This window comes from Sporosarcina sp. Y352 (assembly GCF_056786535.1).
In genome coordinates, this window is record NZ_JBXCJE010000015.1 from 1 (window position 1) to 57,671 (window position 57,671).

General features: G+C 39.2%; 62 protein-coding genes, 4 pseudogenes and 2 riboswitches (1 of these 68 running past the window's edge). Of the genes and pseudogenes, 49 read left to right on the forward strand and 17 right to left on the reverse strand.

What is annotated here, in order from left to right:
• Positions 1-120 precede the first annotated feature (120 nt).
• From AC1TO6_RS18215 to AC1TO6_RS18225, 3 genes are all read right to left on the reverse strand, one after another.
• The gene (locus tag AC1TO6_RS18215; RefSeq protein WP_482103049.1) at positions 121-567 is read right to left on the reverse strand and encodes a hypothetical protein; all 447 of its coding nucleotides are present in this window, start codon (positions 565-567) and stop codon (positions 121-123) included.
• A gap of 13 nt (positions 568-580) precedes the next feature.
• Positions 581-763, reverse strand: coding sequence for a hypothetical protein (locus tag AC1TO6_RS18220; RefSeq protein ID WP_482103050.1), 183 nt, complete (start codon positions 761-763; stop codon positions 581-583).
• A 262-nt stretch (positions 764-1,025) separates the two neighbouring features.
• Positions 1,026-1,490, reverse strand: a complete 465-nt coding sequence (locus AC1TO6_RS18225; protein WP_482103051.1) for a hypothetical protein — start codon at positions 1,488-1,490, stop codon at positions 1,026-1,028.
• A gap of 613 nt (positions 1,491-2,103) precedes the next feature.
• On the opposite strand from AC1TO6_RS18225, the pseudogene AC1TO6_RS18230 reads away from it, so the two are divergent.
• A pseudogene (locus AC1TO6_RS18230) lies at positions 2,104-2,337 on the forward strand (Gp37-like protein); the annotation flags it as partial.
• 168 nt (positions 2,338-2,505) lie between these two features.
• Here the strand turns inward: AC1TO6_RS18230 and AC1TO6_RS18235 are convergent.
• From AC1TO6_RS18235 to AC1TO6_RS18255, 5 genes are all read right to left on the reverse strand, one after another.
• Positions 2,506-3,183, reverse strand: a complete 678-nt coding sequence (locus AC1TO6_RS18235; protein ID WP_482103052.1) for an excalibur calcium-binding domain-containing protein — start codon at positions 3,181-3,183, stop codon at positions 2,506-2,508.
• A 313-nt stretch (positions 3,184-3,496) separates the two neighbouring features.
• The gene (locus AC1TO6_RS18240) at positions 3,497-4,036 is read right to left on the reverse strand and encodes a hypothetical protein (RefSeq protein ID WP_482103053.1); all 540 of its coding nucleotides are present in this window, start codon (positions 4,034-4,036) and stop codon (positions 3,497-3,499) included.
• A gap of 12 nt (positions 4,037-4,048) precedes the next feature.
• Positions 4,049-4,657: a replication-relaxation family protein gene (locus AC1TO6_RS18245; protein WP_482103120.1), complete on the reverse strand. Its 609-nt coding sequence runs from the start codon at positions 4,655-4,657 to the stop codon at positions 4,049-4,051.
• A complete protein-coding gene (locus AC1TO6_RS18250) occupies positions 4,608-5,894 on the reverse strand; it encodes an FtsK/SpoIIIE domain-containing protein (RefSeq protein ID WP_482103054.1) in 1,287 nt (428 codons plus the stop codon). Before AC1TO6_RS18250 ends, AC1TO6_RS18245 begins: the two co-directional genes overlap by 50 nt.
• A 287-nt stretch (positions 5,895-6,181) precedes the next feature.
• Positions 6,182-6,352 (reverse strand): hypothetical protein, encoded by a 171-nt coding sequence (locus AC1TO6_RS18255; RefSeq protein WP_482103055.1) that lies wholly within the window; start codon positions 6,350-6,352, stop codon positions 6,182-6,184.
• A gap of 231 nt (positions 6,353-6,583) precedes the next feature.
• Between AC1TO6_RS18255 and AC1TO6_RS18260 the strand changes: the two genes are divergently transcribed.
• The 10 genes from AC1TO6_RS18260 (at position 6,584) to gcvPB (ending at position 14,879) form a co-directional block, all read left to right on the forward strand.
• Entirely contained in the window at positions 6,584-8,404 is a 1,821-nt protein-coding gene (locus AC1TO6_RS18260) for a recombinase family protein (protein WP_482103056.1), read from the forward strand.
• On the forward strand, positions 8,385-8,639 hold the full coding sequence (locus AC1TO6_RS18265; protein WP_482103057.1) for a hypothetical protein: 255 nt from the start codon (positions 8,385-8,387) through the stop codon (positions 8,637-8,639). Before AC1TO6_RS18260 ends, AC1TO6_RS18265 begins: the two co-directional genes overlap by 20 nt.
• A complete protein-coding gene (locus AC1TO6_RS18270; protein ID WP_482103058.1) occupies positions 8,626-9,063 on the forward strand; it encodes a prepilin-type N-terminal cleavage/methylation domain-containing protein in 438 nt (145 codons plus the stop codon). Before AC1TO6_RS18265 ends, AC1TO6_RS18270 begins: the two co-directional genes overlap by 14 nt.
• A complete protein-coding gene (locus AC1TO6_RS18275; protein WP_482103059.1) occupies positions 9,056-9,355 on the forward strand; it encodes a hypothetical protein in 300 nt (99 codons plus the stop codon). The genes AC1TO6_RS18270 and AC1TO6_RS18275 overlap by 8 nt, the downstream gene beginning before the upstream one ends.
• Positions 9,340-9,789: a competence type IV pilus minor pilin ComGF gene (comGF, locus tag AC1TO6_RS18280; RefSeq protein WP_482103060.1), complete on the forward strand. Its 450-nt coding sequence runs from the start codon at positions 9,340-9,342 to the stop codon at positions 9,787-9,789. Before AC1TO6_RS18275 ends, comGF begins: the two co-directional genes overlap by 16 nt.
• A complete protein-coding gene (locus AC1TO6_RS18285; protein WP_482103061.1) occupies positions 9,770-9,949 on the forward strand; it encodes a hypothetical protein in 180 nt (59 codons plus the stop codon). Before comGF ends, AC1TO6_RS18285 begins: the two co-directional genes overlap by 20 nt.
• Positions 9,950-9,979: 30 nt before the next feature.
• Positions 9,980-10,495: a shikimate kinase gene (locus tag AC1TO6_RS18290; protein WP_482103062.1), complete on the forward strand. Its 516-nt coding sequence runs from the start codon at positions 9,980-9,982 to the stop codon at positions 10,493-10,495.
• Between the two features lie 225 nt (positions 10,496-10,720).
• Positions 10,721-10,812: riboswitch (glycine riboswitch) on the forward strand.
• A gap of 1 nt (position 10,813) precedes the next feature.
• Positions 10,814-10,891, forward strand: a riboswitch (glycine riboswitch).
• 56 nt (positions 10,892-10,947) lie between these two features.
• Positions 10,948-12,045 carry a glycine cleavage system aminomethyltransferase GcvT gene (gene gcvT / locus AC1TO6_RS18295; protein ID WP_482103063.1) on the forward strand — a complete coding sequence of 366 codons (1,098 nt, stop codon included), beginning with the start codon at positions 10,948-10,950 and terminating at the stop codon, positions 12,043-12,045.
• Positions 12,046-12,079: 34 nt separating this feature from the next.
• Positions 12,080-13,426 carry an aminomethyl-transferring glycine dehydrogenase subunit GcvPA gene (gene gcvPA, locus AC1TO6_RS18300; protein WP_482103064.1) on the forward strand — a complete coding sequence of 449 codons (1,347 nt, stop codon included), beginning with the start codon at positions 12,080-12,082 and terminating at the stop codon, positions 13,424-13,426.
• Entirely contained in the window at positions 13,419-14,879 is a 1,461-nt protein-coding gene (gcvPB, locus tag AC1TO6_RS18305) for an aminomethyl-transferring glycine dehydrogenase subunit GcvPB (RefSeq protein ID WP_482103065.1), read from the forward strand. The genes gcvPA and gcvPB overlap by 8 nt, the downstream gene beginning before the upstream one ends.
• Positions 14,880-15,345: 466 nt before the next feature.
• On the opposite strand, the gene AC1TO6_RS18310 is transcribed toward gcvPB, so the two are convergent.
• Entirely contained in the window at positions 15,346-15,663 is a 318-nt protein-coding gene (locus tag AC1TO6_RS18310) for a rhodanese-like domain-containing protein (RefSeq protein ID WP_482103121.1), read from the reverse strand.
• Between the two features lie 161 nt (positions 15,664-15,824).
• Here AC1TO6_RS18310 and AC1TO6_RS18315 point away from each other — a divergent pair, with 161 nt between their 5' ends.
• Positions 15,825-16,661: a lipoate--protein ligase family protein gene (locus AC1TO6_RS18315; protein WP_482103066.1), complete on the forward strand. Its 837-nt coding sequence runs from the start codon at positions 15,825-15,827 to the stop codon at positions 16,659-16,661.
• A gap of 206 nt (positions 16,662-16,867) precedes the next feature.
• Positions 16,868-19,429 (forward strand): vitamin B12-dependent ribonucleotide reductase, encoded by a 2,562-nt coding sequence (locus AC1TO6_RS18320; RefSeq protein ID WP_482103067.1) that lies wholly within the window; start codon positions 16,868-16,870, stop codon positions 19,427-19,429.
• Between the two features lie 44 nt (positions 19,430-19,473).
• Here AC1TO6_RS18320 and AC1TO6_RS18325 read toward each other — a convergent pair whose 3' ends face one another.
• On the reverse strand, positions 19,474-20,436 hold the full coding sequence (locus AC1TO6_RS18325) for a DUF1385 domain-containing protein (protein WP_482103068.1): 963 nt from the start codon (positions 20,434-20,436) through the stop codon (positions 19,474-19,476).
• 129 nt (positions 20,437-20,565) lie between these two features.
• Between AC1TO6_RS18325 and AC1TO6_RS18330 the strand changes: the two genes are divergently transcribed.
• The 26 genes and pseudogenes from AC1TO6_RS18330 (at position 20,566) to AC1TO6_RS18455 (ending at position 41,191) form a co-directional block, all read left to right on the forward strand.
• On the forward strand, positions 20,566-20,994 hold the full coding sequence (locus tag AC1TO6_RS18330) for a hypothetical protein (RefSeq protein ID WP_482103069.1): 429 nt from the start codon (positions 20,566-20,568) through the stop codon (positions 20,992-20,994).
• 62 nt (positions 20,995-21,056) lie between these two features.
• A complete protein-coding gene (gene aroQ / locus AC1TO6_RS18335; RefSeq protein WP_482103122.1) occupies positions 21,057-21,497 on the forward strand; it encodes a type II 3-dehydroquinate dehydratase in 441 nt (146 codons plus the stop codon).
• A 4-nt stretch (positions 21,498-21,501) separates the two neighbouring features.
• Complete coding sequence (locus tag AC1TO6_RS18340) at positions 21,502-22,560, forward strand: M24 family metallopeptidase (RefSeq protein ID WP_482103070.1); 1,059 nt, start codon at positions 21,502-21,504, stop codon at positions 22,558-22,560.
• Between the two features lie 25 nt (positions 22,561-22,585).
• Positions 22,586-23,143 carry an elongation factor P gene (efp, locus tag AC1TO6_RS18345; protein ID WP_482103071.1) on the forward strand — a complete coding sequence of 186 codons (558 nt, stop codon included), beginning with the start codon at positions 22,586-22,588 and terminating at the stop codon, positions 23,141-23,143.
• A 119-nt stretch (positions 23,144-23,262) separates the two neighbouring features.
• Entirely contained in the window at positions 23,263-23,472 is a 210-nt protein-coding gene (locus tag AC1TO6_RS18350; RefSeq protein WP_482103072.1) for a SpoIIIAC/SpoIIIAD family protein, read from the forward strand.
• Positions 23,451-23,849 (forward strand): hypothetical protein, encoded by a 399-nt coding sequence (locus tag AC1TO6_RS18355; protein ID WP_482103073.1) that lies wholly within the window; start codon positions 23,451-23,453, stop codon positions 23,847-23,849. Before AC1TO6_RS18350 ends, AC1TO6_RS18355 begins: the two co-directional genes overlap by 22 nt.
• A gap of 16 nt (positions 23,850-23,865) precedes the next feature.
• Positions 23,866-24,765, forward strand: coding sequence for a stage III sporulation protein AE (locus AC1TO6_RS18360; RefSeq protein ID WP_482103074.1), 900 nt, complete (start codon positions 23,866-23,868; stop codon positions 24,763-24,765).
• 197 nt (positions 24,766-24,962) lie between these two features.
• Positions 24,963-25,433 carry a hypothetical protein gene (locus AC1TO6_RS18365; RefSeq protein ID WP_482103075.1) on the forward strand — a complete coding sequence of 157 codons (471 nt, stop codon included), beginning with the start codon at positions 24,963-24,965 and terminating at the stop codon, positions 25,431-25,433.
• Positions 25,420-25,968, forward strand: a complete 549-nt coding sequence (locus AC1TO6_RS18370; RefSeq protein WP_482103076.1) for a SpoIIIAH-like family protein — start codon at positions 25,420-25,422, stop codon at positions 25,966-25,968. Before AC1TO6_RS18365 ends, AC1TO6_RS18370 begins: the two co-directional genes overlap by 14 nt.
• 247 nt (positions 25,969-26,215) lie before the next feature.
• Entirely contained in the window at positions 26,216-26,716 is a 501-nt protein-coding gene (gene accB, locus AC1TO6_RS18375; protein WP_482103077.1) for an acetyl-CoA carboxylase biotin carboxyl carrier protein, read from the forward strand.
• A 14-nt stretch (positions 26,717-26,730) separates the two neighbouring features.
• On the forward strand, positions 26,731-28,077 hold the full coding sequence (gene accC, locus AC1TO6_RS18380; RefSeq protein ID WP_482103078.1) for an acetyl-CoA carboxylase biotin carboxylase subunit: 1,347 nt from the start codon (positions 26,731-26,733) through the stop codon (positions 28,075-28,077).
• A 17-nt stretch (positions 28,078-28,094) separates the two neighbouring features.
• Positions 28,095-28,496 (forward strand): Asp23/Gls24 family envelope stress response protein, encoded by a 402-nt coding sequence (locus AC1TO6_RS18385; protein WP_482103079.1) that lies wholly within the window; start codon positions 28,095-28,097, stop codon positions 28,494-28,496.
• Positions 28,497-28,611: 115 nt separating this feature from the next.
• Complete coding sequence (gene nusB / locus AC1TO6_RS18390; protein ID WP_482103080.1) at positions 28,612-28,992, forward strand: transcription antitermination factor NusB; 381 nt, start codon at positions 28,612-28,614, stop codon at positions 28,990-28,992.
• Between the two features lie 23 nt (positions 28,993-29,015).
• The gene (gene folD / locus AC1TO6_RS18395) at positions 29,016-29,888 is read left to right on the forward strand and encodes a bifunctional methylenetetrahydrofolate dehydrogenase/methenyltetrahydrofolate cyclohydrolase FolD (protein WP_482103081.1); all 873 of its coding nucleotides are present in this window, start codon (positions 29,016-29,018) and stop codon (positions 29,886-29,888) included.
• A gap of 76 nt (positions 29,889-29,964) precedes the next feature.
• Positions 29,965-31,320, forward strand: coding sequence for an exodeoxyribonuclease VII large subunit (xseA, locus tag AC1TO6_RS18400; RefSeq protein WP_482103082.1), 1,356 nt, complete (start codon positions 29,965-29,967; stop codon positions 31,318-31,320).
• Positions 31,321-31,563 (forward strand): exodeoxyribonuclease VII small subunit, encoded by a 243-nt coding sequence (locus AC1TO6_RS18405; RefSeq protein ID WP_482103083.1) that lies wholly within the window; start codon positions 31,321-31,323, stop codon positions 31,561-31,563.
• Complete coding sequence (locus AC1TO6_RS18410; RefSeq protein ID WP_482103084.1) at positions 31,556-32,440, forward strand: polyprenyl synthetase family protein; 885 nt, start codon at positions 31,556-31,558, stop codon at positions 32,438-32,440. Before AC1TO6_RS18405 ends, AC1TO6_RS18410 begins: the two co-directional genes overlap by 8 nt.
• A gap of 96 nt (positions 32,441-32,536) precedes the next feature.
• Positions 32,537-34,438, forward strand: coding sequence for a 1-deoxy-D-xylulose-5-phosphate synthase (gene dxs, locus AC1TO6_RS18415; protein ID WP_482103123.1), 1,902 nt, complete (start codon positions 32,537-32,539; stop codon positions 34,436-34,438).
• A complete protein-coding gene (locus AC1TO6_RS18420) occupies positions 34,435-35,256 on the forward strand; it encodes a TlyA family RNA methyltransferase (protein WP_482103085.1) in 822 nt (273 codons plus the stop codon). The genes dxs and AC1TO6_RS18420 overlap by 4 nt, the downstream gene beginning before the upstream one ends.
• A gap of 124 nt (positions 35,257-35,380) precedes the next feature.
• Positions 35,381-35,830 carry a transcriptional regulator AhrC/ArgR gene (gene ahrC / locus AC1TO6_RS18425; RefSeq protein WP_482103086.1) on the forward strand — a complete coding sequence of 150 codons (450 nt, stop codon included), beginning with the start codon at positions 35,381-35,383 and terminating at the stop codon, positions 35,828-35,830.
• A 15-nt stretch (positions 35,831-35,845) separates the two neighbouring features.
• Entirely contained in the window at positions 35,846-37,543 is a 1,698-nt protein-coding gene (recN, locus tag AC1TO6_RS18430; protein ID WP_482103087.1) for a DNA repair protein RecN, read from the forward strand.
• 175 nt (positions 37,544-37,718) lie between these two features.
• On the forward strand, positions 37,719-38,687 hold the full coding sequence (locus tag AC1TO6_RS18435) for a SpoIVB peptidase S55 domain-containing protein (RefSeq protein WP_482103088.1): 969 nt from the start codon (positions 37,719-37,721) through the stop codon (positions 38,685-38,687).
• A gap of 239 nt (positions 38,688-38,926) precedes the next feature.
• A complete protein-coding gene (gene spo0A, locus AC1TO6_RS18440) occupies positions 38,927-39,718 on the forward strand; it encodes a sporulation transcription factor Spo0A (protein ID WP_482103089.1) in 792 nt (263 codons plus the stop codon).
• A 146-nt stretch (positions 39,719-39,864) separates the two neighbouring features.
• Positions 39,865-40,293 (forward strand): site-specific integrase, encoded by a 429-nt coding sequence (locus AC1TO6_RS18445; protein WP_482103090.1) that lies wholly within the window; start codon positions 39,865-39,867, stop codon positions 40,291-40,293.
• A 42-nt stretch (positions 40,294-40,335) separates the two neighbouring features.
• A pseudogene (locus AC1TO6_RS18450) lies at positions 40,336-40,830 on the forward strand (tyrosine-type recombinase/integrase); the annotation flags it as partial.
• 211 nt (positions 40,831-41,041) lie between these two features.
• Positions 41,042-41,191 (forward strand): hypothetical protein, encoded by a 150-nt coding sequence (locus AC1TO6_RS18455; protein ID WP_482103091.1) that lies wholly within the window; start codon positions 41,042-41,044, stop codon positions 41,189-41,191.
• Positions 41,192-41,609: 418 nt separating this feature from the next.
• On the opposite strand, the gene AC1TO6_RS18460 is transcribed toward AC1TO6_RS18455, so the two are convergent.
• The gene (locus AC1TO6_RS18460; RefSeq protein WP_482103092.1) at positions 41,610-42,833 is read right to left on the reverse strand and encodes an IS110 family RNA-guided transposase; all 1,224 of its coding nucleotides are present in this window, start codon (positions 42,831-42,833) and stop codon (positions 41,610-41,612) included.
• A 403-nt stretch (positions 42,834-43,236) separates the two neighbouring features.
• On the opposite strand from AC1TO6_RS18460, the gene AC1TO6_RS18465 reads away from it, so the two are divergent.
• From AC1TO6_RS18465 to AC1TO6_RS18480, 4 genes are all read left to right on the forward strand, one after another.
• Positions 43,237-43,614 (forward strand): transposase, encoded by a 378-nt coding sequence (locus AC1TO6_RS18465; protein ID WP_482103093.1) that lies wholly within the window; start codon positions 43,237-43,239, stop codon positions 43,612-43,614.
• Between the two features lies 1 nt (position 43,615).
• Positions 43,616-44,254 (forward strand): SMI1/KNR4 family protein, encoded by a 639-nt coding sequence (locus tag AC1TO6_RS18470; protein WP_482103094.1) that lies wholly within the window; start codon positions 43,616-43,618, stop codon positions 44,252-44,254.
• 512 nt (positions 44,255-44,766) lie between these two features.
• Entirely contained in the window at positions 44,767-45,573 is an 807-nt protein-coding gene (locus tag AC1TO6_RS18475) for an STAS domain-containing protein (RefSeq protein ID WP_482103095.1), read from the forward strand.
• A gap of 462 nt (positions 45,574-46,035) precedes the next feature.
• A complete protein-coding gene (locus AC1TO6_RS18480) occupies positions 46,036-46,563 on the forward strand; it encodes a GNAT family N-acetyltransferase (RefSeq protein ID WP_482103096.1) in 528 nt (175 codons plus the stop codon).
• Between the two features lie 268 nt (positions 46,564-46,831).
• Here AC1TO6_RS18480 and AC1TO6_RS18485 read toward each other — a convergent pair whose 3' ends face one another.
• Entirely contained in the window at positions 46,832-47,704 is an 873-nt protein-coding gene (locus tag AC1TO6_RS18485; protein ID WP_482103097.1) for an SDR family oxidoreductase, read from the reverse strand.
• 135 nt (positions 47,705-47,839) lie between these two features.
• On the opposite strand from AC1TO6_RS18485, the gene AC1TO6_RS18490 reads away from it, so the two are divergent.
• Positions 47,840-48,187 carry a winged helix-turn-helix transcriptional regulator gene (locus tag AC1TO6_RS18490; RefSeq protein ID WP_482103098.1) on the forward strand — a complete coding sequence of 116 codons (348 nt, stop codon included), beginning with the start codon at positions 47,840-47,842 and terminating at the stop codon, positions 48,185-48,187.
• 315 nt (positions 48,188-48,502) lie between these two features.
• Here the strand turns inward: AC1TO6_RS18490 and AC1TO6_RS18495 are convergent, their stop codons facing one another.
• Complete coding sequence (locus tag AC1TO6_RS18495) at positions 48,503-49,078, reverse strand: TetR/AcrR family transcriptional regulator (RefSeq protein WP_482103099.1); 576 nt, start codon at positions 49,076-49,078, stop codon at positions 48,503-48,505.
• 198 nt (positions 49,079-49,276) lie between these two features.
• Between AC1TO6_RS18495 and AC1TO6_RS18500 the strand changes: the two genes are divergently transcribed.
• Complete coding sequence (locus AC1TO6_RS18500) at positions 49,277-50,125, forward strand: SDR family oxidoreductase (protein ID WP_482103100.1); 849 nt, start codon at positions 49,277-49,279, stop codon at positions 50,123-50,125.
• A 394-nt stretch (positions 50,126-50,519) separates the two neighbouring features.
• Here AC1TO6_RS18500 and AC1TO6_RS18505 read toward each other — a convergent pair.
• Positions 50,520-51,742 (reverse strand): annotated as a pseudogene (locus tag AC1TO6_RS18505) (IS110 family RNA-guided transposase).
• Between the two features lie 392 nt (positions 51,743-52,134).
• Between AC1TO6_RS18505 and AC1TO6_RS18510 the strand changes: the two are divergent.
• The 4 genes and pseudogenes from AC1TO6_RS18510 to AC1TO6_RS18525 all read left to right on the forward strand — a co-directional run.
• The gene (locus AC1TO6_RS18510; protein WP_482103101.1) at positions 52,135-52,437 is read left to right on the forward strand and encodes a DUF3784 domain-containing protein; all 303 of its coding nucleotides are present in this window, start codon (positions 52,135-52,137) and stop codon (positions 52,435-52,437) included.
• Positions 52,438-52,640: 203 nt separating this feature from the next.
• Positions 52,641-52,880: a hypothetical protein gene (locus tag AC1TO6_RS18515; protein ID WP_482103102.1), complete on the forward strand. Its 240-nt coding sequence runs from the start codon at positions 52,641-52,643 to the stop codon at positions 52,878-52,880.
• A 758-nt stretch (positions 52,881-53,638) separates the two neighbouring features.
• Complete coding sequence (gene ltrA / locus AC1TO6_RS18520; protein WP_482103103.1) at positions 53,639-55,456, forward strand: group II intron reverse transcriptase/maturase; 1,818 nt, start codon at positions 53,639-53,641, stop codon at positions 55,454-55,456.
• A 231-nt stretch (positions 55,457-55,687) separates the two neighbouring features.
• Positions 55,688-56,032: pseudogene (locus AC1TO6_RS18525) on the forward strand (DNA/RNA non-specific endonuclease); the annotation flags it as partial.
• Here the strand turns inward: AC1TO6_RS18525 and AC1TO6_RS18530 are convergent.
• The 3 genes in view from AC1TO6_RS18530 to AC1TO6_RS18540 are tightly spaced (at most 32 nt apart) and all read right to left on the reverse strand, a layout consistent with a single transcriptional unit that may run on beyond the window.
• Positions 55,980-56,204, reverse strand: a complete 225-nt coding sequence (locus AC1TO6_RS18530; protein ID WP_482103104.1) for a DUF6198 family protein — start codon at positions 56,202-56,204, stop codon at positions 55,980-55,982. The pseudogene AC1TO6_RS18525 and the gene AC1TO6_RS18530 overlap by 53 nt on opposite strands.
• Positions 56,201-56,545: a DUF6198 family protein gene (locus AC1TO6_RS18535; RefSeq protein WP_482103105.1), complete on the reverse strand. Its 345-nt coding sequence runs from the start codon at positions 56,543-56,545 to the stop codon at positions 56,201-56,203. Before AC1TO6_RS18535 ends, AC1TO6_RS18530 begins: the two co-directional genes overlap by 4 nt.
• Before the next feature lie 32 nt (positions 56,546-56,577).
• Positions 56,578-57,671, reverse strand: partial view of a V4R domain-containing protein gene (locus tag AC1TO6_RS18540; protein ID WP_482103106.1) — the 3' portion only. Its footprint extends 757 nt past the window's final position; the window shows 1,094 of its 1,851 coding nt (coding positions 758-1,851); its start codon lies off the right edge, out of view; it ends in the stop codon at positions 56,578-56,580.

Genomic DNA, 57,671 nt, shown 5'->3' on the forward strand with positions numbered 1-57,671 from the left:
CCGCACGACCATCAGTTTAAGAGATTCACTATATTTAACCAAAATAAAACACCCCAAAAGTTAGATTTTGACTCTAACTTTTGGGGTGCACATCAATCCGATTAGGGAAAGGTCGCTTTTTTATTCAAATTCCCATTTATAAGTTTCGTTATCAACTGCTAATTCTGGATTCCTACTGTCGAGGTATCTGTTTTTATCGGAAACCTTTGCGGTGGTTTTTTGTGTTTTTTTAATCGGTTTATCTATATAGGTATAATCCCGATTCACAAACCTCATAAGTTTTTTCAATTCCTTATTCTTGGCTATCTCAGAAGCCGTTCGGTTGCTGTTGTATTTTAAGATGCGTTCTACAGTGTCCACATCGTCAATGCCTGCGTTCAAGATAGATGCAACGGCGTTGGATGCTGAAACCTCTAGTAAGTCACTGAGCAACTGGACATCACAATATTCTTCTTGCGTGAATCGTATACTGATCCGCTTAGACTTGCCGTTCGCTAATCGAAGCATGGGATTTTCGTTGTCACCTATTAAATACTTATTTTCGATTCTGAGGATTCCATTCTGCAAATATGGAGCAACTTTACTTATTACTTATAACTGTATATTGGTGAATTCCCTCCATGAACAAGCTTTTGCCGACGAACATTGGTTGATTGATCACTTCTGCAAAAACCTCAATTCTTTTCTTCGTCCTGATTGGTATGGTTGGAGCAACTTGCACCTTTTTATCTGAGCGAGTTTTCCTTTTTTCTTTCCAAAACAACCATTCTCCCCTTTTCCATAGTGTATAAAAATTTATAATATCAACTATTAGTACAATATAGTTTAACAAGAAATCCAAAGTATTGAAAAGGCCTTGATAAATATGAATCTTTCGGGGGCAACAATAGTTTAATTAATGAATCGCGGAACATAACGGGAATTATTATCTAAGGAAATAGAAAAACCCCGAATAAATGGAAAGTGTCCACCATTCGGGGTGCAGTTCAGGTTTTAATCCAATGTGTTTATTTCCTTATATACTATTAACTACATGCTTTAATTTCAATAATTAATGTATTACCTTGTACATGTACTTCGAAATATTGATAATTTCTTGGGGGATTTATGTCTATATCAACAGTTGTAGTATCACCAGGGAAAGGTTTACCATCAATGGGTACAGTTTTCATACCAACTTTTACTAAGTCAGAAGTAGTACTTTCTTTCGCATAAATTTCATATTTATTAACAACAGCGAAAGGTGACCATGTTTGAATTAATAAAGTAGACATTGGTATGGATTCGCTTAATCTAACTTTAAGTTCTGAATACGGAATGCCTCTTCCAGCAAACCATCCTGTAGTAGGATCACCATCCACAGCAAAAAAAGGATCCGACCGTGGATCTACATCATTAGCATGAACTTCATCGACCTTTTCTTTTAATATTTGACATCCCGTAGTAAAATTTTCATCTTTAAAAAAAATTGAATAACTGTACTTTTCCATTATAAAAAAGCCTCCTTTATAAAAATTCCACACATCAGCTAGTATTAACAATTGTTTAACAATTATACGAAAAATTTTCTACTCTCTTTTCTAAGGTTTTGTCGACAAAACGCAAATATGTTATACACGGCTTATTTTTTAATCGTAGCCACAGTCACCTATTTTATTGATTTTTTTATCTTTTATGATAAGTGGCATTTTATTCTATGCAGCCGACGCACAACCAGGAGATATTTCAGATACGGGTAAATTACTGTACAGTCTAGGAGTGCCTGTCGGCTAAACGTTTATTTAATCCCTCAGGGCTAAGTAAAGTACCTGTAGTTGCATGAAGCCTGCTACATAATCGGACTAAGGGATCGCTTGCTACCCGTTGACTGATCCAAATACAAATAGTAGCTAAGTCTGAGCCAGAAAACTTATGAGGCCACGCTTGGATACACACTCTATATAATTAGATGGAACGAGTGAAATCCTAGGTTGCTGTTTATATAATAAAAACGTAACCCGTATATTAAACGAGTTCGGAACCTATTTCTGGATTGCTGCAGAAGTAGAAGCAGATTTCATCAATCGTGGGAATTGAAAGTGGGCTGATTACGAACAGGAAGTAAACTTGGAGGGACAGGTGCATATTAAGTCACGTTGTGACCTGGCTGATATTGTTACGTTGCAAAATCTGGAGTGGGGCGTGACACTGGATGCAAGGATTACAAAGGTCAAAGAAATCTATGAGTCTGGTATGACGGGAATTGAATTGACGTTTGGTGCAGGAGTTGAGTGGGATGAAAGCGGAATATTTTTAAATATATTTGAGGTGAAATATGAAGAAGGCACATTAGTCTAGATAAAATTATTATATGAATAGTAAAACTTGGAGAATGGAATAATAATTTGGGGGATAAAACTAAAAATGGAGATGATTTGATGAGTGAATCTCAAAAAAAGTTGATATAAAAAACTCCAACACCATATGAGGATGTTGGAGTTTTTATTTACAAGCTATTATTTATCTTCATTGCTCACATGCCCAATCGTCCTTATCTCTGTCCATTTTCGATTCATAAGCTGGATGACCTTTCGCTACACCGCTAGGATATTTTGTTCTTAAATCTGTACAATTTTGAAACGATTCACTCTGAGCGGCAGCCGCTTTGTCAGCAGCAGCTTTGTCAGCAGCAGCAGCTTTGTCAGCATCAGCAGCAGCTTTGTCAGCAGCAGCAGCTTTGTCAGCAGCAGCAGCTTTGTCAGTAGCAGCTTTGTCAGCAGCAGCCTTGTCGGCAGCAGCTTTGTCAGCAGCAGCCTTGTCAGCAGTAGCTTTGTCAGCAGCAGCCTTGTCAGTAGCAGCTTTGTCAGCAGCAGCCTTGTCGGCAGCAGCTTTGTTAGTAGCAGTTTTGTCGGCAGCAGCTTTGTCAGCAGCTTTTGCTTTAACTACTTCTTTTGGTTCAGCCTTTACTACCGGAGCTGATGTTTCGACTATCTTAGGTTCGTCTTTATCGGCTTGTTCTATCTCAGCGGTATTACCTGATATTCCAATCGAAACAACCATGACAGCGAATGCTATCCAACTAAATTTCCTATACTTCAAACGTTGAACGTCTTTTTTCCTTATCTTAGAAATAATAAATCTAACGATGAAGTACATTAACGCCATGGTCGATAAAAAGGCAACAATGTAAAACGTTGCACTCAAACCTATGAATCCTATAAAAGCGAGAAGCATGAGTCCTCCTGACGCACCCATTAATTTCAGCATTTTCTTAGCGTGATCATGCTTTTTGTTATAGTACGATATGATCCAACGGACTACAAAATAAATAAGCGTAGGAATAGACAATAAAAAGATAATGAAAAATAAAGTATTCATGCCAAACCCCCATAATATTTTCGGATAGTTCTATGATAAGACATTCTGGATGAAGTGGCAAATGTTTCCTAAATCTGAATGAAAGCAAAAGCGACCCGTCCACAGATTTGATTGTGGATAGGTCGCTTTTTTTATTTGTTCAAAATGCATTCCCGAATTGCTTTAGTATAGTTATAAGTAGAGGACTCGCTTGTATGAGGAGGTATCCTAATCCAGCATGCATGATTGCTGACAGCCCTTTTTCTGTCTGACCAAACATAAAGAAGAAAAGTGAGCCCACCATAACCAGAGAAGCAATAGGTAAACTAATAGCAACTAATATTTGAATCACAGGATTGAAAATAGTAGCAAGCATTTCCATTGATCCTTCTGCAATAAATCCAGTCGGAATTAAGTCGGGGGTAGCCATTGCATTGACGGGCATGAGGGGCGTTTGTGCTAGTACGTTGATTGGTTCAATTATTGGTGGAATAGAGGTTGGATTAACTAGAGCTTCGGGAATAGTAGGATTAGTGTATTTCGTACTCGTAATCGCATAGGTTGCCAAACTAGCAGTAGCAGCAGTAGCAACACCAATTAATACACCATTTCGCACGGATGGTTTTTCATTCTCGTACCTATCACTAAAATCTGTATATTCGCCTTCTGAAACAACATCAAAGTTAAGATTTCTTCCCATCTATATTCCCCCTTATTTAATATCGTCTATCGTATAAACCGCGTAATCAGGCAGTTCCATCTTTCTGCATTCTTCCTTCAATTGTTTTTTCCTGTATTTAGTCGTTGTATAGAATACAACTTTAGGAAATTGACCTTTACACTCTTCACTCTGTTCAATTATTCCATTTTGATACAACTCTTTATAACGTTTAATTTTGTTTCGGTTTTCTGCCATAGTCTGCGTATGATCGACTTCCAAGAAGTGTACTCTATCCCATTCGCCAGTAAACATAGCATCAACAACTATTTTTGTATAAGTATCGTTCACTTCGACCTCGTTTTTCCAAGCCTGAGGACAGTAATGAAATATCCACATATCATTTCGCATGAGTATGTGCTGAACATGCCCACCTTTTTTTCTGATTTTCGTGCACTCGACATATTCTCTCCCTTTTTTGGACAGATAGTAAATGGTCTGATAACCCTCACGTATCGTCATAAGATAGTCAGACAATCCTCTAAGCACTCTGTTTGTATGACTTATTGTGCCAAACATGAAATATTTATTTAGTTGATCCCGAGTCATAAAATCATTTTTCTTTAAAAGTAGCAGAAGCCGTTCTCCTCTGGAGTCCAACACTCTTTTCAATTTCTGAGCCCTCCTTTTTGACAGGAATGAATCTAATGACATTCTCCTTAGCCTTAGGAGTTTCAGTAACCTTATCTTCGATAAAAGGTGAGATGGTTTCATGGATAGTTTCGTTTGAAATGTATGGAGACTGTACAATATAGCGTTTTACATTGCACTTATAGATTGCACGTCCGGGGATGTCAGGTAGCTTTTCTGCTCCACCTTCATCTAACACCACTCTTGAAGCAGTATCCGTGTCTACGACATAGCACAATCGAGCGATAATATTCCTTTTCGTCTGAGAAGGAATTACTTGTGAGGTGGGGTACTGTGTACAAAAAATGAGATAATAACCTGCTGAACGCCCACGACGAGCAATATCTGTAATAATAGCCATAGCGTCTTTGTATTCCGCTAAGTCGGCTGCTTCATCTATGATGATAAAATAACGTTTTTTTATTTTCGCCTCTTTTACATCTTCATATCCATTATTAACAATGCTCTCAAATGACCTATTCATGTCTATTTGAATGTCTTTTAATACGTTTTCAGCACTTTCAGGGTCACGAGAGTAGTATTTAACTTGATTACAATTCCTAAACCTATGGAATGCTGAACCACCCTTTAAATCAATCAGTGACAACTCTACGGCTTTTGGTTGTTGCTTGATTAATGTTGTTGTAATGAGTTTTAAAATTACGCTTTTACCATAACCTGTTGCGCCAGCTACAATTAGATGTTTATCTTTATCAAAATCATGCCGAATTACTTCTTTATTACGCAAGAAACCTATAGGAACTGACCAAGTATTAGGTTTTAAAAGGCTTTCATTCCAATTGATTAATGTAGGCATTGGCTCATCGTAAATTCGTATAATCAGTAGTCCATCAAACGACAATTCTATTTCCTTGCTTTCAGTCAATTTGTTAGTCCATAGCGTTTTTAGATTATCAATGATATTCGCATCTAGTTGGAGATCCTTTAAGTCAGCAAATGAAATTCGTTGTCGTCTATTATTTAGCCCATCTTCCAAGATGCTTTGTTTGTTCAAATAGTCATTGAAACTTCTTCCGAGTGGAATCCTGTATTTGTATTCCCATCCCCAATCATGTTGCTTCTTTCGGACAAGCTGAGTTGTTAAAGTGTCTTTTCCGTCTTTAACATTTAAGCCGCTCAACGAAATAATTCGCTGGATTTTCCCCGAATCATTGGTCGCTAAACCCTGCTTTTTGATATAAGCTTTCAACGCAATTCCTCCCATGATTCCAGAAGTTACAATTTCGAATATCATTTCAACATTCCTCCTTTGATTTCAAACGCCACAGGGTTCTCTTATGTAATAAGAGTTGCAGCCATCTGCACATTCCAGAAAGCCGTGTAACCCTTATGACGATTGGCTTTATAATGTGCAATTTGACGAATGGGGTGAACGTCAATCGGAACGTACAACTGAACATGATTATCCGACTGATTTTATTGTCAATGTGCCCCATCTGAACATTAATCGGAACGCACGTCTGGACATAGATCGGGTTAATTATCCTCAATCTTTTTGAGGTGTTTGAGGTAGAATCTTACGGCTTCACGATAGAATCGACTCCTGTCACGTTTAGAGATCTTTTTGATTTCTGCAATTAGATCAGCGTCTAATTCGGGGTTTAGTTTGGATGCTATTTGTATTTGTGCTTCTTTCTTTTCTGTCATTAGTGAGCCTCCTCCTTCCAACTTTTGCTAACTTTCTCTACATCGTATGTCTGGGCTATCAGGTTAATGCATGTACAATTTAGAAAAGGTTAGAAAACATTCAAATTAATATTTCTGTTGCTGATGCTGATGCTTTTTATTCGCTTATCTTATAGAAGGAACTCATCTTAAATGTGCTACAATTAGTGTATAGGTTGTTATGCATTTAAAATAAAGGAGGAGAATATGTGCATGAAAAGAGCGGTGCTTTATACGCGCGTCAGTACGAACAAAAAGGAGCAAGAGAAAAGTAAAGAAATTCAGCGTGAAGTCTACACAGAATACTGTAAGCGTAAAGGATATGAGCTAACAGAGATTTATCCTGAAGTTGGTTCCGCAACGAGTGTCCGACAACGTCCTATGTTCACTCAGATGATGGTAGATGCCGGATTAAGATATGACATGAACAATGAAGGAACAGATACTTTTAATACATCTAAAAGAAAACCTAAGTTTGATTTAATAATCGTAAAAGATGCTTCACGATTTAGTCGCAACTTGGAAATTGGAATGAATGCAGTTAACCGATTGAGAGACATGGGTGTAATTGTAAACTTTGAGAATGCCGGTGTTTCCTCTAATGATTCAAACGCTGATTTTGTGCTTCCCTTGCTTTTCACTATTGCAGAAAAGGAATCATCAAATTTATCTAAGCGTGTCAGTTTTACAAAGAAATTCACCTCTGAGCGTGGCTTTTATCGTCCAGCACGATTGCCATTCGGATATGAGCGTAATAATGAAGGTGAATTTGTCATCAATGAAGAACAGAAAAAAGTTATCAGATTCATATACGACAACTACGAAACACAAGGATCACATATTCTAACGACTCGACTCAATGAAAAAGGAATACCGACCCAACAAGGCAACAAGTGGAGTAGCGATAAAATTTTGAGGATTATTTCAAATCGTATATATACCTCTGTCGCAGTGGTTAACAGGAGCAAGAAGATAAATGTAACTGATGTGAAACGAACGGATAATCCTGAAGAGGAATGGATTGAGATTCCAAACGCTGTCCCTCCAATCGTCACTGTTGAGGAATGGGAACAAGCCAACAAGGTACGTGCTATGCGCATCAACAAGACTACAAAGCGTGGCAAACGTCCTAGTGTGAATGATATTTATCACGAAAAGTTGTTCTGTTCAAATTGTGGAAGCAGATTCGTTCGACATATGGGGCATAAAAATAAAATCACGTATATGTGTCAAAATAGACGTAAGGGGCAAGGTTGCGAGGTTAGAGGTATTTCAATTAACAATGTGAATGAGGTATTTGATGGAGTCGGTGGATCTAGTCTTATTGACGGGATGTCAGATCACGCAGGTTACAGTAAAGTAATGAAGCGCATTGATTTTGAAACCGCTAATTTAAATAATAGAAGAAATGAAATCACTGTTGATATTAAGCGGTTAAAAACTGAGAATGAGGCTTTAGAACAAAAGCTAGTAGATGGACTAGACAGTAGTCATAAGAGTGTTGAAGACCGTCTTTTAAATCGTATTACCCGAAATGATAATGAGATTGAAATGCTAGAACAGCAAAGAGAAAAAATCAACATTAATACAATCCATTTACTTAAACAAAAGGTTGAGTCCAAAAAACAGCTAATAGACGGAATCCAATTCGGAAAAGGAATCACTAAAGAAGAAAAATTAGATCTGCTCAAGGAAATTGTTGTTGGTGATTATGAATGTACTGTTGATTTTTCATTTCCGAACTTTGAGGGTGAGATACTTGAGTTTAATTCTATTTTTCCGATGTCAGAAATTGAATCTGTAAACGTTCATTATTTTACAGAAACCGTAAGGCGAACCCATAAGTCCGCACGGGAGTACTGGCAAGATATAGACGATTCAAGGATTGACCATGACCATGAAAATTATAATTATTATCGCGTTTCAGGGAATAATTACATTGAAAGCGGTGGGAGCTACTTAGGACGAGGTAAAAATGTAGGAAAAGAAGCTATCGAAATGGAAAAGCTGCTAGATGAAAGTTCGAATTCATAAAGATACGTATGCAAAAGGGTTGCTATTCATAGCGTTCTCTAAAATGGTACAAGGCCAGGTTGAGGCTTATAAAATGGACAAAAAACACGTGCCAACTATGAGTAATTTAACTACTGGAGAATATTTACCCGAAACTGCGCAGTGTCCAGACGGCACTCTTTTAGTTATAGTGGACGGCAAAGTAGATAAAGTGGGTGGGACGGCAGGTTCAGGAGCAGACGGTGGAGGTAACTAAGGAAAGTGGATTCACGTTCCTTGAAATGATTCTTGTATTAGCTGTCTTGTCAATTATGACGGCAATCATTTTACCTATCGGGGATCAATGGATTCGAGTGAAATCAGAAGAAGATGCCCTTCAAGTATTTATTGCTTCCGTGCAAGACATGCAAGCCTATTCCATGGCGAATTCTGTAATAACCCAATTGGAGTTCAAACATTCCGGATCTGAATTTACTACTTCTGAACTAAGTGGAAAAGTAATTGCAAGGAATGTATTTCCTGAAGGCATGCATTATCTAAGCAGTAGTACATCATCGAAGGTGGGGTTTCATGCAAACGGAGATATTATTAAAGCTGGCACACTTGCATTCTCGACAAGTTCAGGTGTGATTGAAATACGGTTACAATTTCAGCGTGGAAGGATGATTATTTATGAATGAAGGGGGCTATTCGTGGCCGGAAACGATACTGACATTGACTATAGTAATTGTGATATTTGGCACACTACTTCCTTTCTCCACTTTCGCGACTTCCAAACTACAGTTAAAAAAGGCGGCAATGTATGCTTCGGAAACTGCATTACAAGGCGCTATCTATTTTAAAGCATATGGTTTATCGGAAGGTGTCCGGAAGATTGAAGAAATCGATTATAAGTGGTCCATTCATGGAGAAGCTGTCTGTGTGTCATATGAAATTATTGATAAGGTGTACGATAAATGCGTAAATACCTAAAGGTACGTGACGAAAAGGGCTATACGTTCCTAGAAAGCATTTTCCAACTAACTGTATTGTCTATTTTTCTTCATTTATTTATTTTGTTCTTTTTTTGGAAAGAGCCAATAGAGGAAAAGTTCTTTGACACCTCCTCCACAGAGTGGGAACTGTTTTCACTGGATATGCAAAAACTGCTTTCAGATGTTAGTGAAATTCAATTGCTTTATGAAGGAACTACTTTTCGTCTTGTCACAAGCCGTGGGAGGATAAACATAGGACAAAGTCGGAATGTCATTAGAAAACTAGTTAACGGAGAAGGACATGTCCCATTGATTACGGGAGTTCAGTCAGTGAGATTCACTTATGACGGTATGACTTTAACTGCTCATGTATTGCTGCTTAATGGTTCAGTAAAAGTAAGGGGGTTTGCGGTTGGATTGTATCCGGAATGAAAATGGAGCCATGCTTGCAGCAACAATTATTTTATTATTTTTCGTTAGTCTCTTTCTTTTCTCCCTCGTTTCATGGCATGATAGTCTACAAAGGAATTACGATTCGCTTGAGACGTATTATGAGAACGAAACGGTGAGGACAATGAAACGGAGCGGATAAGCATATTCGTTCTGCCAAATGGGTGATGAGATGAAGAAAGTATATTTAGTTGGTTTTATGGGATGTGGAAAAAGTGCAATCGGCAAACGACTTAGTTATGCAACAAGAATGCCCTTTTACGATATGGATAATGAAATCGTAAAGATGACAGGTTTGTCGATTCCACAAATATTTGAACTGCACGGCGAGGAGTATTTCCGTAATTTGGAAACGGATTTTCTCCGCTCATTTCGTGATGAATATTGTATCATTGCAACGGGTGGAGGTGTGGCGATGAGAAAGGAAAATAGGGAAGTCATGCGTGAGACGGGACTTGTCTTTTTCCTTAATGCTCCATTTCGTGACATATGGCGGCGAATATCAACCGACCGGAATCGTCCAATTGTGCAAAGGTCTAGCCGAAGCGACCTTGAAGGTTTATTTAATGCGCGAAAACCTTTTTACTTACAAAGTGCCCATTTTAAAGTGGAAACTGAAAAGCGTTCGTTAAGAGATATTGTAGATTATATTGCTTTTCAAATTGGCCGTCTTAAAGGGGAAAAGTAATAAGTGGAAATCAGCTGTTGATTAGATTTTTAAAACTATAGTTAGCAGAAAGTTTAATTTTCAAAGATATACACGAACGTTTTTGGTTATAAAGGCATAAATGTTCGTTAAAACGACAGTCAATTAAAAAGCATTGCACTTACATGGATGAAATGTTAAGATATAAGGCGAAAGGGCAATAGTTGTCCGAATCTTATTCATTTTCATTTCAATTGAATAGCGCGAATGATTGTATGAGGAGAGCACGCAGAGGCGTCGCCGAAGGAGCAAGTGACTTATGTTATGAATCTCTCAGGTAACAAGACTCATACAGGACGCATCTCTGGAGAGTGCCGGATAATCGGCCACCAACGAGGAAAGCCGTAAGGTCAAACTTTCAGGTACAAGGACAGAGGTTCTCTTCTTAGGGGACCTCTGTCCTTTTTTATCAATTTTCCAAGGGGGAATGAATTATGTCAGAAACTTTACAACGTACCGTCCTTTTTGATAGCTATGCTGAGTATGGCGGGAAAACAATCGATTTTGGTGGTTGGGAATTGCCTGTTCAATTCTCGAGTATAAAAGCGGAACACGAAGCTGTACGTACGAAAGCAGGATTATTTGATGTATCCCATATGGGTGAAGTGCTTGTAAGTGGGGAAGGTTCTCTTCCTTATTTGCAAAAAATGGTTACGAACGATGTTTCGAAACTTAAAGATGGACAAGCGCAGTATACCGCTATGTGTTATGAAGATGGCGGAACTGTAGACGACCTTCTAATTTACAAACGTGGTGAAAACGACTATCTGCTTGTTGTCAACGCGTCAAATATCGACAAAGATCTCGAGTGGATGAACAGTTACGTGACTGATGATGTTAAAATTGAAAATGTATCATCTTCCTATGCACTTCTAGCTTTGCAAGGACCAATAGCGCAGGAAGTCCTTCAGAAGTTGACAAACGAGCCGCTTGAAGACATTAAGTTTTTCCGTTTCAAGGAAAATGTCGAGATTTCAGGTCAGAAAGTGCTTGTATCCCGTACAGGATACACTGGAGAAGATGGTTTTGAAATTTATGGATCACCGGAAGCGATTGTTGAACTATGGTCTGCTATCCTGAAAGCAGGCGAAAGTGAAGGCGTCGTACCAGCGGGTCTTGGAGCACGTGATACACTTCGTTTCGAAGCGGGTTTACCGTTATATGGACAAGAATTGTCAAAAGATATCTCACCACTTGAAGCGGGTGTAGGTTTTGTAGTCAAAGTAAATAAAGAAGCAGATTTCCATGGGAAAGAAGCTTTATCTGCACAAAAAGAGAATGGTGTACCGCGTAAACTTATCGGTTTGGAAATGATTGATAAAGGGATTCCACGTACTGGTTACAAAGTATTCCTCGGTGAAGAACAAATCGGTGAAGTCACGACGGGTACACAATCACCAACACTTAAAAAGAATATAGGTTTTGCGCTTTTGAATCGTGAGCATACTGCTGAAGGAACTGAAGTTGAAATAGAAATTCGAAATAAACGTTTGAAAGCTGTAATTATTGCTACACCATTTTATAAACGCTAATCATACTAACATTATGAAAAGGGGTTAAGAGGACATGCAGCATCGTTATATTCCTATGACTGAAACTGATCGCGCTGAAATGATGAAAACAATTGGTATTTCATCCATAGATGAACTTTTTGCGGACATTCCTGAAAAGGTCCGATTTAAAGGCGAATACAATATTAAAAAAGCGAAATCTGAAACTTCATTAACAAAAGAACTGTCTAAACTTGCGTCGAAAAATGCGGATGCGCGCACATATGCATCATTCTTAGGTGCAGGGGTTTATGATCATTACAAACCAATCATTGTAGACCATGTTATTTCGCGTTCTGAGTTCTATACGGCTTATACGCCTTACCAACCGGAAATTTCGCAAGGTGAGTTGCAAGCGATTTTTGAGTTCCAAACAATGATTTGTGAGCTGACTGGTATGGATCTTGCAAACTCATCTATGTACGATGGCGGTACGGCTCTTGCAGAAGCGGGAACGCTTGCATCTGGACATACGCGTCGGAAGAAACTTCTTGTTTCCGAGACGGTTAATCCGGAATCTCGTGATGTAGTGCTTTCCTATGCATCAGGTCAAAATATCGAAGTGGTCACGATTCCACAAAAAGATGGCGTAACAGATATGGCGATGCTGGAAGAATTGATAGACGAGAATACAGCCGCTGTTTTAGTTCAATACCCGAACTTCTTCGGTCAAATCGAAGACATTCAAAAAATCGGGGAAATTACACACGCTAAAGGCGGATTGTACGTTGTATCATCAAATCCACTTGCACTTGGAATACTGACGCCACCTGGCAAGCTAGGCGCTGACATCACGGTAGGAGATGCACAGCCGTTCGGCATTCCAGAATCTTTCGGCGGACCACATTGTGGCTATTTCGCAGTGACGAAAAAGTTGATGCGAAAAGTACCTGGGCGTCTTGTTGGAGAAACGACGGATGATGAGGGCCGCAGAGGTTACGTTTTGACACTTCAAGCACGAGAGCAGCATATCCGTCGTGATAAAGCGACGTCTAACATCTGTTCGAACCAAGCCCTAAATGCACTTGCAGCTTCTGTTGCGATGACTGCACTTGGGAAAATAGGCGCGCAAGAAATTGCATATCAGAACATTGTCAAAACACGTTATGCGAAGGAAGCATTTGAAAAAGCCGGGTTTGAAGTTAAATTTAGTGGATCGCATTTTAACGAAATTGTCGTTGATTGCAAACAGTCTGTTAAAGAAGTGAATACAACATTATTTACAAAAGGGATAATCGGCGGCTATGACTTAGGTTTGACGTATCCTGAATTTGCAAACCATGCTCTAATCGCTGTGACTGAACAGCGTACGAAAGAAGAAATCGATGCACTTGTGCAGGAAATGGAGGCCCTTCATGCATAAAGATAACCAGGCATTAATATTTGAACTTACTAGAGAAGGACGGATAGGCTATAGTCTTCCTGAACTGGATGTGCCTGAACTTGACCTTTCCGGCTTATTGCCAAAAGGATTTGTTCGCGAGGAAGTTGCAGAACTTCCGGAAGTTTCCGAACTTGATATTATGCGTCATTACACAGCACTTTCGAATCGTAACCACGGGATTGATTCCGGATTCTATCCACTTGGATCATGTACAATGAAATATAATCCGAAAATCAACGAATCCGTTGCTCGTTATCCTGGATTCGCAAATATTCACCCACTGCAAGATGAGTCGACTGTTCAAGGTGCACTAGAAGTAATGTATGACCTGCAAGAGCATCTTGTAGAAATTACGGGTATGGACGAAGTGACTCTTCAGCCAGCAGCGGGAGCGCACGGTGAATGGACGGCTCTTATGATGATCCGTGCTTTCCATGAAGCAAACGGCGACTTTAAACGTACGAAAGTACTTGTTCCGGATTCGGCACACGGTACTAATCCAGCTTCAGCTACAGTTGCCGGTTTCGATACGGTTACAGTAAAATCGGGTGAAGACGGACTTGTTGATCTTGAGGACCTGAAACGACATGTAGGAGATGACACGGCAGCACTTATGCTGACGAACCCGAATACACTAGGTCTATTTGAAGAAGAAATTCTTGAAATGGCTGAGATTGTTCACGCTGCTGGAGGAAAACTCTATTATGATGGAGCAAACCTGAATGCAGTTATGTCTAAAGCACGCCCTGGGGACATGGGCTTTGATGCAGTTCACTTGAACTTGCACAAAACATTCACAGGTCCTCATGGTGGTGGTGGACCAGGTTCAGGTCCGGTCGGTGTGAAGAAGGATCTTATTCCTTACCTGCCGAAACCAGTTCTTGTGAAAAAAGATGAGGTTTATACGTTTGAATACAATTTACCGCAATCAATCGGCCGTGTTAAACCGTTCTATGGTAACTTCGGAATCTATTTACGTGCATACACGTATATTCGTTCAATGGGCCCGGACGGCTTGAAAGCAGTTACGGAAAATGCTGTATTGAATGCAAACTATATGATGCGTTTACTGGAGCCTCATTTCGACCTTCCATATAACCGTCATTGTAAACACGAATTCGTTCTGTCGGGTCGCCGTCAAAAGAAACTTGGTGTGCGCACGCTAGATATGGCAAAACGTTTGCTTGACTTTGGCTATCACCCGCCAACAATTTACTTCCCGCTTAATGTTGAGGAAGGCATGATGATTGAGCCTACAGAAACAGAGTCAAAAGAAACACTTGACGCTTTCTGTGACGCTCTTATCCAAATTGCAAAAGAAGTCGAAGAAAATCCAGAAATCGTACAAAATGCTCCGCATACAACAGTTATCAATCGTCTTGATGAAACGAAGGCGGCACGTAATCCTGTTTTGCGCTATATAAAACAATAAGTAATCGACAAAAGGCACAGCAAATCCTGTTGTGCCTTTTTGTCGTGGGCGTATTTAGAGCAAGTGGAGGTTTATAAAAGGGAAATCTAGCCAGAAGAATTGTCATTGTCGGTGGTGGAATAACTTGAGTAAATCGAGGTTTAGCACTTCTCCCATTCAACGTCTGCATAACTGTTGTAAAGAGCTTGCGCTGTTTCTGTAAGTCCCTGATTCGTAAGGATTATTGTTTCGTCCAATTGGTCTTCATTAGCGCGGTTAAAACGCCTGTAGCATTGCTGAGGGCAGGATAACTCGCTTGGGTTAATATGGGGGGTGTATTTGCAATGAACGACCCCACACGCATGCGAGTGCCGTCTAACGTGCTGGAAAAAGAACTCATTTAATCGTTTTCTTTAATGACATATGCTGCTTCATTCCATACTCTAGTATTGAAAAAAGCTCCTCCCAAGGGGAAGAACTTTATATTTTACTTACTTTTCACTTTACCTGTCCATTGACGGAAGCCGCCTTGCAGGTGGAAGAGTTGATCATATCCTTTTTTCCTTAGAAGTAAGGCTCCACGTGCGCTTTTTCCACCGTTTTGATCATATAAGTAAACGGGCTTGTCCGACCGGATTTCTTTATGTCGCTGACGGAACTGAGAGTACGGAATATTACGCGCTCCCAGAATATGACCAGCATCATAATCCTTGGGCTCACGCACATCGATTAGTTGTGCTTTCCGATAACCTTCGATAAATTGCTCTTGCGTCAAGTTTGTAACAGCTTTCTTAAGACGTTGCATCGTCACAACAAAATAAATGATTACGATAAGAGCAACGGCCCCTAGGATATAATAGTTCAAAACAAATTTCCCCTTTCTCTCTACCTTATCATTATAAAGATTGAGTGGCACTTGTTCAATGGGAATGATAAAATGAAATTCGTTGTGGAGGGAGAATTCGAATGAAAAAAAAGGTTTGGCACTTCATTAATTCAGGAAAATGTCGTGCTTCGTTCAATATGGCTTTGGATGAGGCACTGCTAGAATGGCATAGTAAAGGGGAAATCGGCCCAGTACTTCGATTTTATGAATGGGAACCCGCTACGTTATCAATTGGTTACTTTCAAAATGTCGAAAGAGAAATAGATATGGGTGAAGTGAAAAAAAATGGACTTGGATTCGTTCGACGTCCAACGGGGGGCAGAGGTGTCCTTCATGAGCACGAACTTACATACAGCGTTATTGTTAGTGAAAGTTATCCCGAAATGCCTGAAACGGTAACAGAAGCGTATCGTGTTATCTCGGGCGGTTTGCTTGAAGGGTTCCGCAACTTAGGCTTAGATGCATCATTTTCAGTTCCTAAAACTGAACAACAGAACAATGATTTAAAGAAACCGAGAAGTGCAGTCTGCTTTGACACACCAAGTTGGTATGAACTTGTTGTTGAGGGGAAGAAAGTTGCTGGAAGCGCGCAGACAAGACAGAAAGGTGTCATTTTACAGCACGGTGCGATACTTTTAAGTCTTGATGTGGACAAACTGGTTTCTCTCTTTAACTTTAAAACGGAAGAACACCGCGAACAAATGCGTATGAGTTTGCCAGAAAAAGCGGTAGCGATAGATAAACTGATAAACCGCTCTGTTTCAATTGAGGAATGTACAGATGCATTTTCAAAAGGTTTCGAATCAGCGCTTGATATGGAACTTGTACCATTAGAATTAACAGAACAGCAAATCGAATTCGTAATGGAAATTGAGCGGGAAAAATATGCGAATGATGACTGGACATATAGAAAATAACATCTGTAACTTTGGTGCTATTTATCGAGAATTAAGCGTTCCGAAATGCGTAAATTAAGCATTTGGAGTTTAATGTAAAAACTATTTTATTGAAGCAGGTTTCAATATGTAGTATATTAGGTATTATAATTAACACAACATGTAGTGTTCTACGTGAAAATACATGTTTTGTTTTATGAATATATCCCATAAGGAGGGATGCGTTAATGGTCATTGTTTCAAAACACCAGGAACCTATCTTGGACAAGGCACAGCTGAATGCGGATATCTCTAAATTCCCGCAAGTGCATCCAATTACAGATGATATGCATATTGAACATAAAGGGGTATCCCGGCTTGTCATGATTGACAGATATTCGTTTAAGGATACGGAAAAGGAAACACTCAAAGTTGGTGATTTCGTCGTCCTAACGGTTAAGGAAGATCCGAAATTCCCGGCACGTGGACTTGGCTTTATCACTGCAATTGATAAAAAAAGTGGAAAAGCAGATATATGGATTGAAAAAGATTTTCGCTCAGCGATCGACAATCCAGTTGAGCAGGAAAAAGGTATCATTACAAGACCGATAGAAGTTCTAGAAAAGCCACTTGAAGTTTTTTATGAGCAAATTGCCAAACGTAATGCGACAGGACTTGCCTCGGTTGAAACGACAGAAGCAAGACGAAAAGAATCGTTCGATCAGTTCTACAATCAATTGTCGAAATTGAATTTCATTCCTGCTGGACGTGTTCTATACGGAGCTGGTTCAGATACTGAAGTGACTTTCTTCAACTGTTATGTTATGCCTTTCGTGGCTGACTCTCGTGAAGGTATTTCTGATCACCGCAAACAAGTGATGGAAATCATGAGTCGCGGTGGTGGTGTTGGGACAAATGGATCCACACTACGACCACGTAACACACTTGCACGCGGCGTCAACGGTAAATCATCCGGGTCGGTTTCTTGGCTCGATGATATAGCTAAATTGACACATCTTGTCGAACAAGGTGGATCTAGACGTGGTGCACAGATGATCATGTTAGCAGATTGGCATCCGGATATTTACGAATTTATCATCTCAAAAATGCAGAATCCTAGAATCCTCCGTTACCTTGTGGAAACTACCGAAGATGAATTGATAAAAAAATTAGCAAATGAAAAACTGAAATTCAAACCGCTTACAGCTCAAGAAGAAGCGATGTACCAAGGGATAATGAACTATCGGACGATTCCTGGTATGGGTGGATTCAATGATGCAATCTTGAAAGATGCTGAAACGAAATTGCGTGATGGGGGAACCTATTCCGTACAAAATGCGGAATTCCTCACAGGTGCAAATATTTCCGTCACATTGACAGACGATTTCATGAAAGCAGTTGAACAGAACGCAGATTATGACCTGCGCTTCCCAGCTGTTGAAAAGTACTCGCCGGAAGAAATGGCTACATACAACGAAGAATGGCATAAAGTCGGCGATGTCCGTGAATGGGAACGTCAAGGGTTTGCAGTTCGTGTATACCGAACAATCAAAGCACGTGCACTTTGGGATCTTATTAACATCTGTGCAACGTACGCCGCTGAACCCGGCATTTTCTTCATCGACAATGCCAACAATGAAACGAATGCCAAAGCTTACGGCCAGCAAGTTGTGGCAACGAACCCATGTGGTGAACAACCACTTGCACCTTACAGCGTTTGCAATTTAGCTGCTGTAAACCTTGCGGAAGTCGCAAATAAAGAGACAAAAACAGTAAATTTCGAAAAATTAAAAGAAATAGTTCGTATTGGTGTTCGAATGCAGGATAATGTTATCGATGCAACGCCATATTTCCTAGCAGAAAACAAAGTACAAGCACTCGGCGAACGTCGTGTTGGGCTCGGCGTCATGGGGCTTGCCGACCTGTTGATCTATTGCGAAAAAGAATACGGTTCTCTTGAAGGCAACGACCTTGTCGACAACGTATTTGAAACGATCGCAACATCTGCTTATCGTGAATCAATCGAACTTGCAAAGGAGAAGGGAAGCTTCCCATTCCTTATCGGTAAGACTGATGAGGAAACATTAGCCCTGCGCAATGCGTTCATCAATACAGGTTTTATGAAAAAAATGCCGGAAGATATTCGCGAGTCTATTTTGGAGCACGGTATTAGAAACTCCCATTTATTAACTGTTGCACCAACTGGATCTACTGGAACCATGGTTGGCGTTAGTACTGGATTGGAACCATATTTCTCCTTTTCTTATTACCGCAGCGGGCGTCTTGGTAAATTCATCGAGGTGAAAGCTGAAATAGTAGAAGAGTATTTGAAGAATAATCCAGCTGCAGATTCGGAAAACTTACCGGAATGGTTTATCTCTTCGATGGCTCTTGCGCCTGAAGCGCATGCAGATGTACAGTGCATCATCCAACGTTGGATTGACAGTTCAATTTCTAAAACGGTCAATGCGCCACGGGGGTATACTGTTAAACAAGTTGAAAGTGTTTATGAGCGTCTCTATAAGGGCGGAGCGAAAGGTGGGACTGTCTATGTGGATGGTAGCCGAGATGCACAAGTCCTGACCTTAAAAGCTGAAGAGAATGAAATGGATTCCGACTATGTTGAAGAAGTAGTTGAACAGCGTAAAGTTGTTCTTGTCAATACAATACAAGATCTACGTTCGACAAACGTTACAATCGGATCTGAAGTCGGTGATACTTGTCCTGTATGTAGAACAGGTACAGTCGAAGAAATGGGCGGCTGTAATACATGTACGAACTGTAATGCCCAATTAAAATGCGGGTTATAAAGCAATATAAAAGCGGAAGCGGCCATAATCGGCAGCTTCCGCTTTTAAATAATTACAGGAACAGTCCCTGCTTCAAGTTCCATTGCATCAACACCATGCTCTTCTAGTTGCAATAATTTCTCAAACGATGCAATTGCAATTTCCACTTGCTTGTCATCAGGGTCTTTCGTTGTCAATAGTTGGAGCCACAAACCGGGATAGCCTAAATACTTCAAGATAGGAACATTGCGAAGCGAATTTGTTATTTGCAGGACTTCAAAAGAAATGCAGAGAACGACTGGAATGAGTAGAATCCTATTTACAATGCGGAACCAAAATGGATCGGCCGGTACAAGGAAATAAACAAACATACCAACAATTACCGTAAACAGCATAAAACTGCTACCGCAACGAAAATGGAGTCTAGATTGTGACTGAACATTTTCAACTGTCATGGGCAAATTATTTTCATATGTGTTGATAACTTTATGCTCTGCACCATGGTACTGGAATACCCTCTTAATGAGCGGTGTCATAGAAATAAGTGAAATATAGGTCAATAGCAAAATGAGCTTAAATAGACTTTCAAGCAAAATTTGTGCTGTTTTTCCTGGTGCAACAAATTGTAGTGCTTGTGCTAGAAAGACGGGGATCAGTGTAAAGAGGAACTTCCCAAATAGTAAAGATAAGACTCCGACAGCTGCGACACCAAGAACCATTACCAATTTGGAGGTTTCTTCTTTTGGTGGAAGAATTTCTTCGCCGGGCATAATATCATAGCGGTCACTGGAAAATGTTAAATGCCGTGACCCGATTCCAGCAGATTCAATTAATGCAACAAATCCACGAATAAATGGGATTTTCTTCATTTTTATCAGAGTATTACTCTTTTCCTTTGGAAGGTGGAAATAATGAATTGTATCGTCCTTTCGCCTAATTGCCGAGATGGTATGATTTTTTCCGGCAAACATAACACCTTCAACTAGTGCTTGACCCCCGTAAGTAGGAGGCTGTTGTTCTTTTTTCATATATTTAGCCCCACTTTCTTTTAATTCAACAAATACTATTAACTCATTATACTAAAAAATAAAGTTACACTCCATAATGATGTTTAAAAAGTTCTAAACCTCCCGACACTTTGTATAGGAGGGATATCTATGATGAATATTACTTTGTTATGGACTGCACTAATCGGAGCCTTAATCACAACGATAGCTCTAAAGTTCCTGCAATTATTCAATTTCATTAATTGGTCACCTATCGGCTGGGCAAAAAAATGGCAGATATTCGTATCAGCTCATTATTCAATAAAATGGATTTTGCTTTTCATGGCTCTTACATTGTTATTTGCCATTCTGTATTTCGTCGTGTCATTCACAACATCAATTCCCCCGTCTATAACCGCGTTAATTCTAGGGTTTATTGTTGTTTTTGCGGTTGAATGGACAATTGGTTCACCGCAAAGTCCTGTAGCTGCAATAAAATCGATATCTATACCTTACCTAGCGTTAATGGCCATAGTGTTCAGATTTATCACAGGAACGGCTGTATTTATGAAGAAATTTTCGGATGAAAGTGTGAAATGAGTTGCTACAAAAGAACGATATGCTAAAATGGGAAAGATAACGGTGAAGGGAATGGTGTGGCAGTGAAGTTACTTATTCTAAACGGACCCAATCTAAACAGGCTTGGTAGTAGGGAGCCAGGTATTTACGGTGCTGAAACATTAGCAGATGTTGAAAGTAAACTAGACAAGGCTGCGTCGCTCCATGATGTTGAACTATCATTCTTCCAATCGAACTGGGAGGGTGCACTAGTCGATAAGATCCACGAAGCTGGTGACACCAGTCTTGATGGCATTATTTTTAATCCTGGAGCGTTTACACACTATAGCATTGCTCTACGTGATGCAATCGCATCTGTCGATGTGCCTGTCATTGAGATCCATATATCAAACATACATAGCCGAGAGCCGTTTAGAGAGAAGTCTGTCATTGCACCGGTCTGTATCGGTCAGTTAACTGGATTTGGCACTGACGGATATCAACTGGCCTTTCAAGCATTTCTTCTCCGGAGAAAAGGGGTATGAAACTGTGAAATTGACAAAAATACGGGAACTGTTAATCGAACATGGCATTGATGCACTGCTAATCACAAACGAATTCAACCGTCGTTATATGACAGGATTCACAGGTACCGCTGGGCTTGCGCTAATCTCGGCTGATGATGCAGTATTCATCACAGATTTTCGTTATACGGAACAGGCGGAAAAAGAGATTCAAGGTTTCCGTATCGTCCAGCATACGGCAACAATCATAGAAGAAGTAGCAATCCAGGCGAAAAAAATGAAACTTCGTACTATCGGTTTCGAAAAAGATAATGTATCATTCGGTCTTTATGAGCTTTACAATGAAAAAGTTGATGCGGAGCTGAAACCAGTCTCGGGTCTTGTTGAAAAACTACGTATGGTGAAAACGGAAGATGAGCTTATCATTTTGAAAAAAGCGGCTAAGATTGCAGATGACGCATTCACACATATTTGCGGTTTTATCAAACCGGGTCTCACAGAGTTGGAAGTATCGAATGAGCTGGAGTTTTCCATGCGAAGTCAAGGAGCTACGTCATCATCATTCTCTATTATTGTTGCTTCCGGTTTGCGCGGAGCATTGCCCCATGGTGTAGCAACAAATAAAGTAATCAATTCGGGTGACTTTGTCACTTTAGACTTCGGTGCGTTGTATGAAGGTTATATTTCAGACATTACACGTACTGTTGCTGTAGGTGAGCCTTCAGCAAAACTAAAAGAAATCTATGAAGTGACTTTAGATGCCCAAGAACTTGCTTTAAAAGAGATTAAACCGGGTATGACAGGAATAGAAGCGGATGCGATTGCTCGCGATTATATTAAGTCTATGGGCTATGGCGAAGCATTTGGACATTCTACAGGACATGGTATAGGTCTGGAAGTTCATGAAGGACCCGGACTATCTTATCGATCTGAATTGATTCTGGAACCCAATATGACTGTAACTGTAGAGCCTGGGATATATTTACCTGGAATCGGTGGCGTACGTATTGAAGATGACATCATCATAACCGTTGACGGCAACGAACGTTTAACGCACTCAACAAAAGAACTACTTATCTTATAATCTATCATCCATTGGAGGAAATACTATGATTTCAGTAAACGATTTTAAAACAGGATTAACAATTGAATTTGACGGAGACATTTGGCGTGTAATGGACTTCCAACACGTAAAACCAGGAAAAGGTGCAGCTTTCGTACGTTCAAAACTGCGCAACCTACGTTCAGGTAACGTCAATGAAAAAACATTCCGTGCCGGAGAAAAAGTTGCTAGAGCACAAATCGATAACCGCCGTATGCAATACTTGTACGCAAATGGAGACGAACATATCTTTATGGATAATGAATCTTACGAGCAGATTGAACTTCCTGAAAAACAAATTGAAGACGAATTGAAGTTTTTGAAAGAGAACATGGAAGTTCATATTATTCTCTTTAAAGATGAGGTACTTGGCGTTGAATTGCCGGTAACAGTCGTTTTAGAAGTTGCTGAAACGGAGCCAGGTATTAAAGGCGACACAGCAAGCGGTGGATCTAAGCCGGCTAAAATGGAAACAGGTGTCGTCGTACAAGTGCCATTCTTCGTCAACACCGGCGACAAACTAATCATCAACACAGTAGAATCTGAATACGTTTCTAGAGCATAAAGAAACATACTAAGTCAATCGAAGAATCCAAAAAGTCATGCTACCCAAATGGGTGGCATGACTTTTTTACATATATTGAACCCCTAGCACATAGGATGTTGCAATGGGGGGAACACCGGATGGAACTAAATGATTTGCTACGAGTTGCCGGTATCGGATTAGTCATCGGTTTTCTGCATATTTTTTTCGAGCAGACTGGCAGAAAGGAATTTTCTTTCTTCTTGTTTTTCATCGCTTATATTTACATCACTGCTGAAATGCTCCGCTTCCTAAGGATTTTCTTCTCGGAAATTACGGAGTTTTTCCAGTGGTTGTCCATGTCGGTCTGATGCTGACTTTAGTTCAGACCATTGTCGTCTTCCTAATTCTCCTCCTCATTTCATTTACTGTACCCAAATTACAGCCGTTGTTGTATACATCTATTTTTCTCTATTTTTTATTTCATATATTTCTCACCATTGTTTTCCCATTCGTCATCTACTTTTTAACTCTTTTTGAACCGTTACCGGAACCATTTGCAAAGTTACTGATTGGCAGCGCCATTCTCTTTTTATTATCTGAGCTCATTGCAAAACATATCGCTGAAGCAGGTTACGGTTCATTAGCGGCAATCGCTCATTTCGCCGTAAAGATTGCAATACTTACTCTTTGGATGGAACAGACATCCAAACTAATAGATTTACTATTAAAACTCATCACAAAATGAACGGACGGGGCCATCCATGATCTCTTTTATAGAAACGCTACTCGGAACCGTATTATCAAGCTTTGTCATCGTCATCATCTCTGCATTTATGGCTTTGCTAGTAGATTTCCTATTCCCTACGTTTACGAAATGGACGAGGATGATTCTCATATTCATTGTAATAACGGTAGCTTTGCAGCCAGCATTTGAACATTTAAATCTTATTCGGGATATTGCGCATTCCATATCAATGATGTTCATTTCCATTTATCCGATTTTGACAGCCAGTATGATCGCTACAGGCGGAGCATTCAGCATGCTAAATTTCCAACCGGCAATGCTACTGTTTGCAAATGGTGCAATCGTTTTGACAGAACGTGTTCTGATTCCTCTTTTGACTGCAGCATTGATATTAGATTTAGTTTCCAGAATACTTCCACCCGTTCCTTTTACAAAAATGGCGGATTTAATTCGGACGAGCCTTCTAGGTGCGGTATCGGCGGTAGTAGCAGCTTATTCAATTTTTATCACGGTGGGAGGTACGATGTCTTGGGCGCTTACGGGTTTGACGAGTGAGCCTATTAAAGAACTCATTCGTCAAAACGTTCCACTCATCGGCTCTTTCATGACTGATAGTATGGGGACAATCGGCCGCTATTCATCGGGAGCAAGTGTTTTTGCAGGAGGATGGCTAATATCTGCAATTTGGACAGTGGCGCTTATTCCGTCATTCAAAACATTAATCACCGCATTCTTTTATAGATGGACTGCGGCTCTCATTGAACCATTTGCAAATGAAGATATCACGGGTATTTTGGATGATATCGGGCGGACGTTATTCGTGTTATGTGCAATCTCTTTTCTTATTGCTTTTGCATTTATCTACACGGCACTATTTTCAATTATCCTTGTAAAGTTGATTACTACGATGAAATGAGGCTGGAAATGGAGTCTTTTTAACTGGAATTCTGCTGATCACACTATTATCTGCAACAATCTTGTTATTATTTTCAAACGAAACAGAAGAGAAATTCATACCCATTATTAAACTTGCAATTGGTATCTGGATGATTCAATCAATCTTCACAATAATTGGTCATAGCCTCTCGTGAAACTGCATAAAATGAATCATTGATGACAGGTCGTACAACCGGCTCAATGAACGGAAATGGTGATGATATGCAAAAACCAAAAAGGAAAATCCATACTGTCCTCCTCGGGACGATTGTTCTCCTGGTCATCATTTTCATCAATTCCAGTCTTGATGTCATCGGGGGGGGGAAGGAAAAAAAGGAGGAGAGCCGGGAATATGCTGCATTAGAAGAGGCGCTTATGAGAACTGAGGGAATAGGGGAAGTTTTACTCTACCCCCATTATGAAGGTGGAGAATCTGCAAATCCGCTATCCGATTACTTTTCAATATCCAAAGCATCGACTACAAAAGGAAATCAGTTGCAAGGCATTCTAGTCGTTGCAGAAGGCGCGGAAGATTTCAAGATGAAAAACGAACTATCCAAGATCTTGTCTACCGTACTTCAGCTACCCGAATACCGAATCGTCATCGTTGAAATGGAGAAAAGGGGGAACACTAATGAAAACGAATAAAAGAACAGTATGGTTTTTGACATTGCTAAGCCTGGTTGCAGTCATCTCGATCTATTACATCAAAGAAAAAGCGCCGATGCCGTTCGACGGGATCACCATTTTTAAGGACTCGGACAAAGCCATTAATTTGAACGAGGAAGCTGATGGTACAGATAAAACGACGCCCGTATTTGCTGAAGCGTTGCTCTTTGAGGAAATGCGGATGGAAGTTCGCAATGAGCGAAGTAAAATGGAAGATCAGTTATTGACTAAAATGACATCTTCAGAGTATACGGCAGAGGAAAAAAACAAAGTGTTCGATGAGATGGCCATGCTTAATAAACAAGAATCAGCCGAAGCGCTCATGGAATTACAAATTAAAGCGTTGGGGTATCCTGAAGCATTCGTACACAATCAAGATGGTGATGTAAAAATCACTGTCCTTTCTTCGGAAGGTCAATCAGCACAAATGGCAGAAGAGATTACCCATTTCGTCATGACAAGTTGGAAAGATGCCAGGGTCGTTCAAGTTTCTTTCACTGGCGACTCGGAATAACCTAACAAATTGAAGGCCCTGGATAGGGTCTTTTTTTTTTGCTAAATCAATATACAATGCGGCATAACTGTGCGTTTCCAGGCACTCTCTGTGTACCAATTAATCTTTTTCGTAGCTGGAAGATGACTTCAGCTTTTGATCATTTCCCTCAAACTTTGAGGGAAATGACCTTTATCTATTTCAATATGACGTGAAAACGTCTAAAATAGATATAGAACGTATTAAAATGGAGTCAGGAGAATCGATCATGCTAAAAATTCAAGAAATCCGTGAAATTATTAAACTAATTGATCAATCTTCAATTGAAAAATTTTCTTATGAATTAGATGGTGCAAAACTGGAATTAAAAAAAGGAAGTACTAAGCATTCCACTTCAGTAGTTGAAGCAGCACAACCTGCTCAGCAAGTAGTTGCTGAAAAACCGGCGCAACCAGTAGTAGAGGTAAGTTTACTTCCAGAGGAGTCGCCAACTACTTCTGAAGTTGCAACACAATCGGACGATTCATCATTGACCAAAGTTATTTCACCAATGGTTGGTACTTTCTATTCTGCATCTTCACCGGAAGTACCGGCGTATGTACAGATTGGCGATAAGGTGAAAGCTGAATCAATCGTTTGTATCGTAGAAGCAATGAAGTTATTCAATGAAATTGAAGCGGAAGTTTCTGGGGAAATTGTTGAGATTCTCGTAAAAGACGGGCAACTCGTAGAATATGGCCAGCCCCTCTTCCTCGTAAAAGCTAATTGAAGGGGGAGTAACGTATGAAGAAAGTGTTGATTGCAAACCGTGGTGAAATTGCAGTTCGTATAATCCGAGCTTGTAAAGAGCTTGGCATGAAGACAGTTGCAGTTTATTCTGAAGCTGATCAGGATGCTCTGCATGTTGAATTGGCTGATGAAGCTTATTGCATCGGTCCAAAGTTATCTAAAGACAGTTATCTTAACTTTTCCAATATTATTAGTGTCGCAAAACTTACCGGATGTGATGGCATTCACCCGGGTTATGGTTTCCTGGCGGAAAATGCAAGTTTCGCGGAACTTTGTGAAGAGGTCAATATCGAATTTATAGGTCCGACCGCAGATTCAATTTCGAGGATGGGAACGAAAGACGTAGCTCGTGAAACTATGAAGAGTGCTGGCGTTCCGATTGTTCCAGGTTCAACGGGAATCGTAGCTGATGAGCAAGAAGGCCTCCGTATCGCTGAAGAAATTGGTTTTCCGGTCATCATCAAAGCAACGGCAGGCGGAGGCGGTAAAGGGATTCGTGTTGCGAGGGATGCTGAAGAGCTGGTAAGTGGAATCAAAATTACACAAAAAGAAGCTGCTGCTGCTTTCGGTAATCCAGGTGTCTATCTTGAAAAATTCATTGAAGTTTTCCGTCATGTTGAAGTTCAGATACTAGCCGACAAATACGGTAATACGATTCATCTAGGTGAGCGGGATTGTTCCATTCAGCGTAGAATGCAGAAGTTATTAGAAGAAGCACCTTCACCAGCGCTGACACCTGAACTTCGTCACTCTTTAGGGGAAGCAGCTGTCAAAGCGGCGGAAGCCGTGAATTATAGAGGTGCAGGTACGGTTGAATTTATTTTTGATCATATCAATCAAAAGTTCTATTTCATGGAGATGAACACCCGTATCCAAGTAGAACATACGATAACAGAAATGATTACGGGTATCGATTTAGTTCAGCAACAACTTAAAATTGCATCAGGTGAAAAATTGGTCTATCGTCAATCTGATATTAAAATCAACGGCTGGTCTATTGAGTGTCGTATTAATGCAGAAAACCCATCGAAAAACTTTATGCCCTCACCAGGTAAGGTTACGATGTATATGCCTCCGGGCGGTTTTGGTGTTCGGGTAGACTCGGCGATGTATACAGGTTATTCCATTCCACCATTTTACGATTCTATGGTTGCAAAGCTGATTGTTCATGCGGACACTAGGGAGGAAGCTGTAGCAAGGATGAAACGGGCACTTGATGAATTCATCATCGAAGGCGTAGATACAACCATCCCATTCCATTTGAACCTAATGGATAACGAAGTTTTCAAGTCTGGCGATTTCGATACAAAATTCCTTGAAAAGTACACAATTATGAACTAACGGAGAGGAGAATCTGGATGTCTGATAATACAATTCCAACATTGGTTGGATTGGCTCCATCGGGAAGCAGTGAACTTGGACACGTCCATCTTGCTCCTGAAGTTCTTGAAGTAATTATTGGTATTGCGACGACAGAAATAAAAGGCGTTGCATACACAAGAGGAAACTTTGCAACAGGTGTTGCGGAGAAGTTTGGAAAAGTGAATCATGGTAAGGGAGTCAAAACGGAATGGACTGAACAAGGTTTGATGATCGATGTTCATTGTGTTGTCGAGTATGGATATTCTTTACCCGCAATCGCATTGGAAATCCAAAAACAAATACGTCATGCAATATTCCACATGACATCCCTTGAAACAACAGAAGTCAATGTTCATATTACAGGGATTCAGATTGAAGCTGGAACCGAAACCGTATGATCTGAAAAGCATCATTCTATCGGATGATGCTTTTCAAATTGTCTTACTGTATCTGGACAACCAACTTATGCTATGATAATGCCCTAGAGATACGGTAGTGGAGGAGAATAATATTATGAAACGACGAGAAGCACGCGAAAAAGCTGTACAAACACTTTTTCAGCTTGATAATACAGAACTGAGTATAAATGAGGCAATCACTTACATTATTGAAGAGCCGGTGAACCGGTTTTATGAACAAATTGTTCGTGGTACTGTAGAGAATAAGGAAGAGATTGATGAAGTCCTTACCGAAAAGCTGGAAAATTGGTCTTTGGACCGCCTCCCTAAAATCGAACGGACCGTTTTACGAATCGCTGTCTATGAACTGCTATACAATAAAGAAGTACCACACAGGGTTGTAATAAATGAAGCAATCGAACTTTGTAAAACATTTGGCGATGAAAAATCAGGCCGATTTGTAAATGGCGTACTATCGAAATTCGAAGAAAAATAATTGGATTGTTTGGAGGAACCATGATGACTGACAAACGGATTGATGGAACAGCAATTGGTAAGGAAATCAGGGAAGAAATAAAGCACAGAGTAACTACGCTTAGGGCAAATGGCTGTCAGCCAGGCCTAGCAGTAGTCTTAGTCGGTGAAAACCAAGCTTCCCGTACATACGTTAGAAACAAACAGAAATCGAGTCTGGAAGCGGGCATGAAATCGGAATTAATTGAACTTCCCGCTACGGTATCCGAAGAGGAGTTACTTAATCACGTTATTAGATTAAACAATGATAATTCAATTCATGGCATACTTGTTCAATTACCATTACCTGACCATATCGATGAGAACCTCGTTATTCGTGCCATCGATCCTACAAAGGACGTCGATGGATTCCACCCGGAAAATGTTGGGAAAATGATAATTGGTCAAAAAGCATTCCTGTCATGCACACCATACGGGATCATTAAACTTCTTGAGCGGACAGGCACTGAAATTAGCGGCAAGCATGCAGTTATTGTTGGACGTAGCAATATAGTGGGGAAACCGATGGGTCAATTACTGTTGCAACGCGATGCCACAGTCACATACTGCCATTCCAAAACAAAGGATTTAGCATCCTTTACAAAACAGGCGGATATTCTAATCGTCGCAATTGGAAAGACAAAATTCATTACAGAAGAGCATATAAAAGACGGTGCTGTCGTTATTGATGTAGGCATGAACCGTGATGAGAACGGAAAACTTTGCGGAGATGTCGATTTTGAATCAGCAATAACGAAAGCTTCTGCTATAACACCGGTACCTGGCGGAGTAGGTCCAATGACAATTACCATGCTTCTAAAAAACACTCTTCACAGTGCTGAAAAAGCATATGAAGAAGGTAGACACTCACAAAAATAATAAAAAACCGGACGGACGCTGTTTTTCATCGAAAAGACAGCGTCTCTATACGTCAATAATCGGGGAGGCGGGACTGTTGGCCGGAGATCCACACTTGTCTGTACAAGCATTAACAAAATATATTAAACGAAAGTTTGATGCAGACCCTCATTTGCGAAATGTCTTTGTCAAAGGAGAACTATCGAATGTTAAAAGCCATCCGAGCGGTCATATCTACTTTACTTTAAAAGACGAAAAAAGCCGAATTCAGTCAGCGATGTTCCGTTCTAGCGCAGCTGGACTTAAGTTCAAACCTGAAAACGGTATGAATGTTCTCATTACGGGTGACGTAACTGTTTTTGAAACGAGCGGAAATTATCAATTGTATGTACAATCCATGCAACCTGATGGCATCGGAGCATTATATCTTGCTTTTGAACAATTGAAAGAAAACCTAGGTAAAGAAGGTCTTTTCGATGCAAGATGGAAAAAACCACTTCCACTCTATCCAAATAAAATCGGTGTGGTTACGGCCCAAACAGGCGCAGCGATTCAAGATATCTGCTCCACAATTGAACGGCGTTATCCGCTTGCTGAAATCATATTATTTCCCGCGGTAGTACAAGGGCCGCAAGCGGCGCCTTCCATCATCAAATCAATTCAACAAGCGGATAATTATGGTTCTCTCGATGTCCTTATCGTGGGAAGAGGCGGCGGTTCAATTGAAGATTTATGGGCATTCAATGAAGAGTCAGTTGCACGGGCAATATTTTCTTGCCGTTTACCGGTTATTAGTGCTGTTGGACATGAGACGGATACAACAATTGCTGACTTCGTGTCGGACAAAAGGGCACCTACCCCAACTGCGGCTGCCGAGATGGCCGTACCGGCGCGAGAAGAGTTGTTTGAAAGGCTATTGGATCGTAAGAGGTCAATTTATAATTCCTTATCCAATCAAATTAAAAATGAGCGCAAACGTTTAACAAGTTTACAAAATTCCTATCCACTTCAATTTCCAGAACGATTATATCGTCCGTTTACTGAGAGATTGATTGGGTTTGAAGGAAGACTGCTTAGAAGTGGTAACGATATAACAAGCTCTCGAACATCGCGATACCAAAGATTAAGTGCCCTGCTTTCCACTTATTCCCCGGATCAGCGAATTAAAGAAGGTTACCGGGACATAACGGTAGTAACTGAACGTCTCACAAGAAGTGTACAACAAGACCTACGCATGAGAAGTGAGCGTTTTCACGCATCTGTACGAATGTTGCAGGCGCTGAATCCACTAACGATTATGGAACGAGGCTATTCAATTGTTTATAAAAACAGCGAGGTCATCAATTCCGCTGAATTACTGGAAGTTGGGAAAGAAATTCGGATTCGTTTGCATGATGGTACAGCGGAAGCGACAATCCAATCAATTAAGATAAGCGATGGGGAGGAAATATAATTGGAAAAAGAGTCAATCCGCTTTGAAGAAGCGATGTTGAAATTAGAAGAGGTGGTCCAGAAACTCGAGACAGGCGATGTACCCCTTGAAGATGCCATCACACTGTATAAAAGAGGAATGGAGCTTTCTGGTTTTTGCCATGGTAAACTACAGGATGCTGAAAAACAACTAATCTCTATTATTGACAAAGATGGAAACGAAACAGAATTCAATCCGGCAAAAGGAAGCGATTCAAATGAATGAGAAACTACAACAATTTATCACAGAAAAGCTCCCGGTTATTGAAGGTAAGCTAAATATTATGATTGACTCAATGACAGTATCAGAAACTTTAAAATCCTCGATGGCCTATTCAATTAATGCCGGCGGGAAACGAATCCGGCCACTCCTCGTCCTAGCCACGCTAGAAGATTTAGGTGCCAAATCAGAAGATGCTTTGACGGTTGCATGCGCAGTTGAATTGTTACATACTTATTCCCTAATCCATGATGATTTACCGTGCATGGATAATGATGATTTCAGACGTGGAAAACCGACGAATCATGTTGTTTACGGGGAGGCTGTAGCAGTTCTTGCAGGAGATGCGCTTCAGGCCCTTGCGTTTGGAAGTCTATCTCGTCTTACAGTTACGAGTGCCGAAAACGCTCTTCAAATCGTCCGTTTACTTTCGGATGCATCTGGAGCAAGAGGTATGGTCGGCGGTCAAGTGCTTGATATTGAAGGGGAGAAAAAAGCTTTATCTATATCCGAACTCGAAACCATTCATATCAACAAAACGGGTGCTTTGTTGTCATTTTGCATTGAAGCTGGGGCAATACTTGCAGGATTATCTGGTGAAAAATCAGCACAATTGAAAAAGTATGCATTTAACATAGGCCTTGCTTTTCAAATACAGGACGATATTTTAGATGTTACTTCTACGACAGAAGAACTAGGGAAGACTGCGGGTAGCGACACGATAAGTGATAAGTCGACATATCCGTCATTGCTCGGTTTGGATGGTGCTATTGTACGACTTACTGAACACCATCAGGTAGCAAAACAATCACTTTCATTTTTGAAAGTAGATCAACCACTTCTCGGATTATTCGCAGATTATATCGTCGAAAGAAAATCTTGAAATGACCGTAATTGTTGTACTGGACGTCTTACTTGATATAATGGGTTCTTAGCAGTAACATTCGAGGCAATTAATTTGTGAAGGTGTGTGATGATGATGGAACTCACTGAAATTACTAGTCCATCTTTTATAAAAAAACTCAACAAAGAACAGTTGACAGAATTAGCGGGAGAAATCCGGAAGTTTCTAATTGAAAAGCTATCTGTTACCGGTGGTCATATCGGTCCGAATCTTGGAGTTGTCGAACTAACGATTATGTTGCATCGGTTATTTGATAGTCCAAATGATAAAATAATTTGGGATGTCGGCCATCAGGCGTATGTTCATAAAATACTAACTGGACGCGCATGCGATTTCGACACACTTCGGCAATACAAAGGCCTATGCGGATTCCCTAAAATGATTGAGAGCGAGCATGATGTGTGGGAAACAGGTCACAGTTCTACTTCGCTTTCTGCGGCTATGGGAATGGCAGCAGCGAGGGACGTAAAAGGTGAATCGAATTATGTGATACCAGTCATCGGTGATGGTGCGCTGACAGGTGGAATGGCACTTGAAGCGCTAAATCATATTGGAGATTCAAAAACCAATATGATTGTTATTTTAAATGACAACGAAATGTCAATTGCGCCGAATGTCGGTGCACTTCATACGGTCCTTGGGAAATTGAGGACTGCTGGCAAATATAACTCAGCAAAAGATGAGTTGGAATATATACTGAAGAAAATTCCCGCTGTTGGTGGTAAACTTGCTGCAGCTGCGGAGCGAGTTAAAGATAGTCTGAAATACCTACTTGTCTCTGGAGTCTTTTTTGAAGAACTCGGTTTCACATATCTTGGTCCGATTGATGGACATGATTTTAATGACCTTGAACGCAATATTCAATATGCGAAGAAAATGGAAGGGCCAGTACTACTTCACGTTATTACGAAAAAAGGCAAGGGATATAGTCCAGCTGAAGATGATAAAATCGGTACATGGCATGGTACTGGTCCGTATAAAATTGAAACAGGTGATTTTGTAAAATCTGCCTCAAATGCACCTTCATGGAGCGGATTAGTAGCAGAAACAGTTCGGAACATTGCTCGTGAAGACAGACGTATCGTTACAATAACACCAGCGATGCCTGTTGGCTCGAAATTGGAATCGTTTGCTGCAGAATTTCCAGATCGATTCTTCGATGTCGGCATTGCTGAACAACATGCAACAACAATGGCGGCAGGTCTCGCTACACAAGGCATGAAGCCATTTCTAGCAATTTATTCGACATTCATGCAACGAGCTTATGACCAGGTACTTCATGATATTTCAAGGCAGAATCTGAACGTCTTTATCGGAATTGACCGTGCAGGTCTTGTTGGTGCGGATGGTGAAACGCATCAGGGTGTCTTCGATATTGCTTTCCTTAGACATATGCCAAACTTGGTTATTATGATGCCAAAAGATGAAAACGAAGGACAGCATATGGTAAAAACCGCTATTGATTATGACGAAGGCCCAATTGTAATGCGTTATCCAAGAGGAAATGGTCACGGCGTCTTAATGGATGAAACACTACGTCCAATCCCTATCGGTACGTGGGAAGTATTACGTGAAGGACATGATGCAGCTATATTGACATTCGGTACCTCAATTCCGATGGCGCTCGAAGCGGCCGAATTGTTATTCACCAAAGGAATCCATGTGAAAGTTATTAACGCGAGATTCATCAAACCGCTTGATAATGTAATGCTGGATGGTCTTTTTGCTACTGGTATACCAATTATGACAGTTGAAGAAGCTGTCCTTGCGGGCGGTTTCGGAAGTGCTGTTATTGAATATGCTCATGACACACAACAAACTGGCGTACCGATTCGACGGATGGGTATTCCAGACCAATTCATTGAACACGGTAACGTTGATGAATTGCTTGCTGAAATCGGTATGACAACTGATCATCTGGTTGATAATATGTTAAACTTCGTCAAAGAGTGTGGAGTGGAAAGGGAACAAGTATGACAAATCGTACAACAAAAGAGCGGGTTGACGTACTATTAGTTGAGCGTGGTCTCTTCGAAACAAGGGAACAGGCAAAGCGCTCGATTATGGCGGGCATCGTCTTTTCTGCTGAAACTAGATTAGATAAACCAGGTGAAAAAATTGCAATTGACGCCCCACTTGTGGTCAAAGGCTCGAAATTGAAATATGTGAGCCGAGGCGGATTAAAACTTGAAAAAGCACTTGAGCAGTTCGATGTCGATGTATTGGATAAAATTATACTTGACATCGGATCATCGACGGGTGGTTTTACAGATTGTGCACTTCAAAACGGTGCTGCACATTGCTACGCACTTGATGTTGGTTACAATCAACTTGCGTGGAAGATACGTCAAGACCCACGTGTAACGGTTATGGAGAGAACAAATTTCAGGCATGCAACGCCGGATCTGTTCACCCAAGGGATACCGCAATTTGCTACTATCGATGTTTCTTTTATATCATTAACACTTATCCTACCCGCTTTGAAACGAATCATTGCTGATGGCGGTGACGTTATGGTACTTGTGAAGCCACAATTTGAAGCAGGAAAAGGGAAAGTAGGAAAAAAAGGCGTTGTCAGAGAAAAGTCTGTTCATCAAGAAGTGTTGAAAAAAATTGCTGAAGCATCCATTAACGAAGGATTTAGTCTCCGTGGAATCTCATATTCGCCCGTTACTGGCGGCGAAGGGAATATTGAGTTCCTATTTCACTTAACTTCTGAGGAAAACCCAGTGACAAATTTTGACGCAGTTGACTTTGATAAACTTATTGAAGAGGCTTACAAAGAGCTACACTAGTGCGCATCTATTTGCGCACTTTTCCTATCTGAAGCGAAGAGACATTCCTCTATACTTGTTGCTTAAAAATTTCGGTGTTACAGTACAAATTAGAATATAATTAATGGGTATGGGAGTGATTGGCATGAATAAAGGGCATAGACAAATTCGCATTCGGGATATTATCTCGAACTTTGAAATAGAAACGCAAGACCAGCTTGTAGACAGCTTAAAAGCTGCTGGAGTGGCTGTGACACAAGCGACCGTTTCGCGTGATATAAAAGAAATGCATTTAATTAAAGTTCCTTTATCCGACGGTAGTTATAAATACAGCCTGCCAGCCGTACATAAGTACAACACGGAACAGAAACTTCACCGCATGTTAACAGATGCATTTGTTAGCATTGACAGTGCAGGACATTTTATCATTTTGAAAACATTACCTGGAAATGCCCAAGCTGTCGGGTCATTAATGGACCATCTTAGTTGGGATGAAATTCTGGGAACGATTTGTGGCGATGATACATGTTTAATAATTTGCCGGGATGAATCTCTGACAGAAAAAGTGAAGGAAAAACTACTGGCTATGCTTTGAAAGAGGTGATGGTAATTGTTAAGTGAAATCTCCATTAAAAACTTCGCAATCATAGAAAACCTAGAAGTTACTTTCAACGATGGTTTAACTGTATTGACTGGGGAAACAGGTGCAGGGAAATCAATTATTATCGATGCTGTGCAACTGCTGGCGGGTGGAAGAGGATCGCAGGAGTTTATCCGCCATGGTTCGACAAAAGCTGAGTTGGAAGGGCTTTTTACAATTGAAGATAATGATCATCCAATTATCGGTAAGTTAGCTGATTTCGGCATTGACGTCCAAGACGGCATTGTCATTTTGCGGCGTGACCTCAATTCGAACGGAAAAACAGTTTGCCGTGTCAATGGAAAACTCGTAACCATTGCTATTTTGAGAGAAATAGGTTCGCAATTGATTGACATTCATGGGCAACATGAAAATCAGGAATTGATGCATGAAAGAAGACATATTCATTTACTCGATCATTTTGCGGGAGAAGAATTCGAACTTGCTTATGTAAATTATTCTGAGATATTTGAAAGCTATCGAAAACTGAAACGGAAGCTTGAAAAGGCGGACGAAAATGAACAACAAGTTGCACAGCGTATTGATCTGTATTCATTTCAATTAAAAGAAATTGATGCAGCAACCCTCATAATTGGTGAAGAGGATAAACTTGAAGCCGAGAAACAAAAACTTCAAAATTATACTCGATTATATGAGCGACTGAATACAGCGTACGTTTCAATTAGCGGAGACACGCATGCACTAGATTGGGTTGGATCAGCTATGAGTGACATCGAAGATGCAGCTTCAGTAGATAAAACATTGAAACCCCATGCGGAAATAATCGCATCAAGTTTCTATTCACTGCAAGATACGTCACATGAATTAAAAAACATACTTGATGATATGGAATTTGATCCTGCAAGACTCGAAATAGTTGAAGAGCGTCTGGCCCTTCATACCTCACTTAAAAGAAAATATGGTAAGACAATTGAAGATATATTATTGTATCGCGATAAAATAGCTGATGATCTAGAAAGTTTAGTAAGCAGGGATGAACGACTTGCGGCAGAACAGGAAAAACTTGATCAACTATTGAAAGACCTGGAAGTTGAAGCGGAAGAACTATCAATTATTCGCCTAAATTATTCCCATCATTTAGAAGAAGCGATTATGGAACAGCTACAACAACTACATATGGGAAAAGCATCTTTCAAAGTGGATATAACAAGAAAATTGCCTGGTACTTTTGATTCAAACGGATATGACGATGTGGCATTTCTTATTTCGACGAATGTGGGTGAGCCACTGAAACCATTAGTTAAGGTTGCCTCTGGCGGTGAAATTTCACGTATCATGTTGGCTTTGAAAACGATTTTTTCAAAACATCAAGGAGTAACTTCACTTATTTTTGACGAAGTAGACACAGGTGTAAGTGGACGTGTTGCTCAAGCGATTGCGGAGAAAATTGCCATGATTGCTACTCATTCTCAAGTACTTTGTATTTCACATTTACCACAAGTTGCCGCTATGGCTGATTACCATTACCTTATTAAAAAAGATGTAAAAAGTGACAGAACTAGAACTGAAGTCCAAAATGTTATTGAATCGGATAGAACGGAAGAAATGTCCAGAATGTTATCTGGCGCAGAAATAACTACTTTAACATTGAGCCATGCAGAAGAGTTGTTAAAATTAGCTGTCGAACGTAAAAAGTCGTTTAGATAACCAAGAAACACGCATAATACATTATGCGTGTTTCTTGGTCATTTTTTTAAATTTCCCAGCACTACTTATTAGTAGGACCAAAAAGGAAGTTGATTTTCATTTTTGCTTGATTTACCCTTTCATAAGATTCCTCTGAACGACCATACCAACAGTATCTTATTTAGGGAGGTGAAATATGGGATGGAGTAGACAGTTCAAGTTAGCCGTTTCGTTGTCTGTGCTTTTTCTTTTCATGCCATTCACGACAGATGCGGCATTCGCAAAAGACGAATCGTTGATACCCATGGGGCAATCAATCGGTATTAAAATGGATTTGTCTGGAGTGTATATCACGAATGATGTCATGATTAGGAAGGATAATTGGTTGAAGGCAGGTGATCTAATCGGACAAATAGAAGGTGTAATAATTGGTTCCTTACGCGAATTCGAAAAATCCTCATCGTCATTGCGTAGTAAGAAGGAAGTCGTTTTACATGTCTCCCGAGGTGGTAATGAGCTCCAAATCCTAGCAGATGGCGAGGCGATAAAACGTCTCCTTCCATTCCTAAAAGATCGGACGGAAGGAACAGGAACCCTGACTTATGTCGACCAGAACAATGGAACATACGGCGCTCTAGGTCATCAGATTATTGATAGTGCCTTGAAAACACCGCCTTCTTTTAAATCAGGATCGATTTATCTTTCGGAAATCGATCAGATTAAAAAAAGTGTACCGGGTATTCCGGGCTATAAGATCTCGACGATTGTAGATGACAAAGATATGTTAGGCTCGATTCGAATAAATGGGATATACGGAATATTCGGATCGTGGAACAGCACATATAAGGAAGTGTTGGCCAAACCTCTACAGATTATGCATTCCAGTGAAGTGGAAGTAGGACCGGCTGAAATTTACACGACCATAAAAGGAACAGCAGTCGAGTCATTTTCCATTAGCATTACTGAAGTTGAACAAGATCAGTTCCATTTCATTTTAACAGATGAAAAATTACTAAAAGCTACTGGCGGAATCTTACAGGGAATGAGTGGAAGCCCTGTTATTCAGAATGGCCAATTTGCAGGTGCTGTAACGCATATGTTTGTCGACGACCCTAAAAAAGGAGCGGCTCTTTTTTTGGAAAAGATGAGAATTGGTGAAAAGTAAAAAAAGGTCAACCAGTTTCTGGTTGACCTTTTTTTAGCAGTCGGGTAAAATTTTTTGACAAAAATTCAGAAAACATAAAAACGCGTCGAAATATGGGGAAAGCATATGCCAGAAGGTTCATTTACACTGAAAAATAGAGGTTTGTTTCACTATTCGTCGAAAATTCCCTTGTGCAGTTAACATATAGTTGTTAATATTTAGGGAACGAAGCCGTCATAATAGTACAAGGGGGAAATGAGATGGATAAACTGAAAGTAGCGATTGCTGACGATAACAAGGAACTTGTGAAAACGATGGTGGCATATTTTGAAAGGCACCCCGAAATAGAAGTAATTTGGACGGCACATAACGGTAAAGTATGCTTAACAATGTTAGAAGAAAAAACGCCGGATGTCCTATTACTTGATATCATTATGCCACATCTTGATGGTATTGCAGTGCTTGAAACGTTAAGTGGCAATGCAAAAATTGCTGATTTGCATATTATCATGCTTACCGCATTTGGCCAGGAAGATGTAATGACACAAGCGGCAAGTCTTGGCGCTTCCTATTTTATGCTTAAACCATTTGAGTTTGATAGACTAGCTAACCAAATTTTCCAAGTAGCAGGAACGAGGAAACCCATTGCTCCACAAACTCAATCCGTTGGGGAAGTTACGTCTGGAGCTGTAAGTCAAAAAGTCTTGGATACAACAATTACAGCAATTATCAAAGAAATTGGTGTGCCTGCTCATATTAAAGGCTATGCATTTATTCGTGAGGCGATTCAAATGGTGTACACCGACGTGGATTTACTAGGGTCTGTAACAAAAGTGCTATATCCAGAGATTGCTAAAAAGTACAATACGACTGCTTCCCGGGTCGAACGGGCAATTCGTCACGCAATAGAAGTAGCTTGGAACCGCGGTAACTATGATGTAATATCCAAAATGTTTGGTTATACTGTGCACCACTTGAAAAGTAAACCCACTAATTCAGAGTTCATCGCAATGATTGCCGATAAGATTCGACTTGAACATATGGCGAGCTGATTGTTGGTATGAAAGCGTTTTATTGTGAGAGTTGCAGAACTATCACCGACAAACTATGGGTATGAAGCAATTAAGTTAAATAGGTAATGTGGATATAGAAACGCATTCTTTACGGAGATTCAATTCGTATGAGGAGGCGTTTTTTTTTGTCTGATTTTGATATTGAAATAGATAGATACATGCTGGATTGTGCTGCAAAGGGGTTATCTCCAAAAACAATGAAGTCATATGAACAGACGTTAAAACTATTTGCTAGGTATATGGATGACACTTTTAAAATTTTGTCACATAAGGAAGTGACTGCGGAACATTTGCGAGCATACATGAGAAGTTTAGCGGAACGAGGAAAGTATGAAGTCACTTCAGCATTAAAGCCAGTCAACTATCCTGAGCGTAGACAAGACTTTGGGAAACCAGTCACACAGACAACGATTGCGAACTACACACGGACCATAAAAGCCTTTTATGGTCATTTAGAAGCTGAGCGTATTATTCGTAAGAATCCAATGAAGACAGTTCAAAACGTGAAACCAGAGCGTAAAGCGAAAATCATGCTTGAAGATAACGAATTGTAACAGTTCTTCCGTGCATTCGATGTTTCCAAGTTTGATCAATATCGTGATTGGATTATTGCTAGGGTGATTTTTGACACTGGTTGCCGAATTTCTGAGCTACTTGCAATTGTTCCGTCAGATATTGATCTCCGAGCAAACGCCATTTTACTCAGAGAAACAAAAAATAACAAACAACGCTTTGTCTATTTTTCAGATAAAACTAGAAGACATCTTAAATCTTGGTTAGATTACAAGGATCGCTATTCTGATACCGATTTTGTATTCCCAACCCTTCATGGAAACAGGCGCAAAATAGAGGGAGTTGAGAGGTCATTCAGATTGAGGAGTAAAGATGTGGGTTTGCAGGTAACACCGCATTTACTAAGAAATAATTTCGCCAAGCGCTATCTAATGAATGGCGGAGATTTGGCAACTTTATCCAGTCTTTTGGGTCACGCCTGCTTGGAAATAACGTCACAAATTTACCTCGATTTTGCCGATAAGGAAATCATGCAGAAGTATAAGAAGCATTCTCCACTATCCAATTTGGATATTTAAACACAAAAAAGAGCCTATAGGTGTTAGCGCACCCTAAGCTCATGTAAAACCGTTTCAGTTCTCACAACTGAATGAAGCACTCAACTATAAGTAAAAAGAGCACTCATTTGTATTGCCTACTATCATATCAAAATAAATATGATTAGACAAGGCTTGTTTAACTACGCCAATAAACAAGTGGGTGCTCCTTTAATAAAAGGGAGCAATCTATATGACAATCTATCTATCAAACTATGCACGCTTTAAAGACAAGCATGAAATGGACAATGCGGCTAATCAACATATCACTTCCAACGTATCATTTAATAATAATGTCACTGAAAACCAAGGTTCTTGGTCGTTATCAGTAAAAACTTTTTGAAGTTCAACAGTTAGTTGCAATAACTCGGGTAGTTGCGAGGGAGGTAGATGCACCAATCCATCAAGGGAATAAATCAGAAAACGAACCGTTATCTTTTAAATCTTTAATAGCTAATGACAAAAACCCATCATTACATGATACGTATCGCCCAGAGCTGTCACAGACGCTTTACGAGCGCTTTAAGTCACTATTGAAATCAACGGTCGGGGAAGATACGAAGCTTGCAGGAAGGCTCTATGGAGTCTACAGGTCACAGTCAATTAGAATGATGAGATTCAGTATACATGAGGAAAAAGGTCCTTCTTCAACTCCCATGAAAATTAAACGCCAAACTTCGCAAAAATGGCAACACTAAAAGTAACGCAGTTCATTTTTTAAAAAAAATGCAGCGTCTAGTTATTGGTCCATATTTTTTGGATTAGGAGACTTCTGGTTCAGTGATTATAACGTTGTAACCTAAGTTTTCGAGCCTTCGAACAGAATACCGTACAATAGATTGTTGCTTTTGCTTGTCAAAATAATCTTCGCCTAAGTCTACATACATTTCTTTGCGTGTTATGAGATAATAGGCAATCCTCAAAATGGCATGGGCGACAGAAATACCTGCACGTTTTTTGCCTTTTCGTGCTGCTGTGCGCCTATACATTGCTCCAAGATAGGTCTTCGACCCTCTTATAGAGTGAGCGGCTTCTACTAAGGCTGACTTTAGATATTTGTTTCCTTTTTTCATATTCGTGGATTTCCTTTTGCCAGCACTTTCGTTATGGCCAGGAACTAATCCTGCCCAGGAACATAGATGGGAAGAGCTTGGAAATTGATTTCCAACATCGGTTCCGACTTCAGCTAGGATTTGTTCAGCCATACGAGTGGCAACGCCAGGAATAGAATCCAACCGTTCAAGATCTTCTTGGTGTGAGGAAAGTCTAGAAGCTATCTCTTGGTTTAGTAGCTCAACCTGATCACTTAGAAAGTCAATGTGAGTGAGAATGGTTTTTATCATGAGCCGTTGGTGTGAATTGATGTATCCACGAAGAGCGAGTTCAAGATCATCTTTTTTCTTTTTCATTGTACGTCGAGCGAAGCTCGCAAGTTTTATAGGATCATCCTCGCCATCTGCGATGGCATTAAGCATGTCACGAGCTGAAACACCCATAATATCGGAGACAACGGAGCCCAACTTGATATTCGCTCCTTCTAACACTTTTTGAATCCGATTATGTTGTCTTGCGCGCTCTTCAATGATGCTGCGACGATAGCGAACCAACTCCCGAAGTTCACGTTGATTTCGATCAGGAATAAAACTCGCTTTGAGTAGTCCATGACGAAGTAACTTGGCAATCCATTCGGCATCCTTCACGTCGGTTTTGCGACCCGGTACTGATTTCATATGTTGGGCATTCACTACTAAAAACTCAATATTCTCAGCTTCTAGTATGTTAACGATAGGCTTCCAAAAGACACCTGTACTTTCCATCGCTACGTGCGTACACTCATGCTCCTTAATCCAGTCGATTAACTGTAATAGAAATACAGTTTTAGTAGAAAACGTTCGAATCTCCTTTCCTTTTGGAGTCATAATACACGCAGTAATCGAATCTTTATGAATGTCCATACCGCATGCATGTTCAATGATTACTTCCATTGTAATCATCCTTTCTACGGCGAATAGTATTGGAGGCTGGTGCAACAACCAGAGTAGGATTAATCTCCCATGAGTGCTTCCCGTAAGGGAGCGACATTCTGTGATGCACCGTGGTCGTTGGAGTCAGACTAACGGATGGGCTCTATGGCACCATAGTTGATCGACCTTCCTCTCCCAGCCGTAGTATCCAATACCCGTTCTACAAACATTTTCATCCTCTGTGGTGTAGCGCTGATTTTGCGCTACATGAATGGCTAACGGGTAGCTTTAGTTAAACAAGACCGTCATTTCGATGGTCTATTTTTACGTCCAAAACATCAAGTAGATTTCGGCGATCCATTGTGAAATGTTACACTTAAACTAACGCAGCAGGTTACTTCAATACAGAAATGAGGATACGAACATGAATGAGATTTTTGCTAAAGCACTTTATGAATCTATAGTTAAAGAGAATCTTGAACTATACAAAAATTTGTATGAAACAACGAAGATTACTCCTAAAACAAATAGTTATTGGAAAAGCGCTATTAGTTTGTACGATCGTTTATCTGATGAAAACAAAGGCGTTTTAATGTCGATAATCAAACAAACCATGATTGATACTGTTTCACATACGCTCGGAATAATTGATGGGAGTTCAACCCTCAATGATTGTTCGTTCGAACCAAAATTATTGCTGGATTCTGTTGATACGGAGAGTGAAATGCAAGACTGGTTTTTAGGATTCATAGAAGAAAGAGATAGCAAAATCTTATTAACGAATACAGACGGGGGTTATTAATTTGGGGGATAATCACAGAGAAACCATAAAAGAAGTTTTAACAAAATTAGAGGTCAATCAATTTAATGATGTTTCGGGTAAGATAAGCGATAAAGATATTGACGATTTTGAGAATGAGTATGAACTATCATTCCCGGCGGCGTATAGGGAATTTTTATTGATTTGTAATGGGTTGTTTTTTGATAATATTCTAGATTTTAAACGAGTTGATAATTCGGCACTAACAATGAATGACGGTACGGCGTATTTTGATGGTTTTGATGGCTTTCTCGATTTGAATGGTGTGATTGAAGTAACCGAAGATTATGCGGGTCGAATACCGAATTCGTTAATCCCTATCGGTGACGGTCTAGGTGGAGATTTAATTTGCATAGGTGTGGGGGAAAACGTTTTTGGGAAAATCTATTTTTGGGACCACGAAAATGAGCTTGTGGCAAAATTGATGGTGGGTATAGATACACCCACAGAAGACATTGACTTGTATTGGGATAATATATCTCTTGTCTCTCACACCTTTATGGATTTTTTGAATGGTTTGGAAATCAGTCAAGATAAGGATGACGATACAAATGTCGATGCGATTATTGTGAATATGAAAGTAAGTGATAAATTTCTTACGAGACTAAAAAATAATAACTAACTCAATTGGCTTTTAGCATTCTTTTCAAAGTGAGGTGAGTAAATATGTATTCTAATAATATAATTGGAGCAAAAGACAGAACAAAGGTAAGGGTTTTAAGTCATCTTAGTGGATTTTTAGATGTTAAATCAAATAATGTTATTAAACCACACAAAACACGTTTCATTCTGCCATTGAATGAAACGTGTTATTTTTATTGCCTTTTTACGAAAGGAGGAAGTCGCAAAGTGGTTTTTCAAACTAAAAATTGCAGAAACGAGCTGCATATCTACCCGAAAGTCAATGTCAATGTAAAGTAGCTAAACGTTGTAAAAATTCGTGTTAAGATTTCGCGTTCTTAAATCGTTGAACAAAAGCTATTTTGAAAAGCGTAAAGAGGAAATTGAAAGAATTGATTGGGAGTCGTAGAATTGTATGTTTATAAGAATGACGATGCATTTAGTAAGACACAGACCATATTTGTTCACTTAGGTAGGCAATCTTTAATTTTCGCATCAAATAGGTATATAATTATGTTAAGTCAAAAAAAAGGTGGTGGAATTGTGAGTAATAGATTATTACCCATAAATATAACTGGCAGAGATGCTTTAAATAGTATTGGTGAAAATATTATTATTGCTGATATAGATTATAAAATTATCTGGTTAAATTCATATGCTAGAAAATCACTTAATTCAATAGCAACTTTGTATGGTTTATCCAATTCAGATGACTTAATTGGCTTGAGCATGGATTTCTTTCATAAAGAACCTACACACCAGCGTCAAGTGATGTCTGGATTAAAAAATGGTCATAGAGCTAGGATCAAAATTAAAAACAAATTTATTGCTGATATTGTAATAACACAAATAAAGAGCATACAGGACCAAAATCAGGAGATTGAGGGTTACATGGTAATGCTCATGGATGTTACTAGCCAAGCGGATGAATCAAGTAGAATGGAGGGAAAAGTCAGGGAATTATCTGCTCCAATACTGAAAGTTTGGGATAACACCATAGCTCTTACCCTTGTAGGGGAATTTGATGTGCTTCGGGGAGAAACAATAATACCAGTTGTATTAGAGGAATGTACCTCAAAAGGTATAGAATTTGTTATGATTAGTCTCAGTGGGATAAATAATTTTGATGATAGCGTGAGGCAAACGCTTCAAAAATTACACGATTGTATAAAATTAATAGGAGTACAATGCATTATAGTTGGTATTAAGCCTAACTTAGCAGTTAGAATTGGAGCGTTAAGTAATATCGCTACTTTTAGAGATGCCCATGATGGTTTAAAATATATTATTAAGCAACAAGAAAACTGCTCTTTTAATTAAAAAGCGTCAATCATAAATGCACTTTTTTTTTGTTAGAAATCTAATTAAATATAGTTGTTATAAACTACACAAAACACGATCCATTCAGTCATTGAATGGATCGTGTTATTTTTATTACCTTTTTACGAAAGGAGGAAGTCGCAAAGTGTTTTTAAAAACTAAAATTTGTGGAAATGAGCTACACATCTGCCCTGAAGTGGAGGTCCATGTGGCTAAACGCCTCAAGAATTAGTAGAGTTAAGATTTCTCGTTCTTGAAACTCCGAACAAAAGCTATTTTGAAAAACGGGAAAAGGAAAAGGAGAAGATACAGCGAGGTGACGTCAGAATGGTGTTAGATACGTCCACTGAAAATGATACAATAAAATTGTAACAACATCTTAAGGCAACTGGTAGGATTGTTGATGAGAAAATATGAAAAACACAGATAACTAAAAAAGTTAAATGGGTTAGGAGATTAAAATTGGACATAACAATTAGGCAGGAATTATCCGAGGATTATAAAATTACTGAAAAAGTTGTAAAAAGTGCATTTGCAAATATGGAGTTTAGTGATAAAAAAGAACATGCATTGGTGTCACGTATCAGAAAATCCGATGCATTTATTCCAAAGTTATCTTTAGTGGCAGTTAATAAAGAAATTGTTGGTCATATTCTCTTATCTAAAATAAAAATTATTAATGACAATCAATTTGAAGAATCACTTGCCCTTGCACCTGTTTCTGTCTTGCCAGGGTATCAAAATAAGGGGGTAGGGGGGCTTTTAATTACCGAAGCATTGAAAGAAGCGAAAGAGCTTGGGTACAAGTCAGTTGTTGTCTTGGGGCATCCCAAATATTATCCGAGGTTTGGCTTCAAAAAAGCATCCTTTTGGGGGATAAAAGCACCATTTGAAGTACCAGACGAAGCATTTATGGCAATAGATCTAAGTGAAAATGCACTCAATAATGTTTCAGGGGTTGTTGAATATCCAAGTGTGTTTTTTGAATAAGCGATTCAAATCTAAGTTTTTATCTAAGAGGTGCGTTTCTACAACAAGTAGAGGCGCATTTTTACTAACGGGCAGTTTAGTTGAATAAGAACATAGATATTGTAAATATTTGCACTTAATCTAACTGGCAGATTTGTTTAAGAAACAATAAGGTTGATACAAATATAACTACTAGGGTAATGGTACTTATCCCTACTTTTTTGATAAATGTAATAAAAAAGACCGACCCTATTTAGGATAAACATTAAACAAGGTCGGTTCAGGTCAATTATTTATTTTGGGTAATTCCATTTACAATTTGAGTAAGTGCCTCTTTGATTGGCGTAGCTGCACGACCAAGAACTTTTTCGAAATCATTACTCTCGAAATCTAATGAGCCTTCTCGAATGCTTCTTTGGATGTCAACCAGTATAGGAATAACGAAATCTTGTATGCCAGCAGCCTTCATAATATCGGCATATATGACATCATCAACTTGTTGAATAGGTACTTCTTTGCCCAGTACATTCCCAAGGACAGAAACAAATTCTTCCTGAGTCAAAGGCTTACCAGAAAGCTCATAAATGGTATTTTCATGTCCATTACCAGATAGTACCGCAGCCGCTGCTTCGGCAAAATCTTGTTGTAATGCCCATCCTACTTTTCCATTTCCTGCTGATGTCACCCAAGGAGCTCCAGCTAAGACACCTTGAATACTTGGCATCTCATTCTCGAAGTACCAATTGTTACGCAAAATGGAATAAGGAATGCCTGTTTTCTTAATCGCTTCTTCAGTTGGCTGATGTGTTGGTGCGAATAAGTTTGTACTTTCCTGTGCATTTGCTAAACTGGTATACGCAATAAACTTAACTCCAGCACGCTCTGCAGCAGCTACCGCATTGGCATGCCGACTGATTCTTGTTGCATTGTCTCCATCTGCAGAAATAATTAGTAAGCGATCAATTCCTGTAAAAGCAGAATCCAATGTATCTGGATTATCAAAATCTCCATGTCGCACTTCTACTCCACGAGTCTCCAATCCATTCGCCTTCTCTGGGTTACGAACACTGACAGCAAGTTGACTGGCTGGTACAGTCTTTAATAACGACTCTACAACTTTGGCACCTAATTTTCCTGTTGCTCCTGTTATTAATAATTTCATTATTCATCTCTCCAATCTCTTTGTTTGACTATTAAGCCTAATCTAATAATATAGTGTTAGACATTTATTTGTAAGTAGTTATGTTTTTATAACATAGTCACAAAAACAGTACCATTAAGAAGAGAGGTATTTATTATGGCACGAAGTCAGTTCGTCAGTGCACCGCTAGAGGAACAAATAGAGCTTTGTCCAGTTATACAAGCTCAAAACATAATTGCAGGAAAGTGGAAAATAGTTGTCCTATGGCATTTAAGCACACAGACAAGAAGATTTAATGAACTTCAAAGATTATTACCTAATATTTCAAAGGGAATACTGACGCGTCAGTTAAGAGAATTGGAAGATGATCAATTAGTTCACAGAGAAGTATATAAAGAAGTTCCTCCTAAAGTAGAATACTCGTTAACACCTTTGGGGCAGAGTTTTATTCCTATACTTGATAATATGGGAGAGTGGAGTAAAAAACATTTAAAGAGTAAATAAAAAGGTAATCCATCATCAACAAAAAATCGGGCGCTTTTCTTTAATAAGAAAGCGTCTTTTTACATGGACAACACATTTAAGGGATTAAGTTTATCGAGCTGTAAAAAGGATTGTGAAGTATCGTACTTAAACTAACGGGTGCATTAATTAAAGACCAAGGGTTGCTTAGGTAGCTCTTTTTTCTTCTTGAACTAACGAAGCAGGTTAGTTGAAGAAGGTGTAGTTAAGAAACAATCTAGAGCCTATTTGAATATAAAAACAGGCTCCATTGAATTTGGAATAGAGAAATACTAAGTATAAATTCAGTTGTTGAATTTATATTTGATGGGCATCTTCTTTATTCATAGTATCAATTAAGGGCATCAATTGTTGCAAATACTTTTCTGGTTCTGTTTGTTGATTTTGCATCCAATGCATTGCTGCACCGTAAAGCGCCCAGCTTAACGTCACCGAAAATACCTCAATATCCGAATTATTTTGGTTAGGCCATTGTTTATGTGCCCATTTTGAAAAGAAAACATGAAGCTCATTTTTAAAATGTGTTTCTATTTGTGGTTTAAATGCCTCATAACTGCGAGAACATTGGTTACTAATTGATGTTTGGAACCTTATAATTGATAAAAGTATTGATTTTATGCTATCTTCGTTAATTACCTCATGGGTACTTACCTCTTGAATAACCTCCCTCATGACACTTTCACTTAACACTTTTTCAAGCAAGTCGTACTTATCATAAAAATGATTATAGAAAGTCGCACGGTTAACCGTTGCAGAAGTTGTTATATCCTTAATGGTTATATCTTTAAAATCCTTTTGCATTGATAACACAATAAATGCTTCCATAATAAGATTCCTAGTGCGAAGAATCCGGGGATCTATTTGTCTTGCCATCAATTTCCCTCCTACTTAATAGACATTTTTCGCAATCTGTCGTTTAAGCGATAGATGCGTTAAATTGTCTATTGCAAACGATTTTTCATCTTGATATATTGATTATACAACAAGTGTTGTCTAAGCGAAAGGTGTTAAAGTAAGGCTATAGAACTTTAGAAAAATGAAACATAATAACAAATTGGAGGTAATTTAATTATGAAAATCGGTGTAAGTGGTGCAAGCGGGAAATTGGGTGGAGCGGTAGTTAAATATTTATTGGAAGGGTCGAATGAGCATAGTATTGTAGCCATTTCGCGTTCTCCAGAGAAAATAAAACTTGAAGGTGTAGAAGCTAGATTTGGGGATTATACTCAACCATCATCACTTTCAGAGGCATACAGTGGCTTGGACAGGTTGTTGTTGATACCCTCCATGGATGCCGGTCGTCGTGTGGAGCAGAATACTACAGCTATTGACGCTGCCGTAGCTGCTGGTGTGTCTCACATTGTCCTTATGTCGTCTGTTGGGGCGCGAAATGTCGAGAAAACGAACATGGCATCTGAACACTTTGCGGGTGAACAACATTTGATGAAGAAAGCCAACCAATGGAGTATACTACGCATGAGCTATTATGCAGAGGCTATTATAGACGAAGCAAAGATGTCCCTAGCATATGGTGTACTTACTGGTCTCACTGAAAACAAAGTAAGTTATGTTTCTCGTGACGATCTAGCTGCAGCTGCAGCTGGTCTACTTGTCGGTGAAGGGCATGATGGCGCAATTTATGCGGGAACTGGACCGGAAACCCTAACTGGTGCCGAAAGAGCAGAGGCAATCGCTAAAGCAAGTGGTAAACCATTGAATTTCGTAACAGTGCCTGTAGATACACTTCAAGAACAGCTTCAGCAGGCAGAACTTCCAGAAGAGGTCATCTTCGCCATTGTAGGTACCCAAAAGAACCTTTCAAATGGCGACTTCGATATCGTTACCGGAGATATTGAGAAATTGTCTGGTCGTCCAGCACAAAGCTTTGAATCCGTCCTGTCAACCACTAAATTCCAGTAATTTACTCTTGTTATATAAATGTATGGACAACTCAGGGAAGGTGTCACATAATCATTGTTGGCATGATATAACTTATTAGCCTATGACATTTTAATATACTTCACTCCCTTTTTTGAAGGAGTTGCTGTTTGTTAGGGTTAACGGGTCACACTTGTTGAAAGGAGAGCTACCATTTTGATGGTGGCCCTTTTTATGGTAGTGGTTGCTCGTAGTTTATATGGATAATATAAGATATATAGATACAAATATTATTATGAATAAATAATTAAATCATTTTCAACTCCCATGAAAATTAAACTCCAAACTTCGCAAAAATGGCAACACTAAAGAAGACGCAACTCATGTTTTTTTAAAAAAATGCAGCGCCTGGGTTTGGATCGAGTTATTTGTTGGATTAGGAGGCTTCTGGTTCAGTTATTGTAACGTTGTATCCTAAGTTTTCGAGCCTTCGAACAGAATACCGTACAATAGATTGTTGCTTTTGTTTGTCAAAATAATCTTCGCCTAAGTCTACATACATTTCTTTGCGTGTTAAGAGATAATAGGCAATCCTCAAAATGGCATGGGCGACAGAAATACCTGCACGTTTTTTGCCTTTTCGTGCTGCTGTGCGCCTATACATTGCTCCAAGATAGGTCTTCGACCCTCTTATAGAGTGAGCGGCTTCTACTAAGGCTGACTTTAGATATTTGTTCCCTTTTTTCATATTCGTGGATTTCCTTTTGCCAGCACTTTCGTTATGGCCAGGGACCAATCCTGCCCAGGAACATAGATGGGAAGAGCTTGGAAATTGATTCCCGACATCGGTTCCGACTTCAGCTAGGATTTGTTAGCCATACGAGTGGCAACGCCAGGAATAGAATCCAACCGTTCAAGATCTTCTTGGTGAGAGGATAGTCTAGAAGCTATCTCCTGGTTTAGTAGCTCAACTTGATCACTTAGAAAGTCAATATGAGTGAGAATGGTTTTTATCATGAGCCGTTGGTGTGAATTGATGTATCCACGAAGAGCGAGTTCAAGATCATCTTTTTTCTTTTTCATTGTACGTCGAGCGAAGCTCGCAAGTTTTACAGGATCATCCTCGCCATCTGCGATGGCATTAAGCATGTCACGAGCTGAAACACCCATAATATCGGAGACAACGGAGCCCAACTTGATATTCGCTCCTTCTAACACTTTTTGAATCCGATTATGTTGTCTCGCGCGCTCTTCAATAATGCTGCGACGATAGCGAACCAACTCCCGAAGTTCCCGTTGATTTCGATCAGGAATAAAACTCGCTTTGAGTAGTCCGTGACGAAGTAACTTGGCAATCCATTCGGCATCCTTCACGTCGGTTTTTCGACCCGGCACTGCTTTCATATGTTGGGCATTCACGACTAAAAACTCAATATTCTCAGCTTCTAGTATGTTAACAATAGGCTTCCAAAAGACACCTGTACTTTCCATTGCTACGTGCGTACACTCATGCTCCTTAATCCAGTCGATTAACTGTAATAGGAATACAGTCTTAGTAGAAAACGTTCGAATCTCCTTTCCTTTTGGAGTCATAATACACGCAGTAATCGAATCTTTATGAATGTCCATACCGCATGCATGCTCAATGATTACTTCCATTGTAATCATCCTTTCTACGGCGAATAGTATTGGAGGCTGGTGCAACAACCAGAGTAGGATTAATCTCCCATGAGTGCTTCCCGTAAGGGAGCGACATTCTGTGGTGCACCGTGGTCGTTGGAGTCAGACTAACGGATGGGCTCTATGGCACCATAGTTGATCGACCTTCCTCTCCCAGCCGTAGTATCCAATACCCGTTCTGTATACATTTTCATCCTCTGTGGTGTAGCGCTGATTTTGCGCTACATGTATGGCTAACGGGTGCTTTACTTCAAGAAGAGGTAAAGCCTTTTTTCTTATTAAACTAAAGTAGCAGGTTAACACAAGAACCAAAATACACGAAACTTTAATTTTTTAAGACCGTATATCCTTGAGTAGGAGGTGCTTGGAGTATGTTTTTAGGTGGTTTTATTACTTGTCTATTTGTCAGTATTATTTGTCTCTTGTTTGGCTACTTAATTTGGAAGAAAAAAGAACTCTCATTTATCTCTGGATATAACGAAAAAACGTATAGTGGAGATAAAGACAAGTTAGCTTATGGAGTTGGACTATTGCTAATCGGAATCGGTGTCTTAACACTTTTGCTTCCGTTTGGTTTGGAGTTTATTGGTTCTATTATAGGCACATTATACGGAATCATTGTTGTCGTTAGCATAGTAGCGTGTGTTGTTTATATAAAATCTATTAATAAATAAAAATGTAAGAATTTCTTTTGCAACAGAAGTATTTGTGAAGGATTTCACTTAAACTAACGGGTGCTTTACTTCAATTAGGGGTTAAGCACCCTTTTCTTATTCAACTAACGGAGTTTAGGTTGAAAATAAGGTTAAAGTGAAACTTATTTCTAAATAAATCGTATATGTAAGTAATGGGTACTTTGAAAGGAGAGGATGTAAAATTGAAAGTTAAAAAAAATAATCATTTGAGAAATTCATTTATTTGTTTAGTACTTTTTCTTATTTTGCTTATCCTAATGTACAATCAATTTACTTATCTAGGTGATGTTATTTTTTGGTGGATATTAATACTTCCGATATTTGGGATCATTGAAGCTATACTAGGTATAGGGAAGAAAAAATGGGTATTACTTACTCTTAACATAGCCTCGCTTGTTGTTACTTTAGCAATTCTTCTTTGACCCTTCTTGATACATAATATTAAACAATATCAAATAAGTAACTCATATAAGAAGAGATTGTGAATAAATGTACTTAAGCTAACGGGTGCATTACTTGGTGCGAAATGTTCCTGGCTCAAATGAAATGTGGTCACACAATTTCGGTAAAGGTCAGGCAGTTTTAGACTTTTAAAACTGAAGGGTTATATCGAGGAGTCGAATGAGAAGGTAACGCTCTGAAAGGCTCCCCCTGCGTCGAATAGCACGTTAATTAGTAAGGAATAGCGTGTTATAAGCTCGGCTAATAGGCGTGAGAATTTACCGTAACAGTTCGGCTGACGAACTTCTGAATGTACGGGTCTACACGCACATTATATAGAAATGTATTTACTACTAAATGTAGGGTTAGCTGTGGATGAGTAAGAATCAAGTATATAAAAATCCATCTTGTGTTACAGGCACATGTAATGCTAACAGGCTCATAGGAAGCACCTAAGTTTGTTCCATAATAGATATAACTCAACATTGTAAGCTGATGACGTGGAGAGCTTACTCTTGGCGAAGCGGTGAAAAGGAAAATAGTCGTGAGACTAGCGATTATATAACTTCTCTTCATATCAGCGAAAGTGGTGGCACAGTACCGTTGAAGCGTGTAATGAACGTGGAGGGATAGCCACTAGACTAATTAAAGATTCATTCACCATGCAAGACAGTTCTTCAACGATTAATAAGGTTCTTGTAAGACTAATAGAGGTTCAGCTCCGAAAGGAGCCACCGACTTGTTAAAACGAAAGAAACTGAGGCACAACGAGTATTATGATATGCAGTTCCAATTTGATACTTTATATGCTCAAAGTGCTAATGGTCAAAATTTTTATGGATTACTCGATTTAATGCAATCCGATGAAAACATTCGATTAGCTTATCGTAATATTAAACGAAATACCGGCAGTAGGACGGCTGGATATGATGAATTAACGATTGAAGATATAAGTCAATTGTCTGTGTCAGAAGTTGTATCGACGATACAACGAATGTTTGAACGTTATATTCCCAAAGCCGTACGGCGAGTTTTTATACCAAAGGCAAATGGAAAAACACGTCCATTAGGTATTCCGACTATTTGGGATAGATTGTTTCAACAGTGTATTCTTCAAGTGCTTGAGCCAATCTGTGAAGCGAAGTTTTATAAACACAGCTATGGTTTTAGACCGAATCGCAGTACACATCATGCCAAAGCTAGGTTCGAAACTCTCATTAATCGTGCATGCTTATATCACTGTGCAGACGTCGATATTAAAGGGTTCTTTGACAATGTAAATCATGCCAAACTACTAAAACAAATGTGGTCGCTTGGCATTCGTGATAAAGCACTGCTTTCTATTATTTCACGCCTTTTAAAAGCTGAAATTATAGGGGAAGGATTCCCAACCAAAGGTACACCCCAAGGTGGAATATTATCGCCCCTATTATCTAACATTGTATTAAATGAATTAGATTGGTGGGTTAGTAATCAATGGGAAAGCCTAGAAACACGAAAGCCATATAAATCGTATGCTGGCAGATACAATGCATTGAAAAAATCGAACTTGAAACACTGCTATATTGTAAGGTACGCTGATGATTTTAAAATTCTTTGTCGCACGCGCTCACAAGCGATAAAAATGCATTATGCAGTGAAAGACTTTCTTCAAACAAGGCTCCACCTTGAAATTAGTGAAGAAAAATCGAAAGTGGTCAACTTAAAGAAAAACTCATCAGAGTTTTTAGGGTTTCGTCTTAAAGCGCATCGGAAGCAGACGAATAAAAGAACTCTTTATGTTGCTCGATCACACATGACAAAGAAATCACTCGAAAATGCACAGATAAAGCTTAAACAAGCAATAAAGGTGATTCAGAAACACCAATCACCTGAAAATGTTTGGCGATTTAATATGGTAATAATGGGTATACAGAATTATTATTCGGCAGCGTCGCACATCACAGTAGATTTAAATAAGCTGAACAAACGTCTTAATAAAGCATTATACAATCGTTTAAATGAAATGAGAAAAGAAGCAACGTTTCAGAACTTCACAAACACCTTACAGAAACGGTATAAGGGATATGGATGTAAACTCTATAAAATAAAAGGAATGGTCCTTGTTCCAATCCATGCCCAACGTTGTAAGGTGAATCGTAACTTCTCTCAATCAATCTGTAATTACACTACCGTAGGTAGAAATAAAATTCACCAAAACTTGCGGGCGATTAATAAACAAACACTCGCTTATGTGATGAAACAATATATACCAAGTCGTTCCATCGAATACAACGATAATCGGATTAGCCGGTTTATTGCGCAATACGGGAAATGTGCCATTACAGGAATTGAATTAGGAATGCGCGATTGGCATTGTCATCATAAGACACCATTCCATCTCACAAAAGATGATTCATACGGGAATTTAATGATATTATCCCAACCTGTTCATCGTCTGATTCATATAAGAAATCGAGAGAAAATACAGGTGCTTTTAAACGTACTCAAGTTAAATGAAAAGCAACTAAAAAAGGTCAATGAATTGCGTGAGCAATGTCTGAACGAAGCAATCTGATTCTACATTTCATCTTGCATATACATAAAAATACTGAATGAATTGGATTAGTTGGAGCGCCGTATGCTGGGAAACTCGCACGTACGGTGTGAAGTGGGGGAAAAGCCGGCGATAACGTCAAAAGCTTACCTATCACTATAAGAAGAAATAAATTAGGACCACCATATTAGACATATCTAAAATGTATGGTCCTTTTATTATCAACTATTTTACCAATATAACCTAAATATAACATTAGAATACGGGCAACTAGTACGTGTCATTGCTGACGAAATCATTCTACAAGACGACAGTAACGAACCTGTATTATCGTCTGGCAGATACTATCCTGATGAGGCAAAGGTTCCTGGCGTCGAAAGTGAAGTTTTAGATGAAGGACATATAATTGCTGATTCTCTCGGAGGGGTATCGAATGCTTATAATATTACCCCACAAGATAGTACGCTCAACCGACATGGTGATCAAGCTTATATGGAAGACGTGATCCGTAGCGCAGGTGGAGCTACTAATTTTGAAGCAATTATCACATATCCGAATACGGAAACGCAGATTCCTTCAAGTTATCAGTATACATATCTATGCTTACATTGATAAAATCACATATAATTTTCGCTCTACCAAATGGTTGATGAAAACGTTCAATGACGGCATATATTAACGCATCATAGGGCATCAAAGGTAGTTTTACTGTTAAATAACCAAGTAATCCTACCGCTACTACGAATAAACTGATTATTAAATAGATCATCGAACAAAAAACGTCACAGGCGTTGGGGATAATTGTAAAATAAAAAGCGTTACGTCATTAAAAAAACCGAACAATAAAGAAATAGATAGCTGAAAGCAAAATCCTTTAAACTCAATTCGTTTATGCAATATAACTTGAAGAAGAATATATATAATATTAGCAATGACTATAGTTATACCGATTGACAAACCTGACGTTAGTGAAAAACCATACGCTAACGATGCTACAGGTGAAACACCGAGATTTGCTTGAATCGAAAAGCCCACACCTAGAGATAATAAAATTAAGCAAAGTACGTATAACACTATTGTTCTTCTGTTTGTTAGACTTTTACGATCCATCCCATAGCCTACACAAAATTCGCCATTACCTTTTAACTATCTCTAAAATCCACAAAAAAATCACTATCTTGAATATTGTTTGTCTTAGAATAAATTTCGATTGCTTTCAATAAAAGGAGGATTTGGAAATTCTCGTTAACGTCTTTAAAATCTGTTTTCATATACTCTTTCAAGTTTTCTAGTCGATATAGAAGTCCACTTTTTGAAATGTTTAATAAGCGCATTGTGGTTTCAATTTTCAAATTGTTATTTAAATATATATATAGAGTTTCTAAAAGCTCGGTACGTTTTTGTTCCTTTAACGAAAAGATTCCTGAAAAACGATTTTTCGCAAGCTGCTTAATATGTCCAGAATTTAAATCATTAATAAAAATTGACAAAATACTAATATCTTTGAATGCAGTAATGGATGCGTTAGGACTAGAAACTAGGGCAATTGCAGCCTCATAGTAGCCAGAACTTGCCTCCAAAATGCTATGTTCGATATCGCTGTAACCAATTTGAAGAGAATGATTAGGAAATTGTCCTATTAAAGCTTCTCTTAAGCTACTAAAACCCTTCAGAATAGTAGAATGATTTTTTAAAGGATGAAATAAAAATATAACTAATTCCTGTTCCTTAAAAGTTATAAGTATACGTTGTTTTTTCAAGTGTCTACGAATAAAATTTTCAATCTCTTTTTGAATCTTGGATATATTATTACTCCATCTCAAAATAGCAACGGTATACGGTTGGTTAATATCAATAATAAAGTTGCGAGACCTAAATTGAATCTGCTTCATATCTGTTAAACGTCGATGCAAAATTTCATTAATAAATTTTGATTCATTCTCTGCTTGTGATTTTTCTAAAATAAAGTTTGTCTTAAGTAGAATAGAAATGATGTTTGCCATTTTTGATAATATTAAATAATCATCTGATGTAAATGTTTTTGGCTGCATAGATATAATCGACACATATGCAACAACTTTGTTTTTAATAACAATCGAATTTGTTAAACGCATATGATTTTCTAATTGAATAACCTTTTTCGTAAAAGAAAGTTGCTGACGCTTTTCAAAAAAATACATACCTAATTGCTTTCTTTCATTTTCATCGTATATCATCATATCCTGCACAATAATTT

What these genes read in the sequence shown, in the direction of transcription:
- AC1TO6_RS18410 (WP_482103084.1), top strand. Translation starts at nt 31,556, where the DNA reads ATGAATGAGAAACTACAACAATTTATCACAGAAAAGCTCCCGGTTATT.
- AC1TO6_RS18475 (WP_482103095.1), top strand. Translation starts at nt 44,767, where the DNA reads ATGTTAAGTCAAAAAAAAGGTGGTGGAATTGTGAGTAATAGATTATTA.
- AC1TO6_RS18385 (WP_482103079.1), top strand. Translation starts at nt 28,095, where the DNA reads ATGTCTGATAATACAATTCCAACATTGGTTGGATTGGCTCCATCGGGA.
- AC1TO6_RS18275 (WP_482103059.1), top strand. Translation starts at nt 9,056, where the DNA reads ATGAATGAAGGGGGCTATTCGTGGCCGGAAACGATACTGACATTGACT.
- spo0A (WP_482103089.1), top strand. Translation starts at nt 38,927, where the DNA reads ATGGATAAACTGAAAGTAGCGATTGCTGACGATAACAAGGAACTTGTG.
- gcvT (WP_482103063.1), top strand. Translation starts at nt 10,948, where the DNA reads ATGTCAGAAACTTTACAACGTACCGTCCTTTTTGATAGCTATGCTGAG.
- AC1TO6_RS18465 (WP_482103093.1), top strand. Translation starts at nt 43,237, where the DNA reads ATGAATGAGATTTTTGCTAAAGCACTTTATGAATCTATAGTTAAAGAG.
- AC1TO6_RS18420 (WP_482103085.1), top strand. Translation starts at nt 34,435, where the DNA reads ATGACAAATCGTACAACAAAAGAGCGGGTTGACGTACTATTAGTTGAG.
- AC1TO6_RS18260 (WP_482103056.1), top strand. Translation starts at nt 6,584, where the DNA reads ATGAAAAGAGCGGTGCTTTATACGCGCGTCAGTACGAACAAAAAGGAG.
- AC1TO6_RS18485 (WP_482103097.1), bottom strand. Translation starts at nt 47,704, where the DNA reads ATGAAATTATTAATAACAGGAGCAACAGGAAAATTAGGTGCCAAAGTT.
- AC1TO6_RS18310 (WP_482103121.1), bottom strand. Translation starts at nt 15,663, where the DNA reads ATGCAACGTCTTAAGAAAGCTGTTACAAACTTGACGCAAGAGCAATTT.
- AC1TO6_RS18370 (WP_482103076.1), top strand. Translation starts at nt 25,420, where the DNA reads ATGAAAACGAATAAAAGAACAGTATGGTTTTTGACATTGCTAAGCCTG.
- AC1TO6_RS18320 (WP_482103067.1), top strand. Translation starts at nt 16,868, where the DNA reads ATGGTCATTGTTTCAAAACACCAGGAACCTATCTTGGACAAGGCACAG.
- accB (WP_482103077.1), top strand. Translation starts at nt 26,216, where the DNA reads ATGCTAAAAATTCAAGAAATCCGTGAAATTATTAAACTAATTGATCAA.
- AC1TO6_RS18315 (WP_482103066.1), top strand. Translation starts at nt 15,825, where the DNA reads ATGAAAAAAAAGGTTTGGCACTTCATTAATTCAGGAAAATGTCGTGCT.
- comGF (WP_482103060.1), top strand. Translation starts at nt 9,340, where the DNA reads ATGCGTAAATACCTAAAGGTACGTGACGAAAAGGGCTATACGTTCCTA.
- AC1TO6_RS18495 (WP_482103099.1), bottom strand. Translation starts at nt 49,078, where the DNA reads ATGGCAAGACAAATAGATCCCCGGATTCTTCGCACTAGGAATCTTATT.
- AC1TO6_RS18535 (WP_482103105.1), bottom strand. Translation starts at nt 56,545, where the DNA reads ATGGATCGTAAAAGTCTAACAAACAGAAGAACAATAGTGTTATACGTA.
- accC (WP_482103078.1), top strand. Translation starts at nt 26,731, where the DNA reads ATGAAGAAAGTGTTGATTGCAAACCGTGGTGAAATTGCAGTTCGTATA.
- AC1TO6_RS18240 (WP_482103053.1), bottom strand. Translation starts at nt 4,036, where the DNA reads ATGGGAAGAAATCTTAACTTTGATGTTGTTTCAGAAGGCGAATATACA.
- AC1TO6_RS18360 (WP_482103074.1), top strand. Translation starts at nt 23,866, where the DNA reads ATGATCTCTTTTATAGAAACGCTACTCGGAACCGTATTATCAAGCTTT.
- ahrC (WP_482103086.1), top strand. Translation starts at nt 35,381, where the DNA reads ATGAATAAAGGGCATAGACAAATTCGCATTCGGGATATTATCTCGAAC.
- AC1TO6_RS18510 (WP_482103101.1), top strand. Translation starts at nt 52,135, where the DNA reads ATGTTTTTAGGTGGTTTTATTACTTGTCTATTTGTCAGTATTATTTGT.
- AC1TO6_RS18435 (WP_482103088.1), top strand. Translation starts at nt 37,719, where the DNA reads ATGGGATGGAGTAGACAGTTCAAGTTAGCCGTTTCGTTGTCTGTGCTT.
- AC1TO6_RS18460 (WP_482103092.1), bottom strand. Translation starts at nt 42,833, where the DNA reads ATGGAAGTAATCATTGAACATGCATGCGGTATGGACATTCATAAAGAT.
- nusB (WP_482103080.1), top strand. Translation starts at nt 28,612, where the DNA reads ATGAAACGACGAGAAGCACGCGAAAAAGCTGTACAAACACTTTTTCAG.
- AC1TO6_RS18255 (WP_482103055.1), bottom strand. Translation starts at nt 6,352, where the DNA reads ATGACAGAAAAGAAAGAAGCACAAATACAAATAGCATCCAAACTAAAC.
- AC1TO6_RS18365 (WP_482103075.1), top strand. Translation starts at nt 24,963, where the DNA reads ATGACAGGTCGTACAACCGGCTCAATGAACGGAAATGGTGATGATATG.
- AC1TO6_RS18325 (WP_482103068.1), bottom strand. Translation starts at nt 20,436, where the DNA reads ATGAAAAAAGAACAACAGCCTCCTACTTACGGGGGTCAAGCACTAGTT.
- AC1TO6_RS18290 (WP_482103062.1), top strand. Translation starts at nt 9,980, where the DNA reads ATGAAGAAAGTATATTTAGTTGGTTTTATGGGATGTGGAAAAAGTGCA.
- AC1TO6_RS18490 (WP_482103098.1), top strand. Translation starts at nt 47,840, where the DNA reads ATGGCACGAAGTCAGTTCGTCAGTGCACCGCTAGAGGAACAAATAGAG.
- AC1TO6_RS18330 (WP_482103069.1), top strand. Translation starts at nt 20,566, where the DNA reads ATGATGAATATTACTTTGTTATGGACTGCACTAATCGGAGCCTTAATC.
- AC1TO6_RS18225 (WP_482103051.1), bottom strand. Translation starts at nt 1,490, where the DNA reads ATGGAAAAGTACAGTTATTCAATTTTTTTTAAAGATGAAAATTTTACT.
- AC1TO6_RS18455 (WP_482103091.1), top strand. Translation starts at nt 41,042, where the DNA reads ATGACAATCTATCTATCAAACTATGCACGCTTTAAAGACAAGCATGAA.
- dxs (WP_482103123.1), top strand. Translation starts at nt 32,537, where the DNA reads ATGGAACTCACTGAAATTACTAGTCCATCTTTTATAAAAAAACTCAAC.
- AC1TO6_RS18350 (WP_482103072.1), top strand. Translation starts at nt 23,263, where the DNA reads ATGGAACTAAATGATTTGCTACGAGTTGCCGGTATCGGATTAGTCATC.
- AC1TO6_RS18530 (WP_482103104.1), bottom strand. Translation starts at nt 56,204, where the DNA reads ATGATCTATTTAATAATCAGTTTATTCGTAGTAGCGGTAGGATTACTT.
- gcvPB (WP_482103065.1), top strand. Translation starts at nt 13,419, where the DNA reads ATGCATAAAGATAACCAGGCATTAATATTTGAACTTACTAGAGAAGGA.
- gcvPA (WP_482103064.1), top strand. Translation starts at nt 12,080, where the DNA reads ATGCAGCATCGTTATATTCCTATGACTGAAACTGATCGCGCTGAAATG.
- AC1TO6_RS18500 (WP_482103100.1), top strand. Translation starts at nt 49,277, where the DNA reads ATGAAAATCGGTGTAAGTGGTGCAAGCGGGAAATTGGGTGGAGCGGTA.
- efp (WP_482103071.1), top strand. Translation starts at nt 22,586, where the DNA reads ATGATTTCAGTAAACGATTTTAAAACAGGATTAACAATTGAATTTGAC.
- AC1TO6_RS18265 (WP_482103057.1), top strand. Translation starts at nt 8,385, where the DNA reads ATGAAAGTTCGAATTCATAAAGATACGTATGCAAAAGGGTTGCTATTC.
- folD (WP_482103081.1), top strand. Translation starts at nt 29,016, where the DNA reads ATGACTGACAAACGGATTGATGGAACAGCAATTGGTAAGGAAATCAGG.